This is a genomic window from Streptomyces bottropensis ATCC 25435 (genome assembly GCF_000383595.1).
In the GTDB taxonomy this organism is placed as follows: Bacteria; Actinomycetota; Actinomycetes; order Streptomycetales; family Streptomycetaceae; genus Streptomyces; species Streptomyces bottropensis.
Window position 1 is genome coordinate 6007947 of sequence record NZ_KB911581.1, and the last position, 57180, is coordinate 6065126.

The 57180-nt window shown below is 71.2% G+C and carries 51 protein-coding genes and 5 pseudogenes (2 of these 56 running past the window's edge); 27 read left to right on the plus strand and 29 right to left on the minus strand.

Annotated elements, in window-relative coordinates; genetic code table 11:
• On the minus strand, positions 1 to 343 hold the start of the coding sequence (locus STRBO_RS0126800; RefSeq protein ID WP_005484175.1) for a polysaccharide lyase family 7 protein. 395 nt of this gene lie to the left of the window's left edge; only the first 343 of its 738 coding nucleotides appear in the window; it begins with the start codon at positions 341 to 343; its stop codon lies off the left edge, out of view.
• A gap of 221 nt (positions 344 to 564) precedes the next feature.
• Between STRBO_RS0126800 and STRBO_RS0126805 the strand changes: the two genes are divergently transcribed.
• Together STRBO_RS0126805 and STRBO_RS0126810 are read left to right on the plus strand one after the other, a co-directional pair.
• Complete coding sequence (locus STRBO_RS0126805) at positions 565 to 2904, plus strand: glycosyl hydrolase family 95 catalytic domain-containing protein (protein WP_020665616.1); 2340 nt, start codon at positions 565 to 567, stop codon at positions 2902 to 2904.
• A 46-nt stretch (positions 2905 to 2950) separates the two neighbouring features.
• Positions 2951 to 4840, plus strand: coding sequence for a glycoside hydrolase family 97 protein (locus STRBO_RS0126810; RefSeq protein ID WP_020115126.1), 1890 nt, complete (start codon positions 2951 to 2953; stop codon positions 4838 to 4840).
• Between the two features lie 34 nt (positions 4841 to 4874).
• Here the strand turns inward: STRBO_RS0126810 and STRBO_RS0126815 are convergent, their stop codons facing one another.
• Positions 4875 to 5840: a D-2-hydroxyacid dehydrogenase family protein gene (locus STRBO_RS0126815; protein WP_028796864.1), complete on the minus strand. Its 966-nt coding sequence runs from the start codon at positions 5838 to 5840 to the stop codon at positions 4875 to 4877.
• A gap of 164 nt (positions 5841 to 6004) precedes the next feature.
• Here STRBO_RS0126815 and STRBO_RS0126820 point away from each other — a divergent pair, with 164 nt between their 5' ends.
• Positions 6005 to 6301, plus strand: coding sequence for a DUF2218 domain-containing protein (locus tag STRBO_RS0126820; RefSeq protein ID WP_005484184.1), 297 nt, complete (start codon positions 6005 to 6007; stop codon positions 6299 to 6301).
• A 119-nt stretch (positions 6302 to 6420) separates the two neighbouring features.
• On the opposite strand, the gene STRBO_RS0126825 is transcribed toward STRBO_RS0126820, so the two are convergent.
• Positions 6421 to 7872, minus strand: coding sequence for an amino acid permease (locus tag STRBO_RS0126825; RefSeq protein ID WP_202500368.1), 1452 nt, complete (start codon positions 7870 to 7872; stop codon positions 6421 to 6423).
• Positions 7873 to 8680: 808 nt separating this feature from the next.
• Between STRBO_RS0126825 and STRBO_RS0126835 the strand changes: the two genes are divergently transcribed.
• The 11 genes from STRBO_RS0126835 (at position 8681) to STRBO_RS0126885 (ending at position 21120) form a co-directional block, all read left to right on the plus strand.
• Positions 8681 to 9415, plus strand: coding sequence for a FadR/GntR family transcriptional regulator (locus tag STRBO_RS0126835; protein ID WP_005484190.1), 735 nt, complete (start codon positions 8681 to 8683; stop codon positions 9413 to 9415).
• Positions 9416 to 9505: 90 nt separating this feature from the next.
• The gene (locus STRBO_RS0126840) at positions 9506 to 10975 is read left to right on the plus strand and encodes an APC family permease (RefSeq protein WP_005484192.1); all 1470 of its coding nucleotides are present in this window, start codon (positions 9506 to 9508) and stop codon (positions 10973 to 10975) included.
• A 92-nt stretch (positions 10976 to 11067) separates the two neighbouring features.
• Positions 11068 to 12411 carry an amidohydrolase family protein gene (locus STRBO_RS0126845; RefSeq protein ID WP_005484194.1) on the plus strand — a complete coding sequence of 448 codons (1344 nt, stop codon included), beginning with the start codon at positions 11068 to 11070 and terminating at the stop codon, positions 12409 to 12411.
• Entirely contained in the window at positions 12401 to 13459 is a 1059-nt protein-coding gene (locus STRBO_RS0126850) for a LacI family DNA-binding transcriptional regulator (protein ID WP_005484196.1), read from the plus strand. The genes STRBO_RS0126845 and STRBO_RS0126850 overlap by 11 nt, the downstream gene beginning before the upstream one ends.
• Before the next feature lie 63 nt (positions 13460 to 13522).
• Positions 13523 to 14284: a glutamine amidotransferase gene (locus tag STRBO_RS0126855; RefSeq protein ID WP_005484198.1), complete on the plus strand. Its 762-nt coding sequence runs from the start codon at positions 13523 to 13525 to the stop codon at positions 14282 to 14284.
• Positions 14284 to 15036: a purine-nucleoside phosphorylase gene (gene deoD, locus STRBO_RS0126860; RefSeq protein WP_005484200.1), complete on the plus strand. Its 753-nt coding sequence runs from the start codon at positions 14284 to 14286 to the stop codon at positions 15034 to 15036. Before STRBO_RS0126855 ends, deoD begins: the two co-directional genes overlap by 1 nt.
• Positions 15037 to 15152: 116 nt before the next feature.
• Positions 15153 to 16250: a BMP family lipoprotein gene (locus tag STRBO_RS0126865; protein ID WP_020115128.1), complete on the plus strand. Its 1098-nt coding sequence runs from the start codon at positions 15153 to 15155 to the stop codon at positions 16248 to 16250.
• Positions 16251 to 16266: 16 nt separating this feature from the next.
• Positions 16267 to 17856 carry an ABC transporter ATP-binding protein gene (locus tag STRBO_RS0126870; RefSeq protein ID WP_005484206.1) on the plus strand — a complete coding sequence of 530 codons (1590 nt, stop codon included), beginning with the start codon at positions 16267 to 16269 and terminating at the stop codon, positions 17854 to 17856.
• Complete coding sequence (locus tag STRBO_RS0126875) at positions 17853 to 18992, plus strand: ABC transporter permease (RefSeq protein ID WP_005484208.1); 1140 nt, start codon at positions 17853 to 17855, stop codon at positions 18990 to 18992. The genes STRBO_RS0126870 and STRBO_RS0126875 overlap by 4 nt, the downstream gene beginning before the upstream one ends.
• A complete protein-coding gene (locus tag STRBO_RS0126880) occupies positions 18992 to 19957 on the plus strand; it encodes an ABC transporter permease (RefSeq protein WP_005484210.1) in 966 nt (321 codons plus the stop codon). Before STRBO_RS0126875 ends, STRBO_RS0126880 begins: the two co-directional genes overlap by 1 nt.
• Positions 19954 to 21120 (plus strand): esterase-like activity of phytase family protein, encoded by a 1167-nt coding sequence (locus STRBO_RS0126885; RefSeq protein ID WP_005484212.1) that lies wholly within the window; start codon positions 19954 to 19956, stop codon positions 21118 to 21120. The genes STRBO_RS0126880 and STRBO_RS0126885 overlap by 4 nt, the downstream gene beginning before the upstream one ends.
• A gap of 191 nt (positions 21121 to 21311) precedes the next feature.
• Here STRBO_RS0126885 and STRBO_RS0126890 read toward each other — a convergent pair whose 3' ends face one another.
• The 15 genes and pseudogenes from STRBO_RS0126890 to STRBO_RS0126965 all read right to left on the minus strand — a co-directional run.
• Positions 21312 to 22796, minus strand: coding sequence for a ricin-type beta-trefoil lectin domain protein (locus STRBO_RS0126890; protein ID WP_020665618.1), 1485 nt, complete (start codon positions 22794 to 22796; stop codon positions 21312 to 21314).
• Between the two features lie 773 nt (positions 22797 to 23569).
• Positions 23570 to 25774: a M48 family metalloprotease gene (locus STRBO_RS0126895; RefSeq protein ID WP_005484219.1), complete on the minus strand. Its 2205-nt coding sequence runs from the start codon at positions 25772 to 25774 to the stop codon at positions 23570 to 23572.
• Positions 25771 to 26328 carry a hypothetical protein gene (locus tag STRBO_RS0126900; RefSeq protein WP_020115130.1) on the minus strand — a complete coding sequence of 186 codons (558 nt, stop codon included), beginning with the start codon at positions 26326 to 26328 and terminating at the stop codon, positions 25771 to 25773. The genes STRBO_RS0126895 and STRBO_RS0126900 overlap by 4 nt, the downstream gene beginning before the upstream one ends.
• A gap of 228 nt (positions 26329 to 26556) precedes the next feature.
• Positions 26557 to 26649, minus strand: a pseudogene (locus tag STRBO_RS46075) (pirin); the annotation flags it as partial.
• An 866-nt stretch (positions 26650 to 27515) separates the two neighbouring features.
• On the minus strand, positions 27516 to 28076 hold the full coding sequence (locus tag STRBO_RS0126910; RefSeq protein ID WP_005484224.1) for a DM13 domain-containing protein: 561 nt from the start codon (positions 28074 to 28076) through the stop codon (positions 27516 to 27518).
• A gap of 214 nt (positions 28077 to 28290) precedes the next feature.
• Positions 28291 to 28425, minus strand: coding sequence for a hypothetical protein (locus tag STRBO_RS45540; protein ID WP_272926636.1), 135 nt, complete (start codon positions 28423 to 28425; stop codon positions 28291 to 28293).
• 105 nt (positions 28426 to 28530) lie between these two features.
• On the minus strand, positions 28531 to 29142 hold the full coding sequence (kdpC, locus tag STRBO_RS0126920; protein ID WP_028796866.1) for a potassium-transporting ATPase subunit KdpC: 612 nt from the start codon (positions 29140 to 29142) through the stop codon (positions 28531 to 28533).
• 5 nt (positions 29143 to 29147) lie between these two features.
• Complete coding sequence (gene kdpB, locus STRBO_RS0126925; protein ID WP_005484230.1) at positions 29148 to 31286, minus strand: potassium-transporting ATPase subunit KdpB; 2139 nt, start codon at positions 31284 to 31286, stop codon at positions 29148 to 29150.
• Complete coding sequence (kdpA, locus tag STRBO_RS0126930) at positions 31283 to 32947, minus strand: potassium-transporting ATPase subunit KdpA (RefSeq protein WP_005484232.1); 1665 nt, start codon at positions 32945 to 32947, stop codon at positions 31283 to 31285. The genes kdpB and kdpA overlap by 4 nt, the downstream gene beginning before the upstream one ends.
• Before the next feature lie 8 nt (positions 32948 to 32955).
• Entirely contained in the window at positions 32956 to 33045 is a 90-nt protein-coding gene (kdpF, locus tag STRBO_RS41060) for a K(+)-transporting ATPase subunit F (protein ID WP_020115132.1), read from the minus strand.
• A 455-nt stretch (positions 33046 to 33500) separates the two neighbouring features.
• Positions 33501 to 33905 (minus strand): hypothetical protein, encoded by a 405-nt coding sequence (locus STRBO_RS0126945; RefSeq protein ID WP_005484234.1) that lies wholly within the window; start codon positions 33903 to 33905, stop codon positions 33501 to 33503.
• Positions 33906 to 33910: 5 nt separating this feature from the next.
• Entirely contained in the window at positions 33911 to 34981 is a 1071-nt protein-coding gene (locus STRBO_RS0126950; protein ID WP_005484236.1) for a PucR family transcriptional regulator, read from the minus strand.
• A gap of 358 nt (positions 34982 to 35339) precedes the next feature.
• Positions 35340 to 36773, minus strand: a complete 1434-nt coding sequence (locus STRBO_RS0126955; protein ID WP_005484237.1) for a flotillin family protein — start codon at positions 36771 to 36773, stop codon at positions 35340 to 35342.
• Positions 36774 to 36883: 110 nt separating this feature from the next.
• Positions 36884 to 37399: a hypothetical protein gene (locus STRBO_RS0126960; RefSeq protein WP_005484238.1), complete on the minus strand. Its 516-nt coding sequence runs from the start codon at positions 37397 to 37399 to the stop codon at positions 36884 to 36886.
• A 303-nt stretch (positions 37400 to 37702) separates the two neighbouring features.
• Positions 37703 to 38071 (minus strand): annotated as a pseudogene (locus STRBO_RS0126965) (hypothetical protein); the annotation flags it as partial.
• Between the two features lie 663 nt (positions 38072 to 38734).
• Between STRBO_RS0126965 and STRBO_RS0126970 the strand changes: the two are divergent.
• Entirely contained in the window at positions 38735 to 39493 is a 759-nt protein-coding gene (locus STRBO_RS0126970; RefSeq protein WP_005484240.1) for a DUF4142 domain-containing protein, read from the plus strand.
• A 103-nt stretch (positions 39494 to 39596) separates the two neighbouring features.
• On the opposite strand, the gene STRBO_RS0126975 is transcribed toward STRBO_RS0126970, so the two are convergent.
• From STRBO_RS0126975 to STRBO_RS46080, 3 genes are read right to left on the minus strand one after another with little or no spacing between them, the layout of a single operon-like run.
• Positions 39597 to 40130 (minus strand): MarR family winged helix-turn-helix transcriptional regulator, encoded by a 534-nt coding sequence (locus STRBO_RS0126975; protein WP_020115135.1) that lies wholly within the window; start codon positions 40128 to 40130, stop codon positions 39597 to 39599.
• 34 nt (positions 40131 to 40164) lie between these two features.
• Positions 40165 to 40338, minus strand: coding sequence for a hypothetical protein (locus STRBO_RS43530; RefSeq protein ID WP_005484242.1), 174 nt, complete (start codon positions 40336 to 40338; stop codon positions 40165 to 40167).
• Positions 40335 to 40757, minus strand: a complete 423-nt coding sequence (locus tag STRBO_RS46080; RefSeq protein WP_078531597.1) for an AlbA family DNA-binding domain-containing protein — start codon at positions 40755 to 40757, stop codon at positions 40335 to 40337. Before STRBO_RS46080 ends, STRBO_RS43530 begins: the two co-directional genes overlap by 4 nt.
• A 198-nt stretch (positions 40758 to 40955) precedes the next feature.
• Between STRBO_RS46080 and STRBO_RS0126985 the strand changes: the two genes are divergently transcribed.
• From STRBO_RS0126985 to STRBO_RS0127030, 9 genes and pseudogenes are all read left to right on the plus strand, one after another.
• Positions 40956 to 41864 carry a universal stress protein gene (locus STRBO_RS0126985; RefSeq protein ID WP_020115137.1) on the plus strand — a complete coding sequence of 303 codons (909 nt, stop codon included), beginning with the start codon at positions 40956 to 40958 and terminating at the stop codon, positions 41862 to 41864.
• A 53-nt stretch (positions 41865 to 41917) separates the two neighbouring features.
• Positions 41918 to 42895: a universal stress protein gene (locus STRBO_RS0126990; RefSeq protein WP_005484246.1), complete on the plus strand. Its 978-nt coding sequence runs from the start codon at positions 41918 to 41920 to the stop codon at positions 42893 to 42895.
• On the plus strand, positions 42892 to 45150 hold the full coding sequence (pflB, locus tag STRBO_RS0126995; protein WP_005484248.1) for a formate C-acetyltransferase: 2259 nt from the start codon (positions 42892 to 42894) through the stop codon (positions 45148 to 45150). The genes STRBO_RS0126990 and pflB overlap by 4 nt, the downstream gene beginning before the upstream one ends.
• On the plus strand, positions 45147 to 45893 hold the full coding sequence (gene pflA / locus STRBO_RS0127000; RefSeq protein ID WP_005484249.1) for a pyruvate formate-lyase-activating protein: 747 nt from the start codon (positions 45147 to 45149) through the stop codon (positions 45891 to 45893). The genes pflB and pflA overlap by 4 nt, the downstream gene beginning before the upstream one ends.
• A 353-nt stretch (positions 45894 to 46246) precedes the next feature.
• Complete coding sequence (locus STRBO_RS0127010) at positions 46247 to 46876, plus strand: DoxX family membrane protein (RefSeq protein WP_028796867.1); 630 nt, start codon at positions 46247 to 46249, stop codon at positions 46874 to 46876.
• Positions 46877 to 47053: 177 nt separating this feature from the next.
• Positions 47054 to 47501 (plus strand): annotated as a pseudogene (locus STRBO_RS40630) (universal stress protein); the annotation flags it as partial.
• A 22-nt stretch (positions 47502 to 47523) separates the two neighbouring features.
• On the plus strand, positions 47524 to 48546 hold the full coding sequence (locus STRBO_RS0127020; protein WP_005484253.1) for a zinc-dependent alcohol dehydrogenase: 1023 nt from the start codon (positions 47524 to 47526) through the stop codon (positions 48544 to 48546).
• A 5-nt stretch (positions 48547 to 48551) separates the two neighbouring features.
• On the plus strand, positions 48552 to 49445 hold the full coding sequence (locus STRBO_RS0127025) for a universal stress protein (RefSeq protein ID WP_005484254.1): 894 nt from the start codon (positions 48552 to 48554) through the stop codon (positions 49443 to 49445).
• 177 nt (positions 49446 to 49622) lie between these two features.
• Positions 49623 to 50120, plus strand: a complete 498-nt coding sequence (locus STRBO_RS0127030; RefSeq protein WP_020115141.1) for a flavodoxin domain-containing protein — start codon at positions 49623 to 49625, stop codon at positions 50118 to 50120.
• Between the two features lie 72 nt (positions 50121 to 50192).
• Here the strand turns inward: STRBO_RS0127030 and STRBO_RS45090 are convergent, their stop codons facing one another.
• Positions 50193 to 50426, minus strand: a complete 234-nt coding sequence (locus STRBO_RS45090; protein ID WP_245170624.1) for a universal stress protein — start codon at positions 50424 to 50426, stop codon at positions 50193 to 50195.
• Positions 50327 to 50653 carry a universal stress protein gene (locus tag STRBO_RS0127035; protein ID WP_237547803.1) on the minus strand — a complete coding sequence of 109 codons (327 nt, stop codon included), beginning with the start codon at positions 50651 to 50653 and terminating at the stop codon, positions 50327 to 50329. The genes STRBO_RS45090 and STRBO_RS0127035 overlap by 100 nt, the downstream gene beginning before the upstream one ends.
• Positions 50654 to 50757: 104 nt before the next feature.
• Here STRBO_RS0127035 and STRBO_RS45095 point away from each other — a divergent pair.
• The 3 genes and pseudogenes from STRBO_RS45095 to STRBO_RS0127050 form a co-directional block, all read left to right on the plus strand.
• A pseudogene (locus tag STRBO_RS45095) lies at positions 50758 to 51045 on the plus strand (pyridoxamine 5'-phosphate oxidase family protein); the annotation flags it as partial.
• 191 nt (positions 51046 to 51236) lie between these two features.
• Positions 51237 to 52064 (plus strand): universal stress protein, encoded by an 828-nt coding sequence (locus STRBO_RS0127045; protein ID WP_020115142.1) that lies wholly within the window; start codon positions 51237 to 51239, stop codon positions 52062 to 52064.
• Complete coding sequence (locus tag STRBO_RS0127050) at positions 52061 to 52333, plus strand: adenine nucleotide alpha hydrolase family protein (protein WP_005484260.1); 273 nt, start codon at positions 52061 to 52063, stop codon at positions 52331 to 52333. The genes STRBO_RS0127045 and STRBO_RS0127050 overlap by 4 nt, the downstream gene beginning before the upstream one ends.
• Positions 52334 to 52339: 6 nt before the next feature.
• On the opposite strand, the gene STRBO_RS0127055 is transcribed toward STRBO_RS0127050, so the two are convergent.
• From STRBO_RS0127055 to ppdK, 6 genes and pseudogenes are all read right to left on the minus strand, one after another.
• Positions 52340 to 52804 (minus strand): pyridoxamine 5'-phosphate oxidase family protein, encoded by a 465-nt coding sequence (locus STRBO_RS0127055; RefSeq protein ID WP_005484263.1) that lies wholly within the window; start codon positions 52802 to 52804, stop codon positions 52340 to 52342.
• 176 nt (positions 52805 to 52980) lie between these two features.
• Positions 52981 to 54573, minus strand: a complete 1593-nt coding sequence (locus STRBO_RS0127060) for an oleate hydratase (protein ID WP_005484264.1) — start codon at positions 54571 to 54573, stop codon at positions 52981 to 52983.
• 214 nt (positions 54574 to 54787) lie between these two features.
• Positions 54788 to 55282, minus strand: a pseudogene (locus tag STRBO_RS44240) (bifunctional acetaldehyde-CoA/alcohol dehydrogenase); the annotation flags it as partial.
• Between the two features lie 25 nt (positions 55283 to 55307).
• Positions 55308 to 56018: a CBS domain-containing protein gene (locus STRBO_RS0127070; protein ID WP_245170625.1), complete on the minus strand. Its 711-nt coding sequence runs from the start codon at positions 56016 to 56018 to the stop codon at positions 55308 to 55310.
• 116 nt (positions 56019 to 56134) lie between these two features.
• A complete protein-coding gene (locus tag STRBO_RS0127075; RefSeq protein WP_005484270.1) occupies positions 56135 to 56548 on the minus strand; it encodes a hypothetical protein in 414 nt (137 codons plus the stop codon).
• A gap of 118 nt (positions 56549 to 56666) precedes the next feature.
• Positions 56667 to 57180, minus strand: partial view of a pyruvate, phosphate dikinase gene (gene ppdK, locus STRBO_RS0127080; protein WP_005484272.1) — the 3' end only. Its footprint extends 2183 nt past the window's final position; the window shows 514 of its 2697 coding nt (coding positions 2184-2697); its start codon lies beyond the right edge, outside the window — the gene reads right to left on this strand; it ends in the stop codon at positions 56667 to 56669.

Genomic DNA, 57180 nt, shown 5'->3' on the forward strand with positions numbered 1-57180 from the left:
CGTTCTTCCAGCGCATCTCCGTGCGCGGGCCGGTGGAGCTGCCCTGCTCGAAGGGCTCGTCGGTGGCGTACACCCACATGCGGTGGACGCCCCCGGTGTGGCTGTGGCGGTCGCTCAGGTCGAGGTTCCAGGGCTTGTGCCAGCTGTACGTGAACGCGGTCCGGGTCCAGCCGTCGGTCGGGTCGGCGGCCGGGACGGCAGTGGGGACGGTTCTCGTTGGCGTGGTCGGGGCGGCAGCGGGGGGCGTGGTCGGGACGGCAGTCGGGTCGGCGGCGGGGGCGGCGGCGACCGTGCCGCCGGCCAGCAGACCCGCTCCCGCCCGCAGGACGGTTCGTCTCTTCATCAGCCTTGTCCTTCCGCGACAGGAAACATCGGAGGAGTGCAAACGTCTGGACCAGGTGCCAGAGTGAGCATGGAGGCCAATTCCCCGGCGAGACAGGCTAATTCAGGCCCATGTTGGGCAGGATCTCGCCACCGGCCGACCCATTGACAGACCCCTCAGCCCTGCCTAGGTTCGCCGATACACCCGATGTATCGATGATCCGTCAGGTATGGAGGACGATGATGACCTCGCAGTCGGGGAAGCACTCCCCCCTGCCCCGCCGTGCCGTGATCGGCACCGCGCTGGGCGGCGCGGCAGCGGCGGCCCTGCCCGGGACGGCCCATGCCGGACCGGCCTTACCGACGGCGGCACCGGCCACCGGAACCGACGCGCCGGCCGCCCCGGGGAGCAGACGCCCCTGGCAACTCCGCGACACCATGACCACCGACCGCTCCTGGGACCGGTTCCTACGGGAGCAGGACCTGCGCTGGAGCAGACTGCCCACCCGCTGGTACGAGGGCCCGTTCCTCGGCGACGGGCTGCTCGGCAGCATGATCTACCAGGAACCGGACGCCAACCGGATCCGTTTCACCGTCCAGCACGGCCGCGTCCAGGACCACCGGCCCGAGTTCGGCAGCGGCTGGGGCACCTGCCGGCTGCCGGTCGGCCACCTCACGCTCGACCCGGTCGGCACCATCACCGCCGTCGACTGGCGGCTGAGCCTGTGGAACGCCGAGCTGACCGGCACCGTGACCACCACCGCCGGCACCCTCACCCTCTCCGCCCTCGTCCACGACGAGGTGCTGGCCACCCGCGTGACGGCGGCCGGCGGCGAACGCGCCGTCTGGACCTTCCACCCCGAGGAGGCCGTCAGCCCCCGGAGGATCAGCGAGGCCCCGCCCGCCGGCTACACCGCCCACCCGCCCTGGACGACCCGGACCACCGCCGACGGCACCGAGCAGGTGCTCCAGCCGCTCGTCGGCGGCCAGACCGCCACCGCCTACCGCCGCGACGGCGACGAACTGCTGCTCGCCGTCGGCCACAGCGCCCCCTCCACGACCGCCGCCGAGGCCGACTCGCTACGGCACCTCCGGCGCGCCAAGTCCTACAGCACCCTTCGCCGGCGGCACCGCGACTGGTGGCACGCCTTCTACCCCAAGAGCTTCGTCTCGTTCCCCGACGAACGGCTGCAGAGCTTCCACTGGATCCAGCTCTACAAGGTCGCCTCCGCCAGCCGCGCGGGCGGCCCCGTCATGGCCACCTGCGGCCCCTGGCTGGAACCGACCCCGTGGCCGGCGGTGTGGTGGAACCTCAACGTCCAGCTGGAGTACTGGCTCGTCCACGGCTCCAACCACCTGGAACTCGACTCGCTCGCCACCACCGTGCGCCAGAACCAGGAACAGCTCATCGCCAACGTGCCGGCCGCCTACCGCACGGACAGCTCCGGTGTCGGCCGCAGCTCGGACATGTTCGCCACCCGGAACGTGGGCCGACCGGGCACCGGCGCCGAGGTGGGCGACCTCACCTGGGCGCTGCACAACGTGTGGCTGACCTACCGGCACTCCATGGACAAGGCCCTGCTGCGCGACACGGTCTTCCCGGTGCTGCGCCGGGCGATCAACTACTACCTGCACTTCCTCACCCCGGGCAGCGACGGCAGGCTGCATCTGCCGAGCACGCTCTCCCCCGAGTATCCGGTCGTGCCGCCGCAGGACACCAACTACGACCTGGCCCTCATCCGCTGGGGCTGCCGCACGCTCATCGATTCCGCCGAACTCCTCGGTGTGGACGACGAGTTGATCCCGCGCTGGCAGGAGGTGCTGACCCGGCTCACCCCGTACCCGGTCGACGACGACGGCTTCATGATCGGCGCCGACACCCCGTACGCGCAGTCCCACCGGCACTACTCGCATCTGCTGATGGTGTACCCGCTGTACCTCGTCAACTGGGAGCAGCCCGAGAACCGTGACCTGATCACCAGGTCGGTCGTCCACTGGCACGCGCTGCCCAGCGCCCACCGGGGCTACAGCTACACGGGAGCCGCGTCGATGTACGCGATGACCGGCGACGGCGACACCGCGATCAGCTATCTGCGGAAGTTCTTCGACCCCACCACCCGCTACCCCTGCCGGCCCAACACCCATTACACAGAGGCCGGCCCGGTGATCGAGACACCGCTGTCCGCCTCGCAGTCGCTGCACGACATGTTCTGCCAGAGCTGGGGCGGCGTGATCCGCGTCTTCCCCGCCGTCCCCTCCGCCTGGGCTGACGTGACCCTGCACGACTTCCGCACCCAGGGGGCCTTCCTGGTCAGCGCCGTCCGCAGGGCGGGGACGACCCGGTTCATCCGGATCAGGAGCCTGGCCGGTGAACCGCTGAAGCTGCGGCACGGGCTCGCCGGCCGCCTCACCGTCCTCCTCGACGACGGCACCCCGGCCCGCACCGACGACCTGGGCGACGGCACCCTCGCCATCGACCTGCCCAAGGGCCGCGAGGTGCTCGTCCACTCCGGCTCCCGGCCCGACCTCGTCATCGAGCCGGTCGCCGTCAGCGAGCCGGGTGCCGCCTGGGGACTGCCGTAGCAGCCACCGTCCGAGGGCCACGTACACAGCAACAGGGAGGATTCTCATGGCGGTTCCGATCAGGACCGCGGTCGCCGGGCTCTGCGCCGGGCTGGTGGCCACACTGCTCACGACCGTGCCCGCGCGGGCCGAACCGCACGACCACGCCTGGACCGTGTCCGCGACGGCGCACGCACCCCGCGCGCGGGTGTCCCTGGACTCCACCACCGGCGCCCTGAGCCTGACGGTGTCCCGCGGCGGCCGTACGGTGATCGAGCCGTCGCCCGTCGGCATCGTCACCGAACGGGCCGACCTGTCCCAGGGGCTGCGCTTCCTGCACCGCAGGGACAGGGTGATCGACGAGCGGTACCGGACGAGGGCCGGCAAGCGGCTGGAACGCCGGGCGCGGATGAACGAGAGCCGGCTGTCGTTCGCGACCACCGCCGGAGCCCGGCTCGACCTCGTCGTCCGTGCCTCCGCCGACGGCGTCGCCTACCGGTACGTCCTGCCCGCCGGGTACGGTGACGTGCTCGGCGAGACCTCCGCGTTCAGCCTTCCGGCGGACGCCACGGCCTGGCTCGGCACCTACCGGGCCGACAACGAGGGGCAGTTCGTCCAGTACACCGCCGCGAGCGCACCCACCGGCGCGTACGCGGACCAGGCGCTGTTCGCGACCGACGGCGGCTACACCCTGCTCGCCGAGTCCGACCTCACCGGCGCCTACTCCGGCGCCCGGCTCAGCCACGAGCAGGGCACGGGCACCTACCGGATCAGGCTCGCCGACGACCGGGTCGTCACCGACGGCCCCCTCGCCACCCCTTGGCGGGCCATGGTCACCGGTGACCTCGCCACCGTCACCCGCTCCACCTTCACCGACGACCTGGCCCCCGCCTCCAAGGTCCGCGACCCTTCCTGGATCCGGCCCGGCACCGCCCTGTGGACCTGGCTCGCCGGCGGCCGACCGGCCGGCCAGAGCCTCGCGGCGCAGAAGGCGTACGTCGACTACGCCGCCGAACGCGGCTGGCCCTACGAGGCCGTCGACGCGGGCTGGTACTTCAGGTCCGACGCCTGGGACACCACCGACCCGAACTGGCAGACCAACAGCTGGATGCCCGAACTCGTCGAGTACGCGCGCGCCAAGGGGGTCGGCATCATCGTCTGGATCCACCAGCGCGACCTCGACACGGCCGAGGAACGCGCCCGGTGGCTGCCCACCCTGGAACGCTGGGGCGTCAAGGGCGTCAAGATCGACTTCATGGACTCCGAGGCGCAGGCCACGCTCCGCTGGTACGACGCGATCCTCCCGGAGACCGCCGCCCACCACCTCCTGGTCAACTTCCACGGCTCCACGATCCCCAAGGGCATCCAGCGCACCTGGCCGCACGTCATGACCCTGGAAGGCGTCGCGGGCGAGGAGAAGCGCACCAACACCGCCGCCCATCTCACCACCCTGCCCTTCACCCGTAACGTCATCGGCTCCATGGACTTCACCCCCGGCGCCTTCCAGCGCGTCGGACTGCGCCCCAACTCCGACGCGGCCGAGGTGGGGCTCTCCGTCGCCTACGAGTCGGGCCTGCAGATGTTCGCGGGCACCCCCGAGTCGTACGACGCCCGCCCGCTCGCCCGTGCCTACTTCGACCAGGTCCCCGCCGCCTGGGACGACACCCGGCTCCTGGCAGGACAGCCCGGTCAGGAGGCGGTGCTCGCCCGCCGCAGCGGCGACCGCTGGTTCATCGGCGGGGTGTACGCCGGCGCGGCCCGCACCGCCGAGGTGCCGCTGTCCCTGGGCTCCGGCCGCTGGCTGGTCGAGACGGTCCGGGACGGCGCCGACGGCCTCGTCCAGGACCGCCGGGTCCTGCGCGGCGGCGACCCGCTCACCGTCGACGTCACCGCCAACGGCGGCTTCGCCGCCCTGGCCTGCCCGTGGCGCCCGGGGGTCGCCACCTGCCACCGCTGAGCAGGCGGCCTCGCCGGCGGGCGTCCGTACCCGCTCAGCCGGGGGTCAGCGTGCGGACCGGGGAGCCGGCGAGGAAGGCGGTGATGTCCTCCACCGCCTCCGTGTAGAAGGTGCGGTAGTTCCGCTCGGTGACATAGCCCAGGTGCGGGGTGGCGAGCACGTTCGGGAGGGAGCGCAGGGGGTCGTCGGCGGGAAGCGGTTCGGTCTCGAAGATGTCGAGACCGGCGCCGGCGATCCAGCCCTCGCGCAGGGCACGTTCAAGGGCGGCCCGGTCGACGATGGCGGCGCGGGAGGTGTTGACGAGGTGGGCGTGCGGGCGCATGGCACGCAGTTCCGGCTCGCCGAGCAGGCCGCGGGTGCGGTCGGACAGGACGAGGTGGACGGACACGAAGTCGCTGCGGCCGAGCAGATCCGCCTTGCCGGCGGCGAGTTCGGCTCCCGCCGCGGCCGCCCGTTCGGCGGTGAGGTTCTGGCTCCAGGCGAGGACCTCCATACCGAAAGCGGTGGCGACGCGGGCCACCCGGGTGCCGATCCTGCCCAGTCCGAGCAGACCGAGGGTGCGGCCGTGCAGGTCCTGCCCGACGGTGGACTGCCAGGGGCCGCCCGCGCGCAGCACCCGGCTCTCCACGGTGAGCCAGCGGGCCAGGCCGAGGAGGAGCGCCCAGGTCAGTTCGACGGGCGGGGTGGGGCTGCTCGCCGTCCCGCACACGACCACGCCCTGGGCCCGGGCCGCGGCGAGGTCGATGGAGGCGTTGCGCATACCGGTGGTCACCAGCAGGCGCAGCCGGGGCAGTCGGCGCAGCAGGTCGGCGTCGATGGGGGTGCGTTCCCGCATGGCCACGACGATCTCGCAGTCGGCGAGTTCGGCCACGAGCCCGTCCCGGTCGGTGATGTTCTCGCGGAGCGTGCGCACCTCGACCCGGTCGGCGAGGGGGCTCCAGTCGGCCATGTCGAGGGCGGCGCCCTGGTAGTCGTCCAGCACTGCGCAGCGGAGGGTCATACGGGCAGTCTGCCGTTCGCCGCCCGGTACGCGGGAATGTGATCCACGCGACATCACCCTTGATTCAAATTTGAATCATGCGGGACTATGGTCGACACGACGGTCACTTCAAATTTGAAGCAACGGTCGCACCGCCTTGATCCCCCGCCCCTTGGAGTCTCCCCATGCCCACCTCCCTCGGTCGCGCCTCCACCGACGCCGCCCCCCGCTACGCCAAGCAACTCGCCTCGCACTTCGGCCGGAAGATCCCCACCGAGCAGACTTCCGAAGGCGGCCACCGCCTCACCTTCGAGCAGACCGATGTCCTCCTCCAGCCCGCCGAGGACCACCTCCTGATCCGCGTGACCGCACCCGACGCGTCCGCGCTCACCTCCATCCGCGAGGTCGTGGGCAGCCACCTCGAACGCTTCGGCCAGCGCAACGAACTGTCCGTCACCTGGGAAGAGCCGTCCGAGAGCTGACGGCCGACGGCCAGCCCGGTGGCGTGTGCAGCCATGCGGCCGTGCAGTCATGCGGCCGGTGACGCGAGAGGAGAGTCGCGTCACCGGCGGTAGGGGCGGCCCTGTGCGGGCCCGGTCCCCTACGAGGGGGTGCCCGCCTTCTGCCGGGCAGGTGACAGCCGCTTGCGGATCAGTGCGAAGGCCACCACGCCCCCGGCCACCAGGGTGGACAGGACGACCTGGTCCCGGCCGCCGCCGGAGGCGGTGTCGGTGAGCATGTAGCCGAGCACGAACACGATCAGGGCGATGGTGGCCCAGGTCAGGTACGGGAACAGCCACATACGGACGACGAGCTTCTCGGGCGCCTCGGCCTGGATGATCCGGCGCATCCGCAGCTGCGAGAAGCAGATGACCAGCCAGACGAACAGGGCGATGGCGCCGGAGGAGTTGAGCAGGAACAGGAAGACGGTGTCGGGCCAGGCGTAGTTGAAGAACACCGCGACGAAGCCGAAGACGACCGAGGCGAGAATCGCGGTCTGCGGCACACCCCGGCGCTTGGTCCGGCCGAAGGCGGCGGGGGCGTCACCGCGGCGGCCGAGGGAGAAGGCCATGCGGGAGGCGGTGTAGAGGCCGGAGTTCAGACAGGACAGCACCGAGGTGAGCACGATGAAGTTCATGACCTGCCCGGCGTGCGCGATGCCCAGGGAGTCCAGGGCGGCGACGTACGAGCCGTCCTTGGTGATGGCCGGGGAGTTCCAGGGCAGCAGGGTCAGCACGACGAAGATCGAGCCGAGGTAGAACACGCCGATCCGCCAGATGACGCTGTTGGTGGCCTTGGTGACCGCGCGCTGGGGGTCCTCGGACTCCCCCGCCGCCAGGGTGACGATCTCGCTGCCCATGAAGGAGAAGACGACCATCAGCACGCCGGTGAGGATCTTGCCGGGCCCGTTGGGCAGGAAACCACCGTGCGCGGTGAGGTTGGACAGTCCCGCGGTGTCGCTGTGCGTGCCCGGCAGGATCCCGAAGACGGCCAGGAGACCGACCCCGATGAACGCGACGATCGCGACGACCTTGATCCCGGCGAACCAGAACTCGAACTCGCCGTAGGAGGCGACCGAGGCGAGGTTGGAGACGGTCAGCACGATCATCACGATGAGCGCCCAGGCCCACTGGGGCACGCCCGGGATCCAGCCCTCCAGGATCTTCGCGCCGGCGGTCGCCTCCACGGCGAGCACCACGACCCAGAAGAACCAGTACAGCCAGCCGATGGAGAACCCGGCCCAGCGGCCGAGCGCGCGGTCGGCGTAGGCGGAGAAGGAGCCGGAGGTCGGGTTCGCGGCGGCCATCTCACCCAGCATGCGCATCACGAGCACGACCAGGGCGCCCACGAGTGCGTACGACACGAGGATGCCGGGTCCCGCGGCGGCGATGCCCGAGCCGGAACCGACGAACAGGCCCGCGCCGATCACGCCGCCGATGGCGATCATCGACAGGTGACGGTTCTTCAGCCCGGCCTGCAGGCCGGATTCCGCTGGGGTGCTTTCGGTGGTGGTCACCGTATCGGGAGCGGGGGCAGGGGGACGTGTTGTCATTTCTACATCCAGGGGACTGGCGGGGAATGTGGATGATTCCGGCGATGTCCGACGGAGTCGGCCGTCTGGACCCGCCGGACGCGCCGGGCGCGACATGCGGGGTTGCCGGGTCGGCGGCGGGGTCGCGGGTGGCGATCACGGTCGCGGGGAAGGCATGGTGGATCACGACCGCCGGTCGGCGTCCGTCGTGTCGGCCGCCCGATGACGCTCAGGAAAATAGTTCACGGCGATCAAAAAAAACAAGAGGCCCAGCTGCCCGGCGACGGCTCCCACGCGCCGCGCTCCGGGGCACCGACGTCTCGCGGACGCCGCCGTCACCTCACCCCGCGGACCGCGCGACGAGGCACGAATCCCCTGCTCAGGGGCGTGACACCCCGGCCACCGACCCACCCCCTCCCCCGCCCGCGAACCGGGCGCGGCCAGGTCTTGTTTAACTGTTCACCTTGCTCTAATTTTTCTCCATCGCGGCTCCTCCGTACCGGCGCGACAGCCGCGCCACGCCGTGGCCCGGCTGTCCCCGGGCCGTCACGGACCGCTTCGGGGGAGTTCCCTCCGGCGATCCCCGCACCCTGGGAGTCCTGTGCACCACACCCGCGCGAGCCCGCTTCCCGATGGGCGAACGCCGAGAAGCCGACCCGCAGCACCTGCGGGCCGGAGACCGGGCGCCGGGACACCGGCCGCCCGGACGCCGGTCGCCGTGCGACCGCGCCCGCCTCCGCCCCCACCTCCGCCCCCGCCGCGGCCCGGCGCGCCGGGTCGCGTGCCTCACGGGCCGGGGCCGCGTTCAGCAGGCCGTTAGGGTGGCGTCGTGGTGAATGCAGCGGGCAAGTTCGGGCCGTACAACCAGCCGGGCCCGGCTCGGACGACGTCGGTCACCGGCGTGGGACACGCCCGCGCCCTGCCCGGCGGGGGCCAGAACGGATCCGATCTCGTCCGGTCACGCATCGCCCTGCGGGTCCGCCTGCGCTCCGTACGGCCCGGGGACCGGCTCCCCGACACCGGGGTCCTGGCCGAGGAACTGGGGATCAGCGAGATCACCGTCCGGCGGGCGCTGGAGGGCATGTGCCAGGACGGCCTGCTGGACCGCCGACGCGGACGTGCGGGCGGCACCTTCGTCGCGCAGGAGTGGGACACCGTCGTCGCCGTGATGCACGACGCCCAGGAGGCAGCCGCACTCGACGCCTTCCATCTGCTGCTCGAATGCGGCCTCGTGGCCCACGGTTCGGGAGAGGTGCCGGGCGAACGGCTGGAGGGGCTCCGGGCGTTGGTCGAGGAGACGGAACTGACCGACGATCCGGCACACCTGGCCGAGTTGGAGACCCGCTTCCACCTGGACCTCGCGGAGACGCTCGGCGGTGCCGGAATGCGCGAGTTCGCCGCCGATCTGCTCGGCCGGCTCTGCCTGCTGCTGCCCCTGCCGCACCCCGCGGTGGTACGGGCGCAGAACCGGTGCCACGCCGAGCTGCTCACCGAACTGGGCCGGGGCGCGACCGACCCGGCCGTACAGGCGGTGAAGGGACACCAGCGTTCCCGGCACGGCTGACGCCGGGTCGTGCCGGTCCGACCGTCGAGAACCCGCGCCGGTAGTCGGAGCGGCACCCATCAGGCCACCACCGCACAAGGAGTTGCCGCCATGCCCGACCCCGGAGCAGGCAAGCCGTCCCCGCCGGGTCCCGTCGGCGACGCGCCGCAGCGGCTGCGTGGCGGCGTCCTCGGCATGGCGGACATCGCCGCCGCCACGATGGCCAACGTCGGCCCGGCGATGAGCTTCTTCTTCGGTTTCGCCTTCCTGGCCGGCACCGCGGGGGTGGCCTCACCCCTGACCATCGTCGCCGCGGGCATCGCGGTCGCGCTGCTCGGCAACACGCTGGCCGAGTTCTCCCGGGCGCACCCGTCGGCGGGCAGCTTCACCACCTTCGTGGGCAAGACCTTCGGACCGGTGAGCGCGGTGACCACGGCGCTGCTGGCGGGAGTGGGCTACATCATCGCGATGGCCTCCGTGATCGCCATCTCCGGCGGGTTCGTGCAGATCACCCTGCACCACTACACCGGCGTGGACCTGCCGTGGATCCTCTGGACCCTGCTGCTCACCGGACTGGCCGTGGGGCTGATGCTGCGCGGGATCGTGGTCTCCACCAAGTGGGCCGGCTACTTCTTCGGCGTCGAGATGCTGGTCCTGGCCGTGGTCTCGATCGCGGCACTCGTGGAACACCGCGGCTCTCTTTCCCTCGATCCGTTCCTGCCCAGCCACATCAGCAACGGTTTCAGAGGCCTGGCGGCCGGTTTCCCCCTGGCGGTGTACCTGTTCGTCGGCTGGGAGAACTCGGCCGCGCTCGCCGAGGAGACGGAGAACCCGCGACGCAACGTCGGCCGCGCGGTGTTCTCCTCCGTCGCGATCATGACGGTGAGCTACGTCGTCTTCGCCTACGCCACCGTGACCGGCTTCGGATACGACCTGGACCGGCTCGGGGCCTCCCCGATCCCCTTCGTCGAGGTGGCCCAGCACACCCTCGGCGCACTGGCGTTCCTCACCTACCTGGGCGGTCTGACCTCCACGCTCGGCGTGCTGATCGCCGGCATCAACTCCCAGGCCCGCCTGGTGTTCAACGCCGGACGCGAAGGGCTGCTCCCGTCCTTCTTCGGCTACGTGCACCCCACCCGCCGTACACCGAACAACGCGATCGTCACCTTCGCCGCCACGGCCCTGCTGATCATCGGCGGCTGGGGCCTCGGCCATCTGCTGGGATCCGGCGGCGGACCGATGAACCCGGTGGTCTTCTTCACCGAGTCCTCGACGCTCGGCACCATCCTGATCCTGCTGGTCTACCTCGCCTCCAACATCGCCCTGCCGCTGTACTACCGCAGATACCGGCCGCAGGAGTTCCGGGTGGTCCGGCACCTCGTCCTGCCCGCGCTCGGCACCCTGGCCATCCTGGTCCCGCTCTACTACCTCGCCAAGCCGGGCCAGCCCGCCCCGTACAACTGGTTCCCCTACGCGGCACTGGCCGCCCTGCTCGCCGCCGTCGGCTACGCGGCCCTCCTGGTCCGCCGTGACCCGACCCTCGCCGACCGCGTCGGTTCCGTGGTCGCGGACGCGGACTGAAGCGCGGGGTCACAGCTCCACGGCAGCCCTTGGAAGGGGCTTGTGCAAAACGTTTTGGATCCTTAACGTCCGGTTCGAACGGAAGGATCCACATGACGCACCGACTGATCGTGACGTCCTGCTCGGTGCTTGTGACGCCCGCGCAGGGTCCCTGTCGAGTGGAGACCGACCAGGACATCCTGGTCGAGGACGGAGTGATCGCCTGGCTGGGTCCGGCGGGGTCCGGACCGGAGGCGGCGGGGGCCGAGACCGTCGACGGCACGGGACTGCTCGCCGTACCCGGGCTGGTGAACGCCCACACGCACGGCCCGATGACGCTGATGCGCGGCGCCGCCGAGGACGTGAGCGTGGAGGCCTGGTTCAACGAGCGGGTGTGGCCCATGGAGGTCAACCTCACCCCCGCCGACATCGGCCTCGGTGCGGAGCTGGCCTGCGCGGAGATGCTGCTCAGCGGCGTGACCACCTTCGCCGACCACTACTTCCACGCCGATCGGATCGCCGACGCCGTCGTACGGACCGGGATCCGGGCCGACCTCGCGCCGACCTTCTTCAGCAGCCGGGGACGCGCGGCCCTGGAGGAGAGCGCCGAGACCGCCGTAGCCCTGCACGGCACGGGTGGCGGACGGGTCACGGCGTCGCTGGGCCCGCACGCGCCTTACACCGTCGACGACGCGGACCTGGCCCGGCTGGCGGAGCTGGCCAAGGGGGCGGGCCTGCGCATCCACATCCACGCAGCCGAGCACCTGGAGCAGACCGAGTCGTCTCTCGCCCGGCGCGGCATCACGCCCATCGGGGTGCTGGAGCGGACCGGGGTGCTGGACGCGGGCGCGCTGATCGCGCACGGCTGCGGGATCGTCCCCGAGGACCTGGCGACGCTGGCGGCGCACCGGGGCCGTACGGGCGTGGCCTGCTGTCCGAAGGTGTATCTGAAGCACGCGCTGCGTCCGCTCACCCCGGTACGGAGCCTGCTGGACGCCGGTGTCGCCGTCGGGGCCGGGACGGACGGGGCCGCCGGGCACAACACGCTGGACGTGTGGGAGGCGATGCGGCTGATCGCGCTCACCCAGAAGCAGGCCGAACGGGACGCCACCTGGATGACGGTCTCCGACACCGTCCGGCTGGCCACGCGCGGTGGGGCACGGGCGCTCGGCCTCGGGGACCGGATCGGCACGCTGGAACCGGGCCGGGCCGCGGACATCGTGCTGGTCGACCTGGGCGGAGCGCACTGCCGGCCGGTGCACGACCCGGTGGCGGCCCTGGTCTACAGCGCCCGGGCGAGCGATGTGCGCACGGTCGTGGTGGACGGGCGGGTCGTCGTGCGGGACGGCCGGCTGCTGACGGTGGACCTGCCGGCGCTGCTGGCCGAGATCGAGGGACGCGTGCCCGCGCTCCTCGACACCTCGCACGGCAGGGCGGTGCAGCACTATGACCCCTGAACGGGACGAGGACGCGGGCCGCCGCCGGTTGCGGCGGCCCGCGTCGATCAAGGACGTGGCTGCCGCCGCCCGGGTCAGCCCGACCACGGTGTCCCATGTGCTCAGCGGCAACCGGCCGGTCGCGGAGGAGACCGCCGAGCGGGTCCGCTCGGTCGTCAGCAGGCTGGGCTACGTCCCGGCCTCCACGGCGCGCAACCTCCAGGCCGGTTCGACCAACGTCATAGGGCTGCTGGTGCCCGACATCACCAACCAGTTCTTCGCCGAACTCGCCAAGGGCGTCGACGACGCCGCCCACGACCTGGGCTACGGCGTCATCCTCTGCAACACCGAGTTCGACCCCGACCGCGAGGACCGCTATCTGGAGATGCTCCGCGGCCGGTTCATCGACGGCATGGTGTACGCCTCCGGCTCGCCGCCCTCCCGCGGCCGGCTGGCGTCGCTGCTCGGGCGGTTCCCCATCGCCCTGGCCGACGAGGTCGTCCCCGGGCTGCTGGAGCAGACCATCCTGGTCACCGCCGACCACCGCGCCGGCGGCCGGCTGATCGGAGAGCACCTGCGGGAGCTGGGCCACCGCCGGGTGCTGGCGATCAGCGGGCCGGTGGACCTGGTCAGCAGCCTGGAGCGGATCGCCGGTTTCCGGGAGGCGTTCGGCGACGCGGGCGTCACCGAGGTCGAGGGCGCGTTCGTCGAACGGTCCGGTTACGACGTGGTCGCCGCGGCCCTGGACGGCGGCGGCCCGTGTCGCTTCACCGCGGTGTTCGCCGCCAACGACCTGATGGCGCTCGGCGCGGTCGCCGCCCTGGAGGACGCGGGCCTGAGCGTCCCCGGCGACGTCTCGGTGGCGGGCTTCGACGACATCATGCTCGCCTCCCGGGTCCACCCCCGCCTCACCACCGTCCACCAGCCCGCCTACGACGTCGGCCGCACCGCCGGCGCCCAACTCCTCAGCTACGTCCACCGTGACGAGGTGCCCCCCGCCTCCCGGCACATCCTGCCGGTCCGGCTGAAGGTCCGCGCCAGTACGGCGCCCGTGCGCCCGACCCGCTGACCCGGGGCACCGCCGCCCCCATCACCTCAACACCCCGCACCTCTTGTGAAAGGCCGTACAGCGATGCCCCATGTCCTCGTCGTGGGTGAGTCCTGGTTCACCCACTCCGTCCACCAGAAGGGGTTCGACTCCTTCTTCACCTCCGAGTACGTCGAGGGCGCCCAGGTCTTCCTCGACGCGCTGCGCGACCGCGGCCACACGGTGACCTACGTCCCGGCGCATGAGATAGCGAGCAGAGTGCCCGCCACCACCGAGGGACTGGACGCCTACGACGTCGTCGTGATCAGCGACGTCGGGGCCAACAGCTTCCAGCTCACCCCGCAGACCTTCGCCCACTCCGTCCCCGCCCCGGACCGCACGGAACTGCTGCGGGCCTACGTCGAACGCGGCGGCGGCCTGCTGATGGTCGGGGGCTACCTCACCTTCACCGGCATCGACGCCAAGGCCCGCTGGGGCCGCACCCCGCTGGCCGCCGCGCTGCCGGTCACCCTGCACGACCGGGACGACCGGGTGGAACTGCCCGCAGGCGCCGCACCCCGGGTTCTCGGCCGACACCCGGTGGTCGACGGGCTGGACGCGACCTGGCCGGACCTGCTCGGCCTCAACGAGGTGGCGGTACGGGACAGCGCGGACCTGCTCGTCGAGTGCGCGGGTCATCCGCTGCTGGCGGTGGGCGAGTACGGCGCGGGCAGGTCGGCGGCCTTCACGTCCGACCTGGCGCCGCACTGGGCCCCGCCGGCCTTCCTGGAGTGGCGGGGCTACCCCGGGCTGTGGGACCGGCTGGTCCGCTGGCTGGCCAAGGCCCCGGCAGAGGCGGAGGTCTGATGGTCACCGCCCACATCTCGGCCGCTCCCGGCGACTTCGCGCCGGACGTGCTGATGCCCGGCGACCCGCGCCGGGCACGCCGCATCGCGGAAACGATCCTTCAGGACGCGCGGCTGGTCACCGACGTGCGCGGCATCGAAGGCTTCACCGGAACGTACCGAGGGGCTCCCCTGTCGGTACTGGCCTCGGGCATGGGCATGCCGTCCGTCACGATCTACGCGACCGAACTGTTCCGCTTCTATGGTGTGCGCCGCATCGTGCGGGTGGGCACCGCGGGCGCCCTCCCCGCCTCGGTGGGGCTGCGGGACGTCGTCGTGGCCACGACGGCCCACACCGACTCGGCGATGGGCAGCAGCCGTGTCGACGGAGTGCACCTCAGCCACGCCGCCTCCTTCGGCCTGGCCGCGGCGGCCGCACGGGCCGCCCAAGCCGGGGCCGACGCCGGGGCCCGGGCCGAAGGCGGAACCGGACCGCGCACGCATGTCGGGCCGGTGTTCACCACCGACCACTTCTATCTGGAGCGGCCGGCGCTGTTCGAGCGGCTGGAAGCACACGGGACCCTGGCCGTCGAGATGGAGGCCGCGGGCCTGTACGCGACCGCCGCCGCCGAGGGCGGCCAGGCGCTCGCCGTCCTGACGGTCAGCGACCACGTGCGCCATGCGCAGGCGCTCACCCCGGCCGAGCGGGAGACCGACTTCGACAGGGCCGTCACCATCGCGGCCACCTCGCTGCTCCCGGAAACAAACTCCTGACGCGAGAGAACACAAAGACCCATAGCCAAAACGTTTTGCATTGCATAGCTTTCGGCCAATGGACAACCCCCACAGAGAAGCACGTACAGGATCTTGAACAGAAAGAGAATCGATCGATGAACAAGATCAGAATTCTGGGAGGCGTCGCGGCGCTCTCCCTCACCCTCGCCGCATGCGGCGCCTCGACGGACACCGACTCCGCCCGGTCCGGAGATTCCGGCAAGCCGAGAATCAAGTTCGTCATCAACGGAAACCTCGGCGACCGCTCCTTCTTCGACTCCGCGTACGCGGGCCTGAAGAAGACGGAGAAGGACCTCGGTTACAGCCTGAAGGTCGTCGAGCTGGGCAGCGACCGCACGAAGTGGGCCTCCGGCTTCGAGGACGCCGCCGCGGGCGACGACTACGACGTGCTCGCGGCGGGCACCGTGGACACGGTCGACCTCGTCTCCGAACTGGCTCCGGAATACCCCGACAAGAAGTTCTGGCTCTTCGACGGTTCCGTCGACTACACGGGCAAGAGCGGCTGTTCCAACAAGTGCGCGAATGTCTACTCGGTCACCTTCAAGCAGAACGAGGCCGCCTATCTCGCCGGATTCCTCGCCGACAGACTCGTCGCCGACAAGTCCCTTCCCGGCAGCACCGAAAAAAACGGGAAGGTGGGCGTAATCGGCGGAGTGAAGATACCCGTCATCGAGGACTTCGTCGTCGGCTTCAAGGCGGGCTTCGAGGCGGCGGGCGGAAATCCGTCCTCGGGTGTTCTCGTGCAGTACGTCGGCGGCGACAACCCGTTCGGCGACCCCGCCAAGGGCAAGCAGATCGCCTCGGCGATGTACGGGCAGGGCGCCGAACTGGTGTGGCCCGTCGCCGGATCCTCCGGGCTCGGCGTGTTCGAGTCGGCCGTGGCCGCCAAGCGGTACGCCTTCGGCGTCGACTCCGACCAGTACAGGACGCTCACCGACGCCGACCAGCGCCAGACGGTCGTCACCTCCATCCTCAAGAACGCCGGCAACGCGCTCTACCTGGCGGCCAAGGCGAACAAGGCGGGCACGCTCGCCTACGGGAAGCCCGCCGCCGTGGGCCTCGCCGAGGACGGCGTGGGCTACGTGGAGAACGCCAACTTCGACAAGCTCGTCCCCGCCGCCGTACGCGCCGAACTCAAGGCGCAGGCCGCGAAGGTCAAGTCCGGTGCCGTCAAGGTCCCTTCGGCCTTCTGACCTCCGAGGAACACTGGTGGAACCCATCGAGGAAACCGACGCGACCGTGCACCGGCCCGCGGAACAGGCCACGTCCGCCCCGCCCGCCCTGGCGGCCACGGGTCTGGGCAAGACCTACCCCAACGGCACCCGCGCCGTGATCGACGTCGACCTGTCGGTGCCCGTCGGCGAGATCAGGGCCATCGTCGGGCAGAACGGCGCCGGCAAGTCGACACTGATGAAGCTGCTGTACGGGCTGGAGCAGCCGTCGGCCGGGCAGCTCAGCGTGCACGGCCGGCCGGTCAGGTTCTCCCGGCCGCAGGACGCCATCGCCCTCGGGGTGGGGATGGTCCACCAGAACCTCATGCTGGTGCCGTCGTTCACCATCGCCGAGAACGTCGTCCTCGGCGTCGAACCGGGCCGGGCCGGCCGCGTCGACCGGGTGGCCGCCGCCGAACGTACCGCCGCGCTGGCCGAGGAGGCGGGGCTCGCCGTCGACCCGGAGGCCAGGGTCGACGCGGTGTCGGTGGGAATGCGCCAGCGCGCCGAGATCCTCAAGGCCCTGCACCGCGGCGCCCGCATCCTGATCCTCGACGAACCCACCGCCGTGCTCACCCCCCAGGAGACCACCGACCTGTTCGGCGCGGTCCGCAGACTGCGCGACGCGGGCATGACCGTGCTGTTCATCTCGCACAAGCTCAAGGAGGTACGGCAGATCAGCGACCGCGTGACCGTCATGCGCGCCGGGTCGATGGTCGCGACCGTGCGCACCGAGGAGGCGACCCCGGCGCAGCTGGCGTCCATGATGGTCGGCCGGGAGATGTCCCTCGACGTGACGAAGCCTCCGGCCCGGCCCGGGGCGGGAGTGCTGCGGGTACGGGGGCTCTCCGGACCCTCGGTGCACGACGTGTCCCTCGACATCGCGGCCGGAGAGATCGTCGGTCTCGCGGGTGTCGAGGGCAACGGCCAGACCGAACTCGTCGAACTGCTCGCCGGACTGCGCCGGCCCACCGCCGGAACGGTCACCGTGGACGGCACCGACGTCACCCACCTCGACGCGGCCGGCCACCGCCGGGCCGGTGTCGCCCATGTGCCCGAGGACCGGCTGTCGAACGGGGCGGCCCTGGACCGCTCCATCGCCGACAACCTGATCGTCGACCGTCACGACCGGCCCCCCGTCGCCCGGCGCGGCATCCTGCGCACCCGCCGCATCCGTGAACTGGCGGAGGACCTGATCGGCCGGTACGCGATCCGCGCCCCGCATCCCGACGCGACGGCCGGTTCCCTGTCCGGCGGCAACCTGCAGAAGGTCGTCGTCGCCCGCGAACTGTCCGCCCGGCCACGCCTGCTGCTCGCCGCACAGCTGACCCGGGGCGTCGACATCGGCGCCATGCACTTCATGTACGAGCGGCTCGTCGAGGCCCGGGACGCGGGCGCGGCGGTGCTGCTCGTCTCCGCCGACCTCGGTGAACTGCTCGCGCTCTCCGACCGGTTGCTCGTCATCAAGGACGGCCGCCTGGTCGCCCGCTTCGACGACCCGACCGGGCTCACCGAGGAGGCCACCGGCCTGTACATGCTCGGCGTGGAGCGGCATCCCGACGAGCGGATCACGGCAGGTGTCCGATGACCTCGACCCTGGAACCCGGAACAGCCGCGGAAGCGCAGGGGCGGCCCGAGACGCGGGGACGCCGGGATTTCCTGGCCACCCGGCGCCGTACGGCCGTCGTCGAGCTGACGATGACCGTGCTGACCGTCGCCGTCGCCGTCCTCATCGCCTTCCTGGTCGTCCTGGCCTCCGGCAAGGACGCCACCGGCGCGCTGAACGCCCTGCTCACCGGCCCGCTGGAGCGCACGCCCCGGATCGGCCGCTGGCTCGCCGACGCCACCACCCTGGCGCTGCTCGGTCTGTCCGTGTCGATCCCCTTCCGGGCCCGGCAGATCAGCCTCGGCGCGGAGGGCCAGGTGTACGCCGGCGCCCTGGCCGGCGCCCTGGTGGCGATCCACCTGCATCTGCCGCCGGTCGCCGCCGTCCTGGTGCCGCTCGCCGTCGCCGCCCTCGCCGGGGGCGCGCTGGGCGCGGTCCCGGGGGTGATGAAGGCCCGCCTCGGCGCCAACGAGATCGTCGCCACCCTGATGCTGAACGCCGTCGTCGTGCGGGTCTTCGACTACCTCCTCACCGATCACATCAAGGCGCCCGACAGCAGCGCGGTGCAGTCCGCCCCGGTGCGGCCGGACTCGGCGCTGCCGTTGCTCTCGGACTTCTTCGGCGTGCCCCTGGACCGGGCGAACATCGGCCTGTTCGGGATGCTCACGGTCGCCGCGGCCGTCTGGTTCCTGCTGGCCAGGACACCGCTCGGCTACCGCATCCGGATCACCGGCTCCAACCCGGACTTCGCCCGGTACGGCGGCCTCGACGTACCGCGCACCATCGAGTGGAGCTTCGTCATCGGCGGCGCGCTCGCCGGTCTCGCCGGGGCGCACCTCGCCCTCGGCGTCTACGGCGGGCTGCAGCCCGACATGGCCGGCGGCCTGGCCTTCGAGGGCATCGTCGTCGCCCTTCTCGGGCGCAACAACCCGGTCGGCGTGGTCGCCGCCGCGCTCCTCTACTCGTATCTGCGCGTCGGCGGCGATGTGATGGAGCAGCAGACCGATGTCGGCTCCGAGGCCGTGACCATCATCCAGGCGGTCATCGTGCTGCTCGTGACCGCCCGGGCGCTGCCCGAACTCGTCAAGCGGTACCTCGCCCGAAGGGAGGCCCGCTGATGGGCCCCGTCCTCGACGTCGTGCTCAGCACCGGATTCCTCGCGGCGATCCTCGGGGTGTCCACGCCGTACGTCCTCGCCGCCCTCGGCGGTCTGCTGGCCGAGCGGGCCGGCGTGCCCAACATCGCGCTGGAGGGCTCGATGCTGACCGCCGCCTGCACGGGTGCGCTGGTCGCCGGGTACAGCGGCTCGGTGTGGGCGGGGGCCGCGTGCGGGATCGCCGGGGGCGCGCTGCTCGCGCTGCTGCTCGGCGTGCTGCACCTCTACCTCGGCGCGGACGCCATCATCGCGGGCATCGGCCTCAACCTGCTCGCGGCGGGCGCGACCGCGTACACCGTGTACGCGCTCCTCGGCGACAAGGGCGGGACCAGCAGGCTGCACAGCGGGGCACTCCCCTCGGTCCGGCTGCCGCTCATCGAGGACGTTCCCGGTCTCGGCGCGGTGCTCAGCGGGCAGAACGTGCTGACCTGGGCCGCTCTCGCCGCCGCCCCGGCGGTGGCCTGGCTGCTGTACCGGGCCCGGTTCGGTTTCCATCTGCGTGCCGTCGGCGAGCATCCCGAGGCGGCCCGTTCGGTCGGCATCCATGTGCACCGGGTCCAGTTCCGCGCCCTCGCGCTCAGCGGTGCGCTGGCCGGGGCGGCCGGAGTGTTCCTGAGCATGGGCGCGGTGTCCTTCTTCGTCACCGGTATGACCGCGGGCCGCGGCTACATCGCCCTGGCCGCCGTCTTCCTCGGCGCCCTGCGCCCCTGGGGCGTCTTCCTCGCCGCCCTCGGCTTCGGCACCGCCGAGGCCCTCGCCGTCCAGCTCGGCAACCTCGCCATCCCGTCCCAGCTGGTCTCCGCGATCCCGTACGCCTTCACCCTGTTCGCACTCGCCCTCTTCGCCTGGCGACGCCGCCGCGCGGCACGTACCGCGCCCGCGTCACCGCCCGGCCTGCCCACCCCACAACTCACGGAGACCCCATGAGCATCCGCGCCGCCCGCGCCCGGATCATCGCCGGCGCCGTCGTCCTCGCCGCGCTTCCCGCCCTCTTCGGCACCCCGGCCGCCGCCGCTCACGACAGCGGCGTACGGCTGGACTTCCTGGGCGAGCGGGAGCTGCCGAACGCGATGACCTTCCAGGGCACCACCGTCGGCGGGCTGTCCGCGATCAGTTACGACGCGAAGTCCGGCGCGTACTACCTGATCAGCGACGACCGGTCGCAGACCGGCCCCGCTCGCTTCTACACCGCCCGCGTGGATCTCACCGGCGGCGCCCTCAAAGGCGTCGAGCTCACCGGCACCCACCCCTGGCTCCGCCCGGACGGCACCACCTTCCCGCCCACCTCGACCGCCACCGCCACCGTCGCGCCCGACCCGGAGGGCATCGCCGTAGACCCGCGCGACGGCAGTCTCGCCTGGACGAGCGAGGGCGAACGCATCGTCCCGTCCGACGGCCCGGCCCTCCTCGGCGACCCCTGGATCCGCCGTGCCACCACGACCGGCACCTCCACCGGACAGCTCGCACTGCCCCCTCAACTGCACATGGACGCAAAGGAGTTCGGCCCCCGCAAGAACCAGACCCTGGAAGGGGTCACCTTCACCCCGGACGGACGGCGGATCGTCACCGCCATGGAGGACCCCCTCCACCAGGACGGCGACGACCCCACCCCCGAGCACGGCGCCCTCACCCGCATCACCGTCCACGACGCCCGCACCGGGCAGCCGCTGTCCCAGTACGCCTACCCGCTGGAGCCACTGTTCGCCGCGACCCCCGCGGGCAGCACCGACACCAACGGGGTCAGCGACCTCGTGGCGCTCGGCCACGGCCGCTTCCTGGTCCTGGAGCGCGCCTCGATCTACGCCGACAACAACTGGAAGGCCCGCATCTACCTGGTCGACCTGCACGCCGCCACCGACGTCCTTGGGCGCGACTCCCTCACCGACCCGTCCGCGCAGCCCGTCCGGCCGGTCCGCAAGACGCTCGTGACCGACCTGTCCGACGTAGCCGGGCTCTCCCGGGTCGACAACGTCGAGGGCATCACCCTCGGCCCCCGACTCCCCGACGGCCGCCGCACGGTCGTCCTGGTCTCCGACGACAATTTCGCCGCCCGCCAGGTGACCCAGTTCCTGGCCTTCGCATTCGCCTAGGCCGTTCTGGGCCGACGGATCGGCGGATCGGCGGATCGGCGGATCGGCGGGGCTTGGTCCCGCCGGCTGGTCCACGCGAACGCCGTCGGCGCCGCCGGACTCGCCGTAGGGCGAAGCGCGACGGCGCCGGCGGTTTCGAACGGTGTCGGGTCGGTCCTCCGGGTCGGGGCCGAGGCAGACAGGTGCCGGCGTCAGCTCCTGGTCCACTGCTGGTTGCTGCTGCCGTTGCAGAACCAGACGTCGACCGAGGTGCCGTTGCCGGTGCCCGCTCCGGCCGCGTCCAGGCAGAGCGCCGGGTTCGCGACGCTGGTCACGGAGAGGTCCGTGTTCACGTTCCACTGCTGTGCCGCCGCGCCGGTGCAGTCGGCGATGACCACGGGGTCGCCCGCCGTGGCTCCGGTGCCTCCCACCGTCATGCACTTGTTGCCGTAGACGGTGAGCTGTTTGTCCGCGTTCCAGTTCCAGATCTGGTTGCCTCCGGAGTTGCAGTCCCAGAGGTCGAGCTGGGTTCCGCTCTTCGTGCTGAAGCCGGGCACGTCGACGCAGCGGCCCGAGCCCACGCCCCGCAGGACCTCACCGGGAGGCGCGGGCGGCAGGTTGTTGACCGGCGGGGTCTTGCCGAAGCCGTAGCCCCAGCGCAGCAGCGCGACCCCGGTCTCGCTGTTGTTCACGAGGTTGCCCTTGGCGTCCAGCGACTGGATCGAATAGGCGTCGTCGAACCGCAGCCCCGGCCAGTAGACCAAACCCATTCCCTCGCTGCGGGCGGTGTCGGCCACGGCAGCGAGGTACGAGGTGTAGATGTTGCCGTTCCAGGCGCCGTAGTTCAGGCCGATGGTCATCGGGGCGCCGGCCTCGTCGATGATGGTCCGGTCGGCGTACTTGCCGATCCGGGCCTTGAGGTCGGCGGTCCATTCGGACTGCTTGGTGTAGCTGTTCCAGAAGCCGTAGAAGTGCAGGGACAGCAGTGTGCCGCGCAGTTCGCGGGCCGCGCCGACGCCGGTGACGTTGTCGTTGTAGCCGGTGCCGCTGATCACGACACGGCCGCGCGGAACGTCCTTGTACCGGTCAAGCCAGCCGCTGGTGACGGACACCCACTGCTTCAGGGTGTAGCCGTGCGGCTCGTTCATCGGCTCGAAGTAGACCCGCGGGTTGTGCTTGTACTCCCGCACCACGGTCTTCCACATCTTCTTCCAGGCGGCCGTGTCGTCGACCAGCCCGTCCTTGCTGGTGTCGGCCTCCCAGTAGCTGACGATGACCTTGTCACCGTAGGCCGTGGCCGCGTCGATCGTCGCGCGGTACGACTTCCACCAGGTGGTGTTCACGGTCGCCGGGTTGATCGGCAGACGCAGCGTGTTGGCGCCCAGGTTCTTCTTGAAGCCGCGCACCATCTTGTCCGTGGTGCGGTACACGGTGCGGTAGTTGTCGGTCACCGCCAGCCCGCTCGGCACCACGGCGTCGCCGGCGTAGTTGTCGCGCGGGTCGGCCCAGTTCACTCCGCGGAAGTCGCTGGTACCGCCCTTCGGCTTGGGCTTCTCCGACGCGTGCGAGGCGGCTGACGTGTCGGCGGCCGACCGGGCGAGAGCGGGAGGGGCGGCGCTCAGGAACATGAGCGTCGCACCTAGGCCGGCCATGAGCACGGTGGCCGGCCTCCTGTGCCTCGTCGGGGTCTTGGTCATGTCGTCTCCAGTGACAGGAAAGCGCGGAGGGCGGAGTGCGGGTTCGTCACCTGAGCCGAGGCACTGATGAACCTGATGAACCAGGGTCCGGTACGGATACTCGGACCCATTCGAACCGGCCATGTTTACGTAACCATGGCGGAGATTGGCACGACGCCGGCACAGGTGACAAGACCCGTGACGGTTCCGGAGTGCGGCGCGGGCCCCCTCACCGGACCCGGAGCGGTCCGTCGGCCGATGGGGGCGAGGGCGGCTGTTCGACAGGCCGTCGCACGCCCCACCAGACATATGCCGCGCGGGGCCGCATCCTTGGACTACCGCCGCACGAAGCTCCACCGGCGAGCCGGGCACCGGAAAGGTGACGCGCCGGCCGAAGAGTTGATCCGGTTGCCGCAACTCGCGCCGCGGGGAGCCGAGTTCGGCGGCCGGGCAGCGAGGTCGAGCGGCACGTACCGTGCACGCCTCGCCCATGCCCGGGGCCGCCGACGGGCACTCCCCGGCCACGGCCGCGCGGTCGACGTACGAGGCCACCATGCCGCACAGCCGGTCCCGTGGCCGTCCCCGGAGTCGCACGCGGACCGGCCACGTCGCACCGGCCACGTCGCACCGGCCGAACAGCGACGCGTGTGCCCAGCTGCGCCCGCAGGGTCGACAGGCGGCTCTGCCTGTCGCAGTCGTCCCCCTTCACGCCACCGGGACGTCCCCTTCCATGGCCCGGCGGAGCTGGGGTCTCCCCGGCGGACCTGAAGTATCCCCGGCGAACCAGCCGACCGTCAGGGCGAGGTGCCCGTCGGGGGGACGAACAGCAGGCTGTCCCCGGAGTGAAGGACCGCGAGGACGCCCGCTGCCGCGAGGACGGCGGCCAGGACCGGGGTCAGACCGGCCACCCACCCGCGACCGGGGCCGAGGGTGGGGGTGGGGAGGAAAGCCGCGGGGAGCGCGAGCGCGAGCAGGAGCAGGGCGAGCTGGGAGAAGGGGTTGGTGGCGTAGAGGGCGGCAGCTTGGAGAGGGTGGTGCCAGGAGCCGAGGTAGCGCGCCCACATGACGGCTCCGGCGACCGCGGCGGACAGCGGCGCCGCGTACAGGGCGTCACCGAGGCCCGAGGCGCCCTTGAGGGCGAGCAGGGCGGCCAGAGTGGCGAGTCCCGCGCAGGTTGCCGCCCAGCAGTCGAACTGGGTGGCAGACAGGGAGCCGCCCTGGGGCACCACCGGTTCGTACGCCCACCGTGCGGCCACCGCCGCGCCGGCTGCCGCTGCCACCGTCCACACCACGTGCCGACCCGTCGTGGCCCCGGCGCCGGGTGGCGGGAGGGTCCGGTCGCCCCGCAGGGCGAGCCAGAGAGCGAACAGGGCGACACCGGCCAGTCCCAGTGCGGTGGAGTCCGCCGAGGCCGAGTACATGCCGCTGAGCGCGAGCGCGTCGACCGCCTTCCGCCAGCCGGACAGTCCGAGGAAGAGGGCACTTTCCTGCGCGATCCGCAGGGCGCCGGTGAACAGTACGAGGTTGACGCCGACGGCCGCGGCCCATCCCCACCGCGAACCGGGCGCTGCTCCGCCGCGACGGACCCACAGCCGGGCGAGAGCCGAGCTCAGCGCACCCGCGCCCGCCACCGCCAACGGCAGCGTCACCACCAGCGGCCACCGGCCCGAGGGGCCGGCCCCACTGGTGCCGGTGCTCTGCAACTGCGCCACCAGCCCCACGGGCATACTCCCTGCCAGGGCCAGCAGGGCTCCGCGGGGGACCGGCCCGGCACCGCCCCCGGCCGGAGTGCCGCGCCACACCGCGATGCCCCATCCCACCGACAGCAGCGATCCGGTGACCAGGGCGCTCAGCAGCAGCGCGGGCCCGCCTGTCAGCGACGTGCCGGTGAATCCGGCCTGGGCCAGCTCGGCCGTCGCGTTCATGACCATCGCGCTGAGCAGGCCGGTGACCGTGACGTCGAGCAGTGACACGGGAAGCGGCAGGCGCGCCTGCCGCAGGGCGGCCAGTCGCCGGGCCGCCGTGGGGTGGGTCGCACGGGCGCGGTCCACCCACGACATCGCCGACGACGGCTGCCCGGCCAACAGGGACTCCAGGGGCTCGCGGCTCCGGCCCCGCAGCGAACGCAGGTCGGCTTCGTGCTCGCGCGAGCGCAGCACGTGCTGCGAGATGAGAGCGGCGACGGTGAGCAGCAGCAGCGCCCGTACGCCGTACTCTCCCCAGAAGGACGTGCCGAGCACGGTGAACGCACCCCGATGCTCGTGGTACCGGTCCCGCACCACGATGGTGACCGTCGGCACCAGCAGAACCGGGGCGAGCGCCCACCACACGCCGCGGGTCAGCCACACCAAGGTGACATCCCCGGCGGCCACATGTGCCAATTCGTGCCGGAGGATCGCGTCGGCCTGCGCGGGCGGCAGGTCCCGCACCCCACGGGGCAGCACGATCCTGGTCCGGCCCGGCCGGCCCGCGGTGAACGCCTCCTGGAGCCACACCGAACCCCACACCACGACGGGCACCCGCCGGACGCCCGTCTCCGACGCGGCCAGGGCCGCCCGGTGCTGCCACTCGGCCGGAGCCTTCACCAGCGGACCCGCCTGCCGCATCAACCGCCGGGGCAGCACCCACAGGCTCGCCACTCCCAGGAGCAGTACCGCGAACGACCCCGACAGCGACACCAGGGCGAGTCGCAGCTGCACCGGCCGGGTGCAGTCCTGGACGTGGGTGTTGCGCGCGAACTCCTGGGAAACGCCCTGGCCGGGTACGGCCCGGACAGCCTCGTCGATGCAGCGCAACGTGGTCGACGCCCACGAGGTCCCGAGGATCTGGTTGTGCATGATCTGCCCGGCGAAGGCGCCGGCGAGCAGCAGGACGGCCACCAGCAACAGGTACCGGGCACCGGCCGACGAGGTGACACCCGGCCAGTGCCGCGAGGTCGGCAGGCTCTCGGCGGGGGTGGGCGAGAGTGGGGGAGGTCCGGAGGTGGCGGTATCGGTCACGGTGCCGCGTCACCCCGTTGACGCAGGACGTCCAGGATCGTGTCGGCCAGGTCGCGGGCCTTGGCCTCGTCCATGCGCATCCCCACGGCCCAGCCTGTCAGCAGTGTGCGCAGCACCTGTTCCTCGTCCGGGTTCAGCCGGGCCGTGGGAGTCGCGGCGGTCACCACTGCCGAAGCTGTCGCCCCGTCGTGCGGAGTCACCGGGGTCGCCGTGTCCGTGCGGCGTTGTTCGAGCAGACGAGTGACCTTGCGGCGGGTGGCGTCGCCGATGACGTCGAGTGCGCCGTTGACGACCCGTTCGGCCATGAGCCCCACCAGCAACGACACCACCGGCAACACGTAGGGGACGGCCGACTGCAGGATGACGCCGCTGCCCACCTTGGGCCGCAGTTGACGGGACCTCAGGACACGGTGGGGGTCCTTGCGGAACTCGGCCAGCACCGGGTCGAACTCGGCCCCGTCCTCGGGATGGGCCGAGACGAACACCTCACGGCTGAACCGGGTGAACACCTCCCAGCCCCGCACGCTGCCGGCATCCGCGTCGTCGTCCGGCAACGGAATGGAGATCGTCGGCTGTTCGGTCCTGCGCCATCGGAACACACTGCCCCCGTTGATTGTCCGTCGGCCCACGCCGGGCGCGACGGCGAACCCACGACAACGTAGCGACACGGACACCTGCAGTGACGGCATTTCGGCAGAACTGCTCCTGTAGCGGACTCCCCGACGGCCTGGGGGTGAAGCGCCGGAGTGTGCCCGCCGACGGCATGGGGAACATCTCTGCATCCCCTTCACCGCACCGAACCGCGCCCCTTCCATCCAGTCCCGGCGCGCCTGTTCGATCTCCTCCTGGGACCGTCCGGTCCAGTTCCGGAACATGGCAGACCCTGCGCGCATTACTGCGGGTCGGCCACGTCCGGGCCTACTGAACCTGCGACGCGGCGACCAACTCTCCGCATCTGCATCTGACCCCTCGCCAGGCCGGCTCGGGTGTCGGACCCAGCCGATTGAGCCCGGAACTCCCTCATCGTGTCTCCGTTCCTGCCCGGTCGGCAGCGCGAGCAGATGTGCGGGGGGCGAGGCACGGCGGCAACCGGTCCCAGGTCGAGCCGGGTGTCCATGTCCACAGCAGTCCAGCCCCGTACCACCCGTACCAAAGGAGGGCGCCCAGAGTGCTCCTCCTGCTCAGCACGGCCGGAGCATGGACCCTTTCGACTCCCGACCCAGCTGTTGCGGTTGGGGTGATGAGACGTCGCTGATCGTCAATTGTCGGCTGGGCGCGTGTTTTCGCTGCTCGGGCATGGCGGAGCCCCAGCACGGTGGCCGAGTTCTCCGAAATCGTTCGGGCCGAGGGCGGGCAGGGGCTACCGGTCAGCCGGCGGGGCGGGGCAGTTCGGTGAGGCGGTGGAACACCGTGGCGAATTCGGGTCTCCAGGGCCTGGTCGCCGATATCCGCAAGCGCAGACAGCCGACGGCACCCGACCGGACCACCGGTGCAACCGCTGTCGCGCCGACCGCCGCGGGTGAGGCGTGCGGCGAATGCGGCAGCCGGTGGATGAGCTTTCTCGACTCGGCAGACGCGGGTTCACCGTCCAGCAGCAGGAACACTTCCAGGCCGGCCCGGAAGACCGGGTCCGGCCCACACCCACATCGCAGCAGCATGACGAGCGGCACGTCTTCACCCTCGTGCCTCGGCGCGATCGAAGGGCAGGCCACCCTCGCCGATACCCGGCACGGGGCCGACGTCATGCGCGGCTGAGTTCGGCAGCGCCGAAGGACACGTCGAAACGGTCACACCAGATGCTCACGCTGGTGTAGCGGGACGGATCGACGTCATTGGGCACGGCGTAGTTCTGGCTTCCCTTGTTGCCCTTGAGTTTGCCGAGGCTGACGTACTCGCCGTCGTCGAAGACGTGCCAGCCGGCCTGCCCCTCCTTCACGGGCGCGTCGGTCAGCCACACCCGCAGGTCCGGTCCGTTGCTCGTGTCGAGGTTCTCCAGCCGGACGACATGCGAACCGTCGTCCAACCGTACGAGCTTCACGGTGCCCGAGGTCGCGTGCTCATGGCTGATCAGCGCACCGCCGGCCAACGTCTGGGGCCCTGCCGGGGAGGAGGGTGCCGCGGACGGCTCTGCCTCGGCGGGCCCCGGGGTCGCCTGGGCGGCGGGCAGGGCCTCCTCCACGGTTCGGTCCTGCCACAGCTTCCACGGCTGGAACCAGTACAGCCCGAAGCCGACCGCGGCGACCGCCACCACCAGCAGCCCGACGCCCAACGGCCTGCCCAGCACCTTCCGTACGCGCGCCATGTCTGCCTCTCGTCCCCACGGTCAGTCGTCCTCACCCATTCAACGGGCCGAGCGGCCGTTCCCGTAGCCGCGGGAGATGACGAAACCCTTACGGCGCACCGGCGCATACGATCACCTCAGGTACCGGCTCCTGCCAGGCACCCCTGGAACGACCGGTGTGTCCGCCCCGAAAGCAGCAGGGGGATGACCGCCGCGAAGGCGGCCGCGGCACGGGCTAGGGCGGCGGGGCAGGTAGCGCGTCCAGGCGTGCGAGCTTGCCCGCGGCGGCGCCGACCGGCAGCGCGACGACGATGACGAAGGTGATGGCGAGAAGGAGGACGGCGACGATCACGGCAGGCTCCCTGCGCATGGTGGGGTGTTGACGTGGTCGAAGGAGGAAGATCCGTGCCGAGCGTCGGGGGACGAGGACTCTCGGCCCACCCGCTCTCGGTCGCGATGCTTCCTGCCGAGGCCATCAGTTCTCGGCCAGTTCCTTGAGCGCGAGGTTGAGTTCGAGGACGTTGACGCGTGGCTGGTCGAGGAAGCCGAGCGTACGGCCCTCGGTGTGGTCCTCGACCAGCTTCTCCACCTGGGCGACGGACAGGCCGTTCGCCTCGGCGACCCGCTTGATCTGGATGTCCGCGTACTGCGGGGAGATGTCCGGGTCGATGGCGGAGGCCGAGCCGGTGACCGCGTCCTTGGGTACCTCGGACTCGGGGACGCCGTTGAAGTCGGCGGCCCGCTTCTTCGCCGCCTTGACGTCCTTGACCAGGGTCGGGTCGTCGGCGCCCAGCTGACCGGAGCCGGTGGCCAGCGGGTCGTAGCCGCTGTTGGAGGGGCGGCCCTGGAACCACTTCGGGTCCGGCCTGTCCGTGCCCTTGATGTTCCAGCTCTGGCCGATCAGCTTCGAGCCGACTTCCCTGCCGTCGACCTCGGCCATCGAACCGTTGGCCTTGTCGGGGAAGGCCACCTGCCCGATGCCGGTGACCGCAAGGGGGTAGATGACGCCGGTGACGACGGTGAGGACGAGCAACATGCGCAGCGCGGCCCACGCCATGCGCCCGGTGTTCACTACGGAGTTCTTCATGTCCTTCATCCGATCCCGGGGATCAGCGAGATGAGCAGGTCGATGAGCTTGATGCCGACGAACGGGACGATCAGGCCGCCCAGCCCGTAGATACCGAGGTTGCGGCGCAGCATCTTGTCCGCGCTCATCGGCCGGTATCGCACGCCTCGCAGGGCGAGCGGCACGAGCGCGATGATGATCAGCGCGTTGAAGATGACGGCCGACAGGATCGCCGACTCCGGGGACGCCAGCCCCATGATGTTGAGCTTGTCGAGCGACGGGTAGGCGACGGCGAACATCGCGGGGATGATCGCGAAGTACTTCGCGACGTCGTTGGCGATGGAGAACGTCGTCAACGCGCCCCGGGTGATGAGGAGTTGCTTGCCGATCTCGACGATCTCGATGAGCTTGGTGGGATTGGAGTCGAGGTCGACCATGTTGCCGGCCTCCTTGGCGGCCGACGTGCCCGTGTTCATCGCGACGCCGACGTCCGCCTGGGCGAGGGCCGGGGCGTCGTTGGTGCCGTCGCCGGTCATCGCGACGAGTTTGCCGCCGGCCTGTTCCCGTTTGATGAGGGCCATCTTGTCCTCGGGGGTGGCCTCGGCGAGGAAGTCGTCGACGCCCGCCTCCTCTGCGATCGCCTTGGCGGTCAGCGGGTTGTCACCCGTGATCATGATCGTCTTGATGCCCATGCGGCGCAGTTCGTCGAACCGCTCCCGCATGCCCTCCTTGACGACATCCTTGAGGTGGATGACCCCGAGGACGCGTGCGCCCTTGTCGTCCTGGACGGCGACGAGAAGCGGGGTGCCGCCCGCCTCGGAGATGCGGTTGGCGAGGGTGTCGGCGTCCTCGGCGACCGTGCCGCCCTGATCCAGCACCCAGGCGACGACCGAGCCGGCGGCTCCCTTGCGGACCTTGCGCCCGTCGACGTCCACACCCGACATCCGGGTCTGGGCGGTGAAGGCGATCCACTCGGCGCCGGCCAGCTCCCCTTGGTGGCGTTCACGCATCCCGTACTGCGTCTTCGCCAGTACGACGATGGAACGGCCCTCGGGCGTCTCGTCGGCCAGCGAGGAGAGCTGGGCGGCGTCCGCGACCTCGGCCTCGGTCGTCCCGCGCACCGGCACGAACTCCGACGCCTGCCGGTTGCCCAGGGTGATCGTGCCCGTCTTGTCCAGCAGAAGGGTGGAGACGTCACCGGCGGCCTCGACCGCGCGGCCCGACATCGCGAGGACGTTGCGCTGGACCAGGCGGTCCATGCCCGCGATGCCGATGGCCGACAGCAGCGCGCCGATGGTGGTCGGGATCAGACAGACCAGCAGCGCGGTGAGCACGATCATCGAGGTCTGCTTGTCCGCGCCCGCGTAGATCGCGAAGGGCTTCAGCGTCACCACCGCGAGGAGGAACACGATCGTCAGCGAGGCGAGCAGGATGTTGAGCGCGATCTCGTTCGGCGTCTTCTGCCGAGCCGCGCCTTCGACCAGGTTGATCATCCGGTCGATGAAGGTCTCGCCGGGCTTCGTCGTGATCTTGATGACGATGCGGTCGGAGAGCACCTTCGTCCCACCGGTGACGGCGGACCGGTCACCACCGGACTCCCGGATGACCGGCGCGGACTCACCGGTGATGGCCGACTCGTCCACGGACGCGACGCCCTCGACGACGTCACCGTCGCCGGGAATGATGTCGCCGGCCTCGCACACGACCAGGTCACCGATCCGCAGTTCGGTACCCGGTACCTGCTCCTCACCCGCGCCGTCCTTGACGAGCCGGCGGGCGACGGTGTCGGTCTTGGCCTTGCGCAGGGTGTCGGCCTGCGCCTTGCCCCGGCCCTCGGCGACAGCCTCCGCCAGGTTGGCGAAGACGACGGTCAGCCACAGCCACACGGTGATGACCCAGCCGAACCAGTCGCCCGGGGTGCTGACGGCCAGCACGGTGGTGACCACCGAGCCGACCAGCACCACGAACATGACGGGCGACTTGATCATCACCCGCGGGTCGATCTTGCGGAAGGCGTCCGGCAGCGACTTCACCAACTGCTGCGGGTCGAAGAGGCCGGCGCCGACGCGGCCCTCCTGGTGACCGGTCGGGACGTCCTGGTGCGGGGCCCGGGTGGGAGTGGCTGTGGACATCGCGTCCTCGTGCTTCTCGGTGTCGGTGGTCATGTCGCCAGCCCCTCGGCGAGCGGGCCCAGTGCGAGGGCCGGGAAGAACGTCAGACCGGTGATGATCATGATGGCGCCCACCAGCAGGCCGGTGAACAGCGGCTTCTCCGTACGGAGCGTGCCCGCCGTCTCCGGGACGGGCTTCTGCTCGGCCAGTGAGCCTGCCAGGGCGAGGACGAACACCATCGGCAGGAACCGACCCAGCGCCATGCACAGGCCCAGCGTCGTGTTGAAGAACGGGGTGTTGGCACCGAAGCCCGCGAAGGCGGAACCGTTGTTGTTGGAAGCCGACGTGTAGGCGTACAGCACCTCGGAGAAGCCGTGCGCGCCGATGTTGGTCATGGCTTCCTTGCCGTCCGGCAGGGCCATGGCCACCGCGGTTCCGATCAGCACCAGGGCCGGGGTGACGAGGATGTAGCAGGCGGCCAGCTTGATCTCACGGATGCCGATCTTCTTGCCCAGGTACTCGGGCGTCCGGCCGACCATGAGGCCGGCGATGAACACCGCGATGATCGCCATGATCAGCATGCCGTACAGGCCGGAGCCGACACCGCCGGGCGCGAGCTCGCCCAGCATCATGCCCAGCAGCAGCACACCGCCGGACAGCCCTTGGAAGGAGTCGTGGAAGGAGTTGACCGACCCGGTGGATGTCATGGTGGTCGAGACCGCGAAGAGGGACGACGGGCCCTCGCCGAAGCGCTGCTCCTTGCCCTCCATCGAACCGCCCGCGATCTGCGAGGCGGCGCCCGGGTGTGCGTACTCGATCCACGTCACCGCGACCACGCCCAGGAACCAGATGACGCCCATGGCCGCGACGATCGCGTAGCCCTGCTTGACGTTGCCGACCATCTTGCCGAAGGTGCGCGGCAGGGAGAACGGGATCAGCAGCAGGAGGAAGATCTCCAGCAGGTTGGTGAAGCCGTTGGGGTTCTCGAACGGGTGGGCGGAGTTGGCGTTGAAGAAGCCGCCTCCGTTCGTCCCCACCTCTTTGATGGCCTCCTGGGAGGCCACCGCACCCGGGCTGATGGCCTGCTTGTCGCCGGTCAGGGTGGTGATGGTGTGGATGTCGCCGAAGTTCTGGATGGCGCCGGCGGCGATCAGGAGAACGGCGGCGACGAGGGAGAGCGGCAGCAGGATGCGGACGACACCGCGCACCAGGTCCGTCCAGAAGTTGCCGAGGCCGCCATTTCGGGAGCGGGCGAAGCCGCGTACCAACGCCACCGCGACGGCCATGCCGACGGCCGCCGACACGAAGTTCTGCACGGCAAGCCCGGCGGTCTGGGTGACATGACTCATGGCCGTCTCACCCGAGTACGACTGCCAGTTGGTGTTGGACACGAACGAGACGGCCGTGTCGAACGCCTGGTCCGGGGTGATCGGCTTGAAGCCGAGCGACAGGGGCAGCTTGTCCTGGACGCGCTGGAGCACGTACAGGAAGATCACGCCGACCGCGGAGAAGGCGAGGACGCCGCGCAGATAGGCGGGCCAGCGCATCTCCGCGTCCGGGTTCGCGCCGACCGAGCGGTAGATCCACTTCTCGACGCGCAGGTGCTTCTCGGAGCTGTAGACGGCGGCCATGTAGTCGCCGAGGGGGCGGTGCGCCAGGGCGAGCGCGCCGATCAGCGCGGTCACCAGGAGCACGTCGGCAAGGGCTGGGCTCATGGGCGTGCTCAGAACCTCTCCGGGAAGATCAGGGCGAGGACGAGGTAACCCAGCAGGGAGACGGCGACGACCAGTCCGATGACGTTCTCGGCGGTCACAGCTTCGTCACCCCTTTGGCGACGAGAGCCACGAGCGCGAACACCGCGATCGTGGTGAGGACGAAGGCCACGTCGGCCATCGCGAGCTCCTGGATGAGGTGCGGAACATCCCCGTGGGGATGCGGACCGCTTCAGGAAACCCGCTCGGCCGGTCGGCGTCAGCAGCTCTTGACGGCTCCCTGACGGCGGTCCGGCCGTCTTTGACGCACTCCATACGCGTCAGCCGAGTTCGGCGAAGGTCTCCACCGCGCGGGTCTTGCCGGTGACCACGATGACGTCGCCTGGCTCTGGCCGAGCGGGACGCCGGTGGCGATGTCCGGGGCGACCGTTTTGGCCAGGGCGTAGTCGTCGTCGAACTCGATGAGCACACGGCCGAGGTGGACGTGAAGGTGGCTCACACAGACCGTCCAGCCGAGACTCGTTCCGGTCGTCGTCCGGAGCCGGATGTCAGGTGTTCATGTCACAGCGCGCGAATCGCCACGCGCCCAGGCCCACGAGGGCCTCGCCGTCGCGGTGAGGATGCCCGTGTCGGTCCGCTGGAAGCCGTTCCGCGGCGGCTGGCCGCCGACGCAGTGGTGGAAGGGCGAGACGCAGGCGAGCGGGTCCGCCCCGATCTGCGCGGCGAAGGTGAGTGCGCTGTGGGCCAGGATGCCGATGGCGGCGGTACCGGCGAGGACGACGGCACGGCGGCCGGAGGCTGCCCCGAGCCCGAGAGCGAGGGCTCCGGAGACGATGCCGAGCAGGGGCGGGTTCGCGCACTGGGCGAACGGTTCGCCCGGGGTGACGCTGGTGAGTCGCCCATGGCCACACCGGCGACCGTGGCGTGCACGCCGCCGTTGTGGCCACGTCCTCGTTGCCACGGGCCTCAACCGGGCTTCGTCGGCCAGTCCAGCAGCCGGGCGCCGATCACCGCGGTCTGCAGGGTGTAGCGGTGGACGGGGTCGGAGGGGTCCGCGCCGGTGAGCTTGCGGATGCGTTCCAGACGGTAGGTGAAGGCGCGCACGCTCAGCGAGAGCCGCCGCGCCGCCTCCGCGGACACACACCCGGAGTCGAAGTAGGCGGTGAGGGTGTCCAGCAACGGCTGGGAGCCGCCGCGGGCTCCGTGCAGCGGTCCGAGGGCGCTCTCCACCAGGTCGGCCATGGCCTGCCGGTCGCGGGTGAGGACGGGGTAGACGAGGAGATCGGCTGCGTGCAGCACGGGTTCGTCGAGTTCGAGGCGTTCGCCCAGATCGAGGGCGTTCAGGGCCTCCTCATAGGACTGGACGACGCCGGCCGCGCCGGGTTGCGGGCGGCCGATTCCCACCTGGCCGCCGCCGGTGGCCGCGAACGCCTGCTTGGCGAAGTGGGCGAGTACCTCGCTCTGATCGCCCGGGGCGATGCACACCAGTCGGCCGTCCTTGGTCGTGAGCAGGATGCTGCGGTCGCCGAACCGGCCGATCAGCGCACGCTCCACCTCCCGCAGAACCGCGTCCCCCTCTTCGTACGCGACCGGGCCGCGGGCCACGGCGACCGCGTGCTCGTACGAGAGCCGCAGCCCGTAGCGTTCCGCGCGCTGGGCCAGCCGGCCCAGGTCGCTGCGGCCGTACAGCAGGTCGTCGATGAATTCCCGGCGAGCGGCTTCCTCCTGGCGTACGGCGAGCCGCTGCGCCCGCTCATAGCCCTCGGCGAACGCGTCCACGGCTTGGGCCGCGGCGCCCAGCGCGGCGTCCACGGAAACACTTTCCGCGGTCGGCCAGTGCGTCCTGGTGGCTGCCCAATGGGCACCGACAAGGGCGCGCAGTCCGAGGCCGGCCTCCGCGGCCTGCTCACCCAGCGCACGACGGGAGTCGAGTTCCTGCCTGGTCAGTCGGCGACCGGTCGCCGAGGCGTCCGCGAGGATGCGGGCGTACCCCTCCAGGTACTCCTCGTAGTCCACGGACACGTCGCGCCCCGCCATATGGGTCCCCCTGAAGTTGGTGCGTCGTTGACGTCTTTCTAGCGCATGGCTGCGGGAACGCCCGGTCCGAGCCGGGTCGTTGCCTGTCTCCGGCAGTTGCAGTGCGACGCCCCCGACGCGAAGACCCTCCGGACTCGTACGGCTGCGGACTCGCTTCGGCGCCCAGCCCCGCAGCGAGGCGCTGGCCGGGGGCAGTGCAAAGGCCGACCAGCCGATCAGCCAGAGCCACCCCGCTGGTAACTCCGTAGGGAAAGCCGCCCCCAGCGGCGGGAAAAGCCTTGATGGGCAGAGCGCCTTCCCGCACGAGCCCGGGCGGTTCCAGGCCGCCCGGGCTCGCTTCTCCGGTCGATTGTCGGCGTCAGCCGGTGATCTCGACCTTCCCGTTGGCCTCGGTGAGCGCCGTCGTCGCGGGCTGCGCGCCGCCGACCCGGCCGGTGATGCCCTTCAGCAGCTCGGCGAGGTCGACTCCGGTGGTGGAACCGAGCAGTTCGAGGCCCTGGGCCACGTTGTCGGCGACCGTGCGCGAGAGCTGGCTGGCGCCGTCGGTGGAGATCACCGTCATCTTGTCGATCGCGCTGAGCGGCTCGGACGCCTTGGCGACGACCTGCGGCAGCACCTCCACCAGCATCTGCAGCACGGCGGCGTCGCCGTACTGGGCGAAGGCGTCGGCCTTCTTACGCATTGCCTCGGCTTCGGCGGAGCCCTTCGCGCCGATCGCGGCGGCCTCGGCCTCGCCCTCGATACGGACCGCGTCGGCGAGCGCGGCGCGGTGCGCCTTCTCGCCCTCACCGGTCAGCCGGGACCGCTGGGCGTCCGCCTCGGCCTCCTTGACCAGGGCGATACGGCGGGCCTCGGCCTCCTGCTCGGCCTGGTAGCGGGCGGCGTCGGCGGGCTTGCGGACCTTGGTGTCCAACTCCCGGTCGGTCAGCGCGGCCTGCCGCTCGGCCACCTTCTCCTGCTCGGCCAGGACCTCCTGCGACCGGGCGGCCTCGGCGAGCGGGCCGGCCGCGGCGGCGCGAGCGGCTGCCTCGTCGGTCTCGGCCTTGATCTCCGCGGTCTTGAGAGCGAAGGTCCGCTGGGCGATCGCGATCTCCTCCTCCGCCTTCAGCCGCGCCTGCTCGGCGGCGCGCCGGGCCACCGCCTCGGCGATGTCGGCCTCCTGCTTGGCACGCGCGGCCTCCGGACGGCCCAGGTCCTCCAGATAGGAACCCTCAGTGGTGATGTCCTGGATCTGGAAAGCGTCCAGCACCAGCCCCTGCCCGGACAGGCTCGCCTCCGCCTCCTCCGCGACCTGCCCGGCGAACGCGGCCCGGTCGCGGATGATGTCCTCCACCGACATCCGGCCCACGATGGAACGCAGCGCGCCGGACAGCACCTCCTGCGTGAAGCCGACGATGCCGTCCTGCTGCATCAGGAACCGCTGCGCGGCAGCCCGGATCGAGTCCTCGGTACCGCCCACCTTGACAATGGCGACACCTTCGAGGTTCGCCTTCACACCCCGCAGCGTGACCGCGCCGCGCACCGAGATCGGGATGTGCCGGCTGGACAGGTCGAGGGTGAACTTCTGCTGCACGAACGGCACGACGAACACACCGCCGCCGACCACGACCTTCTGCCCGCTGTTGTCGGTGAACACCCGGCCGGTCTCCGGGTCGGTGGCCTGCTTGCCGCGACGGCCGGTGACGATGAACGCCTCGCTCGGGCCCGCCACCTTGTAGCGGGTGACCACGACGAGACCGAGCAGGACAAGGAGTACAACGACTCCTATCACCGCGATGACGACTGGACTCATGATGTCTTTCCCCTCAGCCCTCCCAGGGGACGGCAGATCGATACGGGTTCACGTGGATGAAAGGGCGCCGCCGGTGCGGCGGCGCCCGATGTGCGCAGCGGCGCGGCGGGTCAGCGTTCGACAGGGCGTACGGAGACCGCTGTCTGCGACAGCGCCTCTTCCACCCAGATCTCGGCGCCTCGCGCCACCGGGCTCGGACTCTTCGCCGCGAGCTTCACCGGCTGCCCGGCCCGGTGGACCAGCACCTCGCCGTAGCCGCCCGTCGGAATGGCCGTCACCACGGAGCCTGATGCGCCGATCAGATCGTCGCCGCGCGGGGCGGCCCCGGACCGGTCGTTCAACAGCGCACGGCTGAGACGGTAGGCGAGCCAGCCCGTGGCGGCTCCGGCGGGCACACCGACCGCGGTGGCGCCGAACGCGCCGAGCCCGGTGGTGCCCATGACGATCGCGCCGGAGAAGCCGAGCATGGACACGAACCCGGCGATGACCGGGAGCGACAGCCAGCCGTCGAAGAGACCGTCGAGCGCGTCGACGCCGCCGAAGAGGCCCTCAAGGACACCGTCGAGGACGAGGGACAGGCCGAGGAGCACGACTCCTGCGATGCCGAGACCCAGAAACCAGGTCATCCCGGTCCACCCGCCTCTCCCCCACTGTCACCGCGCTGGTGGCGCAATACTCACACGTGCACCCCGACGAAAACACTGCCTGGTTCCGGCAATCTTTACGCTCCCTTGATGCCGTACTCCGCACCGGTCCGGGGCATCGCGCGACAGGCCCCGGGCCGACGGCGGCCTCGATGGGCGGCGGGAGGGAGACATGAGAGATCACTTTGCCGCAGCCTGGCAGTTGTCTCCACGCCTACAGGACAGATGACGGCACTCGCGCAGTCTCGGCGTCCGGTCGAGCCGTATCGCTCCCGCAGCCGCCCTGGAGGTGCCGTCCAGCCCGGACTTCACGAGAGCCTGCGCGGTCTCGGAGTGCTGGACGAAGCCGTCGACGCCCTTGCCGAGCGCGGTCGAGGACACCAGCCGGTCGAGGAAGACCGACTCCCCGCCGACGATGCTGATGTCGGCGTTCTCCCGCGCGGTGGCTTGCACCGTGGACTGCGCCTCGGCGACCTGCCGCTGCACGTCCGGCCCGGCCAGCCGTACGTCCTTCTCCGCCGCCAGCCGCAGTCGGAACTCCTCGTGGCCACGGGACGCCTCGTCCAGCGCGGCCAGCGCCGCCGCCTTCAGCTTCTCGCCGATGGCCTCCGCCACCGCGAGCGCCTGCGCCTTGATTCCCGCGGCCTCCGCGCGGCCGTGAACGAACAGTGCAGGGCAGCCCGACGAAGTCCGGCCAGGACGAACCGGGTTCATCGGGGTGGAGGCGGCGCAGCAGCCGTACGAGCACTCGGCTCACACCCCATGAGGCCAAGGCGGGGGCGACGAACCCCGTGAGTCCGGTCAGTGCGCGTGCCGGCCCTTGCGCACACCGGACAGCGGGCGGCACGGACGGAATCCACGGCGGCGCGAACCCTCCCGCGGCCGGTGCCGCCGTGGGGCCGGGGCAGCCGATGCAGATCCCCAGCGGCCGCGGCCCTTTCCGCGGGACAGCCGGCTTCATACAGCGCATCCGACCGGAATCGGCCACCCCCACAAGGGACTTCGCCCAGCACTCCCTCGCCCTCGCCCTCGTCGTCGAGCAACGGGGAGGCGGTTCGCTCACCGTACGCGCGCCGGATGACGCCGCACCCCTACCGCCGAACGGGCGAAAGAGCGTCGCCCTCCTGGATTCTCGCAGGTCAGCGAGGAGCGCACCGCATCACTGAGGCAACCGTCCCAGGCACACTGCAAATTTTACCCAGAGCAATGATTGATCCGCCGTTCTCGTCCGTACCCTCTGGCGACCCAGCCGCACGGCGAGTCCCGGCGCACCACGCCGGGACTCGCCGGTACGGCCACCCGCTGCCAGGAGTTGCCATGAGTCGCACGTGGAGCATCGGAACGATCTTCGTGAGCGGCGGTCTGCTGCTGACCGTCGCCGCGCTCGCCTACCCCGCCATGCTGGGCGTCGAGAAGGCGGCCACAGGCACGGAACGGATCATCGCCAACACCCGGTACGGCCCCCTGACGGAGGCCGACCGGGACTTCGTCATCAAGGTCCGCTCCGCCGGACTGTGGGAGTACCCGCTCGGCGAGATGGCCATGGAACGCGGCACGACACCGGAGATGAAGGAGGCCGGAGAACACCTGGTCGTCGGGCACGCCGGCCTCGACGAGATGTGCCGCAAGATCGCTCCGGAGCTGAACATCACGCTCAACAACCAGGCGAGCCCGCAACAGCAGCAGTTCGTGGCGACCGTCGACGCGGCCACGGGCAAGGAGTTCGATTCCACCGCGGTACAGATCATGCGTGTCACGCACGGCCAGATCTTCCCGGCCATCGCCAAGATCCGCGCCAGCACGAGGAACACCCTCGTGCGCCAGCTGGCCGACCTCGCCAACGACACCGTGCTCGACCACATCACCGTGCTGGAGAAGACCGGCCTGGTCAACCACGACCAGGTCAACTACCAGCAGACCAACCCGCCGAAGCTCCCCAGCGAGCAGGCCACTCCGCCCGTGCCCCAGCAGGGAGCCCCGATGGTCGTCCTGACCCCTCGCCCGGATCTGAACGTGCAGACCGCCGCCCCGACGGCCAGCCCGACAGTCGGCGCGTCGCCGTCGCCGTCGGAGTGACACGGCCACCGGTTCACCGCGCCGGCCTCGTCCTCGATCGGCGGGAGGACGAGGCCGGGTCTCGGTCGCCGTAGGGGCGGGGGCGGAACGATGACGGTCACCCTCAGGCGCCGCGCCCGGCCGCCGTATCCACCCATCCCAGCGGATACAACTCCGGGTCGTCCGACATCGGGGCCAGGGGCTCTCCACCCGCCTCGTTGAACGCGGCGAGCGCCCCGACGAGTGCTGCCCGCTGCTCCGACCCGAGCCGCCCGACGATCGTCGCGATCTCGGCACGACGCCTCGCGGTGACGTCCGCGACCGTGCGCCGCCCCTCGTCCGTGAGCTGGAGCATCGTCTCGCGGCGATTGTCAGGGTTGACCTGACGGTCGGCGAGCCCGGCGGCGATCAGGCGGTCCACCATGCGCATCGCGGTGGAGGGCGCCACCTGGAGCAGATCCGCGAGCACGACCAACTTCGTGGCACCACGAGTGGACAGCACCACCAGCATGCGGAACTGCGGAAGCGTCACCCGCTCCTCGACCTCGGCCAGGGAACGCGCCGAGACCGCCACGAGCAGCCGTGACGCGGTCAGCACCGCACGAGTGACCGCATCAACATCATCCATGTCCCCCGCGAGGGCCCTGTGTTCCGCCATGCCTCCCTTTCTACGCGTCGCAGCACCTGCACACTCAATCGGCCCGAGCAGATTTTCCCATCCCATGACCGTGACAGCGCAGCAGGAGCGTCGCGGCGTCGTCGTGCGGCGGCCCGGGCGCGTGCCGCACGACGTCCTCGCGCAACGCGAAGCCGTCCGCCACAGGCTCCACGTCGAGAAGGGCCGTCTCCACCTCGGTCGGATTCATGGACCGGTGCGCGAACGCGACCGTACGGGGAATCGCAGGCAGCCGTCCCGGAGATCGGTGAGGCCCAGTACGGCGTGCGGGGAGCGTGGGCCGGGCGGCACCGCCACCCGGGCGAAGCCCAGCGGTACCTGGCCGTCGGACGTGTGCGTTTCCTTGGCGAAGTGGATGTCGACGTCCAGGTTCGGCGCCGTCCGCGAGGCCAGGGGCTCGCTGTAGCGGCGGCGCGGTCCGTCAGTGAGCTGGATCGGGGACGGGTGGAGGGGGATCGAGGTCCTCCGGTCGTCCTGGAGCCCGAGGACGAGGACGCCACCGGTGGAGTTCGCGAACGCGGCGATGGCCTGGGCCGGTTCGCCTCCGCCCTCCGTGCCCGTGTCGTGCGGTGCGAGCTTGTGGTCGAGGTCCCGGCCCTCGGCGGCCAGGGGAGGAACCGTGCTTCATACTTCTCGGCCGATGGGGTGCGGCCGACGGGTGGGCTTCGGCGCACGACCGGCAGGCGTGGGGCCGAAGGGCCCCTCGAAGGGGCTGGGCGGCCCCTGGTCGCATGGACGTCCCTGCACGAGGCTCGGCAGGAGACCGGGCAGGCCGTACAGGCCCGGCAGTCACAGGAGGAGCCCACCATGCTTCGGCACATCACCACGGGAATCGACGGGTCCGCCGAGAGCCTCGCCGCCGCGCACTGGGCGGCCCGTGAGGCGGTGCGTCGCGGCGTCGCGCTGAACCTCGTGCACGCCTGGACGCCGCACCCGAGCCCCGCACCCTTCGTCCCCGCGGACCGGAGCGAGCGCGGCTGGGCCGAGGAGACCCTGCACCGGGCGGCGGGCAGCATCCGTGCCGCGCACCCCGGGCTGCGGGTCGAAGATCGGCTGGTGCGCGACTCCGCTGTGGACGCCCTTCTCGCGGCGGCCCAGGAGGCGGAGCTGATGGTGCTCGGGTCCCGTGGTCTCGGCGCCGTCGCGGGATTCATGACGGGCTCGGTGTCCCAGCGGGTCATCGCCAGGTCCGCCCGCCCGGTCGTACTCGTACGGGCGGGCGATTCCTCCGCTGATGAACACCTGTCGGTTTCGGACGGAATCGCGTCGGACGAGATACCTCAGACCCCGTACCGCGATGTCGTCCTGGGACTGGATGTCCAACACCCCAGCGACGAACTGATCGACTTCGCCTTCACGTCCGCCCGGCGCCGCAATGCCGCGTTGCACGTGATCCACGCCTTCGGCGCCCCGCCCTTCCACGTCGCCGACGGCGGCCCGGTCCCGCCCACCGGCCCCGAACTGCTCGCCGCCCAGGAACATTCCGTGGTCGCGGCGCTGCGCCCGTGGTGCGAGAAGTATCCCGAGGTCCGGGTGACGGAGACCGTCTCCGAGGGGCGGGCCGCGACCGCGCTGGTGCGGGCGTCGTCCGGTGCCGCCCTCGTCGTGGTGGGGCGCAGGCCACGGAACAGCCGCCTCGGCCCGCACGTCGGCGCCGTCACCCACGCGGTGCTGCACCACGTCGGCCGCCCGGTGGCCGTCGTCCCGCACGACTGAACCCGCGCCGCGAGGGTGCTCCGGGCACCCGCGGCCCCAGGGAGGGAGGAGTCATGATCACGCGCCGCGTCGTCGTCGGTGTGGACGGCTCGGCCGTCACCGTACGAGCACTGGATCTGGCCGCCGACGAGGCGGCCCTGCGCGCCGCCACTCTGGAGATCGTGTACGCCGTGCCGGACCTCGACGAGGCCTGGCCGGTGCTGGCGTCTGCCGCCTCCCGGGTGGTCTACCGCCATCCAGGTCTGCCGGTCGTCACCGTCCCCGTCGAGGGACATCCGGCAGCCGTACTGGCGGAACGCGGACATGAGGCCGCGCTGACCGTCGTCGGCCGCCGGAGCCCCGGCGAGCTCGCGGGTACGGTGCCGGACTCGGTGAGCCGGAGCCTGGCCGCGCACGGGCACGGCCCGCTGCTGGTCGTACGCGGCGACTCCCCACCGCACCTGCACAACGAGGTACTGCTCGTCCTCGACGCCGGCATGGACACGGCCGCGTACGCCCTCCACGAAGCGGGACTCCGCAGCGCCGGGCTGCGCGTCCTTCGGCCCCCGGCGTATCGCCGCCCGGCTCCGGCACCGGCACAGCGCCGCCGAGGCGAAGCCGCCGCGTCACACGTCGTCCCGGCCGACGATGTACTGGTGGGACGGGGCGAGCGGCACCCGCGCGTCCGCAGGGAGACCCAGGACGCCGGCCCCGCCTCGACGCAGGCACTGCTGGAGGCCACCCTCACGTCCGACCTCGTCATCATCGGCTGCCGACCTGGTCCGGGCGGCCATGGACGCCACCTCGGTTCCACGGCCCGCACGGTGCTGAATCGGGCCCACTGCCCGGTGCTGGTGGTGACCACCGGGCAGGAGAGCACCACGCCCTCCCCACGTGAACAGCTGCGCGCCGGCATGGGCCGAACGGCCCCACGGGCAGGGACGGACGGCGAGGTCCGGGTGCGCTGTCCGGCCCTCCCGGCGGCCGTCGCGCCTCACCAGTATCGGGAGCAAGGCAGTTCCGTGCGAAGCGAGGGAGAGAACCGGCGATGACGGTAACGACGACGGCCGGAACCCAGGCGCCCGGGGCATGGCGTGGCTTCGTCGGCGCGGAATGGCGCGAGCGGATCGACGTCCGCGACTTCATCCAGGCCAACTACACGCCTTACGAGTGTGATTCCGCGTTCCTGACCGGTCCCACGGACCGCACCCGAGCCGTGTGGGAGGCGGTCAGCGCACTGTTCCCGCAGGAGCGACACCGCGGCATCCTCGACGTGGACACCGCGACCCCCTCCACGATCACCTCGCACGCGCCCGGATACATCGACCGCGAGCGGGAATTGATCGTCGGCCTGCAGACCGACGCCCCGCTGAAGCGGGCGATCATGCCGAACGGCGGCCTGCGGATGGTGGAGAACGGACTGAGGGCGTACGGGTACGAGCCCGACCCGTTCGTGACGCGGGTGTTCGGGACCTATCGCAAGACCCACAACGACGGTGTGTTCGACGCGTACACCGCCGAGATGAAGGCCGCCCGCAGGGCCGGGATCATCACCGGTCTGCCGGACGCCTACGGCCGGGGCCGGATCATCGGCGACTACCGGCGCGTCGCGCTGTACGGCACCGACCGCCTGGTGGAGGACAAGCGCGTGGAGCGTGCCCGGCTGGACACCGAGCCGTCGCACCAGGACGTCATCCGTGACCGAGAGGAACTCGCCGAACAGATAAGGGCGTTGGGTGAACTGACGCGGATGGCGGCCATGTACGGCTGTGACGTCACCCGGCCCGCGACGACCGCCCGCGAGGCGGTGCAGTGGCTCTACCTCGGCTATCTCGCCGCAGTGAAGGAGCAGAACGGGGCCGCGATGTCGCTGGGCCGCACCTCCACCTTCCTGGACGTCTACCTCCAACGGGACCTGGACGAGGGGATCCTCGACGAGTCCCGCGCTCAGGAACTGATCGACGACTTCGTGATCAAGCTGCGGATCGTCCGGTTCCTGCGCACCCCCGAGTACGACGCGCTGTTCTCCGGCGACCCGACCTGGGTGACGGAGTCCATCGGCGGCATCGGAAGCGACGGGCGCCCGCTCGTCACCCGCACCTCCTTCCGCTTCCTGCAGACCCTCTACAACCTCGGCCCCGCCCCGGAACCGAACCTCACCGTCCTGTGGTCGCCCCGACTGCCCTTCGGATTCAAAGAGTTCTGCGCCCAGGTGTCCATCGACACCAGCGCGGTCCAGTACGAGTCCGACGAGCTGACGCGCCCGGGCACCGGTGACGACACCGCGATCGCCTGCTGTGTCTCCGCGATGGCGGTCGGGAAGCAGATGCAGTTCTTCGGCGCCCGGGTCAATCTCGCCAAGGCACTCCTGTACGCGGTCAACGGCGGCCGGGACGAGATGACCGGCGAGCAGATCGCCCCCGAGGCACCCGCGCTGACCGGCGAGTACCTGGACTACGACCAATTGTGGGCGGCCTACGACCACGTCCTCGACTGGCTCGCCCGGACCTACGTCAACACACTCAACGTCATCCACTACATGCACGACAAGTACGCCTACGAGCGCATCGAGATGGCCCTGCACGACCACCCGGTGCACCGCTTCATGGCCTGCGGCATCGCCGGACTCTCGGTCGCCGCCGACAGCGTGTCCGCCGTCAAGTACGCGCGGGTGAAGGTGTTCCGCGACGCCACCGGCCTCGCCGTCGACTTCCGCACCGAGGGCGACTTCCCCGCCTACGGCAACAACGACGACCGCGCCGACAGCATCGCCGTCGGGCTGGTCGAGGCCTTCATGGCGAAGGTGCGCGAGCACCCCGCCTACCGGGACGCCGAGCACACCCAGTCGGTGCTGACCATCACCTCGAACGTCGTCTACGGCAAGCACACCGGCAACACCCCCGACGGCCGCCGCGCCGGAGCGCCCTTCGCCCCCGGCGCCAACCCGATGAACGGCCGCGACCGGCACGGTGTCGCCGCCTCCGCGCTCTCGGTCGCCAAACTGCCCTACGAGCAGGCCCGCGACGGAATCTCGCTGACCACGACGATCACTCCGGAGGGCCTCGGACACGTGCCCGGCGAACGCGCCGGCCACCTGGTCGGCATCCTCGACGCCTACACGGCCTCGGGCGGCTTCCACATGAACGTCAACGTCCTGGACCGCGCCACGCTCGAAGACGCGATGGAACACCCGGAGAAATACCCGGAGTTGACCATCCGGGTCTCCGGCTACGCCGTCAACTTCGTCCGCCTGACCCGTGAGCAGCAGCTCGATGTGATCAGCCGCACCTTCCACGGAGCGTTGTGAGCACCGCGACCAGGCCGGTGACGGGCCGGATCCACTCCTGGGACCTGTCCACCGGCACGGACGGCCCCGGGACCCGGTTCGTCCTCTTCGTCTCGGGCTGTCCACTGCGCTGTCTGTACTGCGCCAACCCCGACACCTGGCACATGCGCGACGGCCGGGAGGCCACCGTCGACGAGGTGATGACGGAGATCGAGAGGTACCGCGCCTTCATCACCACGGCCGGCGGCGGTGTGACGCTCACCGGCGGAGAACCGCTGCTCCAGTCCGCCTTCACCGGCGAGATCCTGCGCCGTTGCAAGGAAGCCGGGCTGCACACCGCCCTGGACACCTCGGGGTTCCTGGGTTCCCGCGCCACCGACGAACTCCTCGCGGACACCGACCTGGTCCTGCTCGACATCAAGTCCTTCGACGTCACCACCTACCGGAAACTGACCGGCGGCCGGCTCGCCCCCACCCTGTCCTTCGCCACCCGCCTCGACCGGCTGAGCGTCCCGATGTGGGTCCGTTACGTCCTGGTTCCTGGCTGGACCGACGACCCTGAGGCCGTCGAGGGGCTCGCCCGGTTCGCCGCCGGCCTGGGGCATGTCGAGCGGGTGGACATCCTGCCGTTCCACAAGCTGGGCGCCGCGAAGTACGAGGCCCTCGGCATCCCCTTCCCGCTGCGGGACACCCCTGCCCCCGATCCCACGCTGATCGAACGGGTGCGGGAGCAGTTCACGGAACAGGGCGTCGTGGCCTACTGAGCTCGGCCCCACCCCCGGTACGCGGCCACGGCGGTCGGCAGGGTGGGGAGGATCAGGTCGGCTCCGATGACTCCGTCAGGCCGTCCTCCACGTCGGCCTCGGCGTTGAGGACGAACCAGCGGACCGCGCCCTCCTGTTCGTCGACGTCGTGCATGCCGGCCACCCAGGAACCGCGAGGAGCCGGGCCGTTCCGAGGGGCTCTCGGGGCCGCCCTCCGCCGCCCAACAGGCCCGCGGAACAGGGCCGTTCAGCCCTCTGGTTCCGGACCTTCGGCATCGGGCGGCGCACGCTCCGCGCCACGAGAGTCAGTGGTGTCAGACACCGTCCCGACCGTCCCCGAAGGGATCACCATCATGGCCGTGCACGAGCACCCTCACCGGCGCCCGGGCTTCCACCTGCCTTCGCTGCGCAGGAGCCGGACCGCCTCCGCCTCGGAGTCCGCCGTGTCGGCACGTACCGGCACCCACACCGCGCAGGCCTACGCCCTCGCCTCCCTACGCCTGGTCACCGGGTTCGTCTTCCTGTGGGCGTTCCTCGACAAGACCTTCGGCTTCGGCTACGCCACCCCCTCCGGCAAGGGCTGGATCGACGGCGGCTCGCCCACCATGGGCTTCCTGGGCAACGTGGCCGTCGGGCCGATGGAGTCCACGTTCCACTCCTGGGCCGGCGACCCGTGGGCGAACTGGCTGTTCATGCTCGGTCTGCTGGGCATCGGCCTGGCCCTGGTCGGCGGTATCGCGCTGCGGATCGCAGCCGTCGCGGGCACCGCGATGATGGCGCTGATGTGGATCGCCGAGTGGCCGCCGGCCAAACACCTGTCCGACGGGTCGCTGAGCATGTCGACCAACCCGTTCACCGACTACCACCTCATCTACGCCGTCGTCCTCATCGCCCTCGCGGCGGCCGGTGCCGGTGCCACCTGGGGCCTCGGCAAGCAGTGGGCCAGGCTCCCCTTCGTCAGCCGCAACCGCTGGCTGCGGTGACCGCGGGAGGGGCGGCGGAGTCCCCCAGGACCCCGCCGTCCTCTGCCGCCTGTAGGGCCGGTCGGCCCCGGCCGGGGACCTGCGGCCCCTGCACCTCGCACCCTCTCGCCACGACGCTGGACCCAGGCCCTGATTCGGGCGGCCTCCTCGATCAGGGAGTTGGAGATCATGCCCCGCACCGGGATCGGCGGATTCATGGTCGGTTCCGTCGCCATGCGCGTCGTGGCACACGCCACCCAGCCCGTGGCCCTGGTCAGGGCCGGCGAACAGGCCGCCGACGAGTACGAGCTGGACCCGATGGGCATCCCGTCCGCCGCCACTGCCTTCCGGCCCGTCGCCCTCGGCCTGGACACCGACGTCCCCGACGATTCCGCCATCGAGTTCGCCTTCGCCGAGGCGGCCCGTCGCCACACCTCCCTGCGGGTCGTCCACGGCTGGAACCCGCCGCCCTGCTACGTGTACGGCCTCTCCGCCGACCCCGGCCTCCGTGCCGAACTCGGCAGGCGGCAGGCCGAGACCCTGGCCGAGGTCCTGCGCCCGTGGCGGCAGGGTCCACATCGGCCCCGTCACCCACTCCGTCCCGCACCACGACACCGCCCACGTCGCCGTCGTCGCGCACGGCTGACCCACCCCGAGGAGCAGACATCATGAAGGCAGCGGTCGTACGGGCGTTCGGTGAGCCCCTGGTCATCGAGGAACGCCCCGACCCCGAGCCCGGACCTGGCCAGATCCGGGTACGGGTGGAGGCCTCCGGGCTGTGCCACACCGACATCCACGCAGCCCGCGGCGACTGGCCGGTCAGGCCGAACCCGCCGTTCGTCCCCGGCCACGAGGGCGTCGGCCTCGTCGAGAAGCTCGGCGCGGGCGTCACCCGCCTGTCCGTCGGGCAGCGCGTCGCCGTGCCCTGGCTGGGCCGCGCCTGCGGGCGGTGCGAGCACTGTCTGTCCGGCTGGGAGACGCTGTGCGAGCAGCAGATCAACACCGGGTACGGGTGCGACGGCGGGTACGCCGAGAAGATGCTCGCGTGGGGCGACTACGCCCAGCCGGTGCCCGACGGGATCAGCGCCCTGGAGGCCGCCCCGCTGACCTGCGCCGGCGTCACCACGTACAAGGCGCTCAAGGTCGCCGGGGTCAAGCCCGCGCAGCTCGTCGCCGTCTCCGGTGTCGGCGGGCTCGGGCACCTCGCCGTGCAGTACGCGAAGATCGCCGGAGCGACCGTGGCGGCCATCGACGTCAGCGACGAGAAGCTGCGGCTCGCGGCGGAACTCGGCGCGGACATCGTCATCGACGCCCGCAAGGAGGACGTCGGCCAGGTGCTCCAGCGGCACGGCGGAGCGCACGCGGCCATCGCGCTCGCGGTGAACGAGGCGGCGTTCGCGGCGGCCAACTCCGGGCTGCGACGCGGCGGAAAGCTCGTCATGGTGGCCCTTCCCGCGCACGGAACGATCCAGGTCCCGATCTTCGACACCGTTCTGCGCGGCACCTCGGTCATCGGATCGATCGTCGGCACCCGACAGGACCTGGCCGAGGTGTTCCAGCTGCACGCGGCCGGCCGCACGAAGGTCATCTACGAGACGCGTCCCCTCGCGACCGTCAACGAGTCCATGGAGGACGTCCTGCGCGGCTCGGTCAAGGCCCGCATCGTCTTCGACCTGGGCGCGGGGAAGTGACGAGGATGACCGGGCCCTTGACGGACCTGCCCCTGGTCGTGGGCGTCGACGGATCCGAGGAGAGCTACGGGGCCGTCGACTGGGCGGCGGACGAGGCAGCCCTGCGCGGAGTGCCCCTGCGGCTGGTGTACGCCTCGCTGTGGGAGCAGTACGAGGGCGGAGCCCTGGCTCATGATCTCGGCAGGATCACCGACCGGATACTGGCCGACACGATCGTCGGGGCGGCGGCCGAGCGTGCCCACCGCCGTCAGGTGGGCGTGAAGGTCACCACCGAGGTGTTGCCCGAGAGACCCGTGACCGTGCTGCTGCGCGAGGGACACGACGCCTCGGCGCTCGTCCTGGGCACGCGCGGCCGTAGTGGCCTCACCGAGCTGCTGCTCGGCTCGGTGAGCCTCGCGGTCGCCGGGCGCGCCGAGTGCCCGGTGATCGTGGTGGGCCGCGGCCCCGAGCGCCGGCCCGGGATCCGGACCGAGCAGCGTGTCGTGCTCGGCATCGGCGACGAGACCAGTCCGGCTGCCGTGGACTTCGCCTTCCGGGCGGCGGCCGGCCGGGACGCGACCCTGCGCGCCGTACGGGCCTGGCGGTGCCCGGCGCACGAGAGCACCGATCACCCCCTGCTCGCCGGTGAGCCCGCCCGGCTGCACGAGCAGCAGGCCGCGGAGGTCCTGGAAACGGCGCTGCGGGCGGCCGCGGCGCGACACCCCTCGGTACGGGTACGGCGGCACACCGTCGAAGGGCCGGCCCGCAAGGTGCTGGTGGAGGCCTCACGCGACGCCGATCTGCTGGTCGTCGGCGCCCGGCGCCGTGAGGGACACTTCGGGCTCCAGCTCGGCCGGGTCGCCCACGCCGCCCTGCACCACGCCGCCTGCCCCGTCGCGGTCGTGCCCCAGCGGGTGTGAGGACGGTGGCCGGCTCACAGACCCGCCGCCGAGTACCGCACCCGGAAGGAGAAGGCACGCACCGCTGGTCAGCCGCACCGCGGCTGGACGGCGCGCACCTGCGCCCCGCCGAGCCTGTCGTGCACGGCGTGGCCGACGACTGGCTTCGCAAGTTCTGATGTGAGAGGAGAGATCGCCATGCCCAGCAGCGTGTTGGTCGCCTACGGAACGACGAACGGATCCACCGCGGAGATCGCCGAGGCCGTGGGCAAGGCTCTGCGCGAGGACGGGCTGACGGTCGACGTGCTGCCCGCCCGGTCCGTGGCGAGCGTGGCGTCGTACGAGGCCGTGGTGGTCGGAGGTGGCGTGTACGCCGGGCGCTGGCAGAAGGACGCCCGTCGCTTCCTGCGCCACCACCGTCGCGCACTGGCCGGACGCCCGCTGTGGATGTTCAGCAGCGGCCCGCTCGACGCCTCGGCCTCGGACCGGGACATCCCGCCCGTGCCCGGCGTGAAGCGGGCCATGGTCCGGCTCGACGCCAGGGGGCACGTCACCTTCGGTGGCTGCCTCGAAGAGGGCGCGAAGGGATTCATCGCCCGGAAGATCGTCTCCTCGGGCAAGGGCGGCGACTTCCGGGACTTCGCCGCGATCGAGGCGTGGGCGAAGCGCGTCGCGGGCGAGTTGACGCGGGTATAGACAGGGACGGTTCAGCCGGGTCCGTGCCGATCGGTCGGTACGGACCCGGCAGAGTTCGTCGAGGGTGCTGATTCACCCAGGGACCACGGCGACAGGACACGCGGAATCCCGCAACAGGGCCCGTGTCACGCTGCCGGCCCGACTGCCGACCCGACTGCCGACTCGTTGCCCGGCCGCAACGAGCGCGGCACTCGCGGATCTGAGTATCAGGGCATGCTCCGGGGCGAACAGCACGACGTCTTCGAGCGCCCGTACTTCGGGGTGTCTCGCGCGCCACGGCCGCAGGGCGTCGGCGAGCAACTGCACCTCGTGGTCCTCCCAGGCACCCCGGTCCTCCGTCCGACGCCGAACGGCAGTTCGGCGTCGGACGAGGGGAGTCGCCACGCGTGCACGGCGTGCAGCCGGACATCCCTCAGCAGAGCGGCCTCGAAGGCGAAGCCGATGGCCGCGTCCGGCGGGTCACGCGCGTCCACGCCGAGGGCGACCTCGTCGTGGCGGTGCGACGGGGTCGCGCGGGTGGGACTGTCCGGCACCGCGACGATGGGGCAGGAAGACGACCCGACGATGGCGAGGAAGGCCAACCGCTCTGCGGGGTCAACGGCATTGCCTGTCGAGGCGTGCCGAAAGGGACGGCACCGTGGCGAGGTCGACCTCGCCACGCAGTTCCAGGACGGTGGCCCTGCGGGCGGGTTGTTCCGTGAGGTGCGGTACGGGCGACGGCGGTTCGGCGCTGTTGCGCACCTCGGCGGCTCGCAACCGGTGCGGGCGATCGACGGGACGGTGGTCGCCCGCGAGGCTGATGAGATCGACGCGGCCACCCACTCTGGCTGGAGCGTCGTCGTCAACGGCGAGGCGACGGTCGTGACCGGCCCCGCCGAGCAGGAGCGGCCGGCCCGGACCCGGCCGGCGCTCCTGGGTGCCCTCGCGTCGCCGGCCGCCTCCACGACGGGGTTCTTCCTGCCTCTTGACGGGCCGTCACCGACCCGGAGCCGAACGGCCCTGCGACAAGGGGCCGTTCGGCGCTGCGACGGGTTCTGGCGGCCCCTGCCTCCAGTGTCCGCGGAGGGCGAGTGTGGACTGCGAAGCCGCCGCGACACCCGAAGGGAAGCATGAGCCATGACTCTCCAACACGTGGTCGTAGGAACGGACGGTTCGCTGGTCGCCGTACGGGCGGTGGACCGGGCCGCGGCCGAGGCGGTGCGCCGTGGAGCCGGCCTGCGCGTCGTGTACGCCGTGCCGGACCGGGACGAGGCCGGACCCGTACTGAGCGCAGCGGCGTCGCGGGCGAGCGAGAGGTACCCGGGTCTGCCGGTCGTGACAGTGGCGGCTGAGGGCGGCACCGTACAAGCGCTGGTTCGTGAGAGCGAACACGCGGTCCTGACCGTTGTGGGCACACGCGGCTTCGGCCGGCTCACCGGCCTGATGTTCGGCTCGGTGAGCCTGCGGCTGACCGCGCGGACGCGGGGCCCGCTGCTGGTCGTACGCGGGGACCATCCGTGCGACGACGGCAGGGATGTGCTGCTCGGCCTGGAGAGCGACTCGGACGCGGACGCGGCCGCCTACGCCTTCCAGGAAGCCGAGCGGCGCGGCGCCCGGCTGCGTGTTCTGCACTCCTGGACCCACCCGCGGGTGGCCCCCGAACCGCCGTCGCTCGTGCCCGCGACGAGCCCGGGACAGGAGCGGCGCGCCCGGCACGGCCGCGCCGAGGAGGCCGTACCGCGCTTCGCCCTGACCCGGCTGCGGGAGCGGCATCCCGGCGTCGATGTCGAGATCCGCACGGCCCGTACCGGCGTGGCAGGCTCACTGCTGGAGGCCACGCGGGAGGCCGCGGTCGTCGTCATCGGCGCGCACCGGCACAACGGGCCGGGAGCGCGGTTGGGACCGGTCGCGCACACCCTGTTGCACCGGTCCCACTGCCCTGTGGTCGTCGTGCCCGGCGGATGACCGGCGGCGACCACCCGGCCGACCGTGAAGCGGGCGGTCACCATGGCGGGCCTCGTCCTCGACTGGAGGGCGCTCATCATCGTGGGCATGCCGTCGGCGCATCGGGCGGCAACGCCGGTGCGCACCTGGAGGACGCCTCGCACGCGGCCTCGCCGATCGTCGTCGGGCTCCGCAACCGCACAGGCTCGCTCGGCTCGCACATCGATCCGGTGGCCCGCACGGTCCTCCGGCACGCGGTCGCACCGGTCGCGGTGGTGCCGCACGACTGACGGCGTTCACGCCCACGGGAACGGGGCGTGGGCCGTGAGGCGGAGCCCGGTGATCAGGTCGGGGTGGATACGGATGGCGTGATCCATCCGCTGCGTCATCCAGGGGCGCGACAAAGCACCGTAGCGGGCCAGTTCACGCGGATCGGTGACCAGCCACGCATAGCCGGTGACGACCACGCTCCACCCGGTGTGCGTGTCGGGGTCTATGACGTCGGCCTCGTAGGCGACGACGGCCCCCGTACGCCCGGCCTGCCGGGTGTACCGAGCCAGCGTGGCGTCACCTTGGGTACGGATGACGACGTCGCCGTCGACGAGGACGTGGTTGACCGGGCGGACGGTGGGCAGCGCGTGCCGGGTGAAGACGACCCGACCCAGGGACACGCTGCCCAACAGGCGTAGCGCCTCGACGCCGTCGAGCTCGACGCTCGTGTGCGCTTCTGAGGAGTTCGACGGGTCGTCGTCGCCGGCCATGGCAGATTTCCGTATCGTTCGGTCACTCACAGTTCAGGTCTCCCGAAGTCAGGCGTGGGCCTGATCGGGCCATTCGAACCGCGCGGGAGTATCTCGCACCAGGGCCGTTCGGCCTCGGTCGAAGTCCGGCGGTCCCTGCCTCGCGCGGCTGGGGGCGTATCAACGGTCCAGGTCGGTCACCGGCGGTTAATGGTCTCCAGCGCGGAGGCCAGCACGTGGGGGTCGTGGTGGCCCTTGTAGACCTTGGGCGGGTGCCTGTCCAGCTTCAGGAGCTGTGTCACCGCCGTCCAGGCGGTGCGCACGGAGTACTCGACGGTGAAGACGACGTCGTCGGGCACCTCCGCGAACTGGCCGATGAAGGCGAGGTTCACCGATCCCTCGGGTACGACCCGGGGCCGGTCGGCGCGGCGACGGGCCAGGAACTGGCTGGTGATGTAGGGCATCACGCAGGGCACGACGGTGGAGGTCTCCAGGACCCGGGCCTTGGCCCGCTCGTCGAACGGGAGGTGCTGCAGGACCTCTTCGAGGATCTCGCGGCCGGAGCACATGGTCATCGGCTTGGGTGTGTGGTTGCCGGTCCGGCCGGGGAACAGGCCGTAACCCCACCAGACGCAGACGCCCTCCGGCTGGTCGCGGTAGACGGGCTGGCGGTTGGCGACGATGCTGAGCAGCCAGTTGGAGTCGGTGAACGTCATCAGACCGCCCTTGCCGGCCGGGCTGCCGCTGAACTCTTCGAGAGCGTCGAGGAACGCGGAGCCCTTCGTGGTGACCGTGAACGACTCCCAGCGGGACTCCTTGACCTGTTTGTCGAAGACGGACGGGTCGCCGAAGTCGTCACGGCCGCGGGCCAGTCGATGCCACAGCAGCCAGGCGTCCGAGCGGTGCGGGGCCGGCGGGGGCGCGGAGGTGTGCGAGCCGAGGCTGGAGGCGTCCGTCATGGAGCCGTTGGTGACGAGGACCAGGTCCTCGGGCGCGACGGTGATCTCCTCGTCGAAACCGCCCCGGTTCATGTAGACGGTCTCGACCGTGCCGCGCCCGGTGCCCGGGGCGAACCCGAGGTCGGTGACGTGACAACCGGTGTGGACCGTTACGCCGCGCTCGCGCAGCCAGGCTGTCAGCGGTCGCACGATGGAGTCGTACTGGTTGTAGCGGGTCCGGTGGATGCCCGACATGGAGGCGAGCTCGGAGAACAGGTGGATGAAGCGCCTCAGATAGCGACGGAACTCGATGGCGCTGTGCCAGGGTTGGAACGCGAACGTGGTGCACCACATGAACCAGAAGCCGGTCGTGAAGAAGTGTTCGCCGAAGCAGTCGGTGATCCGTTTGCCGTCCAGGTGCCCCTCGGGGGTGGCCAGGCAGCGGATCAGCTCCAGCCGGTCGCGTGCGGAGAACCCCATCGAGGCCGTATCGACGATCTTGCCGTCGCCGTCGACGAGACGGGCGATGTCGTCCCAGGCGAAGTCCTCGTGCCCGGCCAGGATCTCCTCCGTCACGGAGACGGAGGGGTCGTCGAGGGTGGGGATGCCGGACAACAGGTCGTAGGTGCAGCGGAACTCGGCCTCGAACATCCGCCCGCCGCGCATGGTGTAGCCGGCGTCTGCCGTGCCGCCCGCGTCCAGGCTGCCGCCGATGGTCCGCTGCTCCTCGAAGAGGTGGATGTCGCTTCCCTCGAAGCCGCCGTCGCGGATCAGGAACGCCGCCGCGGACAGTGCCGCGATCCCGCTGCCCACCAGATATGCCTTCGCCATCACACAACTCCTTGTTGTCATCGGTCGAGCGGAACCGCCCGGCCCACGGTTTCCCGTGGGCCGGGGGCCTGTCTGTGGGCCGTTGGGCCACCTCGGTGGTCCGGACGGCCCTGCGAGCGGGAGCCGGAGGTGTCCGCGCACCTTTGGCATGAGGGGGTGCGACCGCGCGGGGAAGACGGTCGCGCTGCCCGCGGGTCCGATGTCGCCGAGCTCCGTCGGACCCGTCGGACGCCGGTCACGCGGTGTGCGGACTACGGCTGAGCTGCCGCGGGGCGTCCGGACGGCCGTGCCCGATGTGCTCACTGCCGTAGTAGGCGGTGCGCATGAGTTCCCGCATGTCGTAGAGCATGGGCGTGCGCGGCTTGGCGGGCGCGCACTGGTCCTCGTAGGCGTTCATGGCCTGCTGGCGCAGGGCGTCGAGAGAGGCACGCCCGTCGACGCCGAGGGACCGGAAGGTCGGTTCCGATGCCCACGGCGTCACGCAGGCGTTCCACCACGGCGGCGAGCGACTCCACGCCCTCGCCCTCCTGCGGGGCCGCGGCGGGCAGGCCGAGGGTGCGGGCGATGTCCTGGAAGCGTTCCGGGGCACGGTGGTTCTCGTACCTGGGCCAGCCCGTGAGCCTGCTCGGCACGGTGCCGTTGCAGCGGATGACGTGCGGAAGCAGACCGGCGCTGGTACGTCCGTGGCGATGCGGAACGTGGCGCCGAGTGGGTGGGACACGGACCGAACCGCCTGTACGGCGGGCCGGTGCGCGTCACTGCCCGGTGATCCCCGGGGAGGGGCCCTTCTCGGCCGGGCGGTCGTCGTCGAGGCGGAAGGTCAGGCTGCTGAACACCCCGACGACCCCGTCCGCCTGCCAGGCCGACCGGACGGCGTGAGCGATGTCGGTACGGTGTTCCAGGCACCCTTCAAGTGTGACCAGGCCGTCGCGTACCGAGACGACGACGGCGTCGGGCGGCAGGCCGGGAGCGGCGACCAGGATCTCGTCCGTCACGTGTCGGCGGATGTCCTCGTCCGTGCGCAGGAAGACCCGCAGCAGGTCCCGGCGGGTGGCGATGCCGATGAGCCGGTCCTCCTCGTCCACCACGGGAAGCCGCTCGATCCCGTGGCGCTCCATCACCCGCGCGGCCTCCGGGACAGGTTGCTCCGGATGCACCGTGATCGCGGGCGTGGACATCAGTTCGCCGGCGGTGGTGGCGAACACCCCGGCAGCCGCTCGGTGCCCTGGACGCCGCAGGCGCGGCATCCGGTGACGGCGATCCAGGCGCCCATCGGCCCGGGCCGCCTGACCGCGCACCAGGTCGGTCCCGGAGACCACCCCGACCACTTTGTCGTCGTGGTCGACGACAGGCATCCCGCTGATCCGATGGGCGTCCAGCAGTCGGACCACGTCCTTGAACGGGGTCTCACGGTGTGCTTGGACGACCTCGTCGGTCATCACGTCGCCCACGGTGTGGATCTTCACGATGTCTTCCTCCTTCACCGGCGGGAGAAGGGACGGGGTCCTCCCGGGGCACGCCGGGTGACGGGGCTCCGCCCACACTCACCCGGCGCATCCGGGTCCGATCCGTCCTGGCCTTCTCAGGCGTACGTCGCTTCGGTCTGCGCCGGCCCGACAGGCGGCCCGCCCCGCCACGGCGGCGGTGCGGCCGACCTGCGGGCCGCGTCCGTGCGGTGTGCGACCTGGTCGGCCCGGCCGCGCAGCCGCTCCTGCAGCCGGTCGGCGAGCTCGTGCGCGCTCGCCTCCCGGGCGTGCACCACCACGAGGGTGCTCCCCACGGTGATCCCGGCCCCGGCGGACCACGGCTGCTCACTGTGGTCCGCCGGGGCCCTGGTGATCCGCACCTCGCCGCTGACGGCCGGAAGTCCCGGCCGGCCCAGAGCCGCGTCGACCTTGGCACGGACGTATGCGAGGGCTTCCTCGTCCACGTCGCCCTCGGCCCGTACACGCACCGCGTCGGTCGTGACACGGGTTCCGGTGTCCCTGGCAGTCATGTGCTCAACTCCTTTTGCATGTCTGCCCGTTCGGGCTGCGGGCTCCGGACTGCTGCGCGTGTCCGCCCCGGCGGACCAGGGCCGGCCGGCCCCGCCGGCGGGGCCGGGTGGGCCGGCCTCACCGGCTGTCGCTCGTCCCCGACTCGGGGAGCGCGGCCCGTCCCGCTTCCAGACGGGCGACCGGGACGCGGAACGGCGAGCAGGAGACGTAGTCGAGTCCTGCGCTGTGGAAGAAGTGGACGGAGTCGGGATCCCCGCCGTGTTCGCCGCAGACACCGATCTTCAGGTCGGGGCGGGCGGCGCGGCCTTCGGCGACCGCTATGCCGACCAGGCGGCCGACGCCCGCGCGGTCGAGCGTCTCGAAGGGAGAGGCGGCGAAGATGCCCTTGTCGAGGTAGGCGGAGAAGAACGCCGCCTCGACGTCGTCGCGGGAGAAGCCCCACGTGGTCTGGGTGAGGTCGTTGGTGCCGAAGGAGAAGAACTCCGCCTCCTCGGCGATGCGGCCGGCGGTGAGGGCGGCCCGGGGCAGCTCGATCATCGTGCCGACCGGGCAGTGGACAGGGACGCCGGTCTCCTCGGCCACCAGGGCCAGGACGTGTTCCACCACCTCGCGTTCGATGCGCAGTTCCTCG

Coding starts and splice junctions, on each gene's coding strand:
- STRBO_RS0126820 (WP_005484184.1), top strand. CDS start 6,005: ATGCCCACCTCCCTCGGTCGCGCCTCCACCGACGCCGCCCCCCGCTAC.
- STRBO_RS0126815 (WP_028796864.1), bottom strand. CDS start 5,840: ATGACCCTCCGCTGCGCAGTGCTGGACGACTACCAGGGCGCCGCCCTC.
- STRBO_RS0126955 (WP_005484237.1), bottom strand. CDS start 36,773: ATGAGTCCAGTCGTCATCGCGGTGATAGGAGTCGTTGTACTCCTTGTC.
- STRBO_RS0126825 (WP_202500368.1), bottom strand. CDS start 7,872: ATGACAACACGTCCCCCTGCCCCCGCTCCCGATACGGTGACCACCACC.
- STRBO_RS43530 (WP_005484242.1), bottom strand. CDS start 40,338: ATGAATCCGACCGAGGTGGAGACGGCCCTTCTCGACGTGGAGCCTGTG.
- STRBO_RS0126970 (WP_005484240.1), top strand. CDS start 38,735: ATGAGTCGCACGTGGAGCATCGGAACGATCTTCGTGAGCGGCGGTCTG.
- STRBO_RS0126865 (WP_020115128.1), top strand. CDS start 15,153: ATGAACAAGATCAGAATTCTGGGAGGCGTCGCGGCGCTCTCCCTCACC.
- STRBO_RS0127025 (WP_005484254.1), top strand. CDS start 48,552: ATGACCGGGCCCTTGACGGACCTGCCCCTGGTCGTGGGCGTCGACGGA.
- STRBO_RS0127050 (WP_005484260.1), top strand. CDS start 52,061: ATGACCGGCGGCGACCACCCGGCCGACCGTGAAGCGGGCGGTCACCAT.
- STRBO_RS0126960 (WP_005484238.1), bottom strand. CDS start 37,399: ATGACCTGGTTTCTGGGTCTCGGCATCGCAGGAGTCGTGCTCCTCGGC.
- STRBO_RS0126805 (WP_020665616.1), top strand. CDS start 565: ATGACCTCGCAGTCGGGGAAGCACTCCCCCCTGCCCCGCCGTGCCGTG.
- STRBO_RS0126855 (WP_005484198.1), top strand. CDS start 13,523: ATGCCCCATGTCCTCGTCGTGGGTGAGTCCTGGTTCACCCACTCCGTC.
- STRBO_RS0126810 (WP_020115126.1), top strand. CDS start 2,951: ATGGCGGTTCCGATCAGGACCGCGGTCGCCGGGCTCTGCGCCGGGCTG.
- STRBO_RS0127010 (WP_028796867.1), top strand. CDS start 46,247: ATGGCCGTGCACGAGCACCCTCACCGGCGCCCGGGCTTCCACCTGCCT.
- STRBO_RS0126985 (WP_020115137.1), top strand. CDS start 40,956: ATGCTTCGGCACATCACCACGGGAATCGACGGGTCCGCCGAGAGCCTC.
- STRBO_RS0126850 (WP_005484196.1), top strand. CDS start 12,401: ATGACCCCTGAACGGGACGAGGACGCGGGCCGCCGCCGGTTGCGGCGG.
- STRBO_RS0127030 (WP_020115141.1), top strand. CDS start 49,623: ATGCCCAGCAGCGTGTTGGTCGCCTACGGAACGACGAACGGATCCACC.
- STRBO_RS0126885 (WP_005484212.1), top strand. CDS start 19,954: ATGAGCATCCGCGCCGCCCGCGCCCGGATCATCGCCGGCGCCGTCGTC.
- STRBO_RS0126875 (WP_005484208.1), top strand. CDS start 17,853: ATGACCTCGACCCTGGAACCCGGAACAGCCGCGGAAGCGCAGGGGCGG.
- STRBO_RS45540 (WP_272926636.1), bottom strand. CDS start 28,425: ATGCGCAGGGAGCCTGCCGTGATCGTCGCCGTCCTCCTTCTCGCCATC.
- pflB (WP_005484248.1), top strand. CDS start 42,892: ATGACGGTAACGACGACGGCCGGAACCCAGGCGCCCGGGGCATGGCGT.
- STRBO_RS0127055 (WP_005484263.1), bottom strand. CDS start 52,804: ATGGCCGGCGACGACGACCCGTCGAACTCCTCAGAAGCGCACACGAGC.
- STRBO_RS0127045 (WP_020115142.1), top strand. CDS start 51,237: ATGACTCTCCAACACGTGGTCGTAGGAACGGACGGTTCGCTGGTCGCC.
- STRBO_RS0126990 (WP_005484246.1), top strand. CDS start 41,918: ATGATCACGCGCCGCGTCGTCGTCGGTGTGGACGGCTCGGCCGTCACC.
- kdpB (WP_005484230.1), bottom strand. CDS start 31,286: ATGACCACCGACACCGAGAAGCACGAGGACGCGATGTCCACAGCCACT.
- deoD (WP_005484200.1), top strand. CDS start 14,284: ATGGTCACCGCCCACATCTCGGCCGCTCCCGGCGACTTCGCGCCGGAC.
- STRBO_RS0127060 (WP_005484264.1), bottom strand. CDS start 54,573: ATGACAACAAGGAGTTGTGTGATGGCGAAGGCATATCTGGTGGGCAGC.
- STRBO_RS0126880 (WP_005484210.1), top strand. CDS start 18,992: ATGGGCCCCGTCCTCGACGTCGTGCTCAGCACCGGATTCCTCGCGGCG.
- STRBO_RS0127020 (WP_005484253.1), top strand. CDS start 47,524: ATGAAGGCAGCGGTCGTACGGGCGTTCGGTGAGCCCCTGGTCATCGAG.
- STRBO_RS0126845 (WP_005484194.1), top strand. CDS start 11,068: ATGACGCACCGACTGATCGTGACGTCCTGCTCGGTGCTTGTGACGCCC.
- STRBO_RS0126910 (WP_005484224.1), bottom strand. CDS start 28,076: ATGGCGCGCGTACGGAAGGTGCTGGGCAGGCCGTTGGGCGTCGGGCTG.
- kdpC (WP_028796866.1), bottom strand. CDS start 29,142: ATGAAGAACTCCGTAGTGAACACCGGGCGCATGGCGTGGGCCGCGCTG.
- STRBO_RS0126975 (WP_020115135.1), bottom strand. CDS start 40,130: ATGGCGGAACACAGGGCCCTCGCGGGGGACATGGATGATGTTGATGCG.
- kdpA (WP_005484232.1), bottom strand. CDS start 32,947: ATGAGCCCAGCCCTTGCCGACGTGCTCCTGGTGACCGCGCTGATCGGC.
- STRBO_RS0126890 (WP_020665618.1), bottom strand. CDS start 22,796: ATGACCAAGACCCCGACGAGGCACAGGAGGCCGGCCACCGTGCTCATG.
- STRBO_RS0127075 (WP_005484270.1), bottom strand. CDS start 56,548: ATGACTGCCAGGGACACCGGAACCCGTGTCACGACCGACGCGGTGCGT.
- STRBO_RS0126950 (WP_005484236.1), bottom strand. CDS start 34,981: ATGGCGGGGCGCGACGTGTCCGTGGACTACGAGGAGTACCTGGAGGGG.
- STRBO_RS0126840 (WP_005484192.1), top strand. CDS start 9,506: ATGCCCGACCCCGGAGCAGGCAAGCCGTCCCCGCCGGGTCCCGTCGGC.